This window comes from uncultured Ruegeria sp. (assembly GCF_947504215.1).
GTDB lineage: Bacteria > Pseudomonadota > Alphaproteobacteria > Rhodobacterales > Rhodobacteraceae > Ruegeria.
This window is the reverse complement of sequence record NZ_CANNGO010000020.1, coordinates 1-52852: the sequence shown is the minus strand read 5'-3', so window position 1 is coordinate 52852 and position 52852 is coordinate 1. Positions and strand designations below refer to the sequence as shown.

The 52852-nt window shown below is 53.6% G+C and carries 38 protein-coding genes and 1 pseudogene; 16 read left to right on the top strand and 23 right to left on the bottom strand.

Annotation, left to right across the window (positions count from 1 at the left end; all coding sequences use genetic code 11):
* Positions 1 to 59: 59 nt before the first annotated feature.
* The 8 genes from Q1B21_RS21465 to Q1B21_RS21430 form a co-directional block, all read right to left on the bottom strand.
* Positions 60 to 1130 (bottom strand): transposase, encoded by a 1071-nt coding sequence (locus Q1B21_RS21465; RefSeq protein WP_299893008.1) that lies wholly within the window; start codon positions 1128 to 1130, stop codon positions 60 to 62.
* A gap of 17 nt (positions 1131 to 1147) precedes the next feature.
* Entirely contained in the window at positions 1148 to 1573 is a 426-nt protein-coding gene (locus tag Q1B21_RS21460; RefSeq protein WP_299893006.1) for a GNAT family N-acetyltransferase, read from the bottom strand.
* Complete coding sequence (locus Q1B21_RS21455; protein ID WP_299893004.1) at positions 1561 to 2247, bottom strand: D-lyxose/D-mannose family sugar isomerase; 687 nt, start codon at positions 2245 to 2247, stop codon at positions 1561 to 1563. Before Q1B21_RS21455 ends, Q1B21_RS21460 begins: the two co-directional genes overlap by 13 nt.
* The gene (locus Q1B21_RS21450) at positions 2244 to 3521 is read right to left on the bottom strand and encodes a trehalase family glycosidase (RefSeq protein WP_299893002.1); all 1278 of its coding nucleotides are present in this window, start codon (positions 3519 to 3521) and stop codon (positions 2244 to 2246) included. The genes Q1B21_RS21455 and Q1B21_RS21450 overlap by 4 nt, the downstream gene beginning before the upstream one ends.
* 12 nt (positions 3522 to 3533) lie before the next feature.
* The gene (locus Q1B21_RS21445; protein ID WP_299893000.1) at positions 3534 to 4574 is read right to left on the bottom strand and encodes an ABC transporter ATP-binding protein; all 1041 of its coding nucleotides are present in this window, start codon (positions 4572 to 4574) and stop codon (positions 3534 to 3536) included.
* Between the two features lie 23 nt (positions 4575 to 4597).
* The gene (locus tag Q1B21_RS21440; RefSeq protein WP_170411550.1) at positions 4598 to 5434 is read right to left on the bottom strand and encodes a carbohydrate ABC transporter permease; all 837 of its coding nucleotides are present in this window, start codon (positions 5432 to 5434) and stop codon (positions 4598 to 4600) included.
* Positions 5431 to 6276: a carbohydrate ABC transporter permease gene (locus tag Q1B21_RS21435; RefSeq protein WP_299079430.1), complete on the bottom strand. Its 846-nt coding sequence runs from the start codon at positions 6274 to 6276 to the stop codon at positions 5431 to 5433. Before Q1B21_RS21435 ends, Q1B21_RS21440 begins: the two co-directional genes overlap by 4 nt.
* Before the next feature lie 76 nt (positions 6277 to 6352).
* Positions 6353 to 7621 carry an ABC transporter substrate-binding protein gene (locus Q1B21_RS21430; protein ID WP_299892997.1) on the bottom strand — a complete coding sequence of 423 codons (1269 nt, stop codon included), beginning with the start codon at positions 7619 to 7621 and terminating at the stop codon, positions 6353 to 6355.
* A 212-nt stretch (positions 7622 to 7833) separates the two neighbouring features.
* On the opposite strand from Q1B21_RS21430, the gene Q1B21_RS21425 reads away from it, so the two are divergent.
* A complete protein-coding gene (locus tag Q1B21_RS21425; protein WP_299892994.1) occupies positions 7834 to 8844 on the top strand; it encodes a LacI family DNA-binding transcriptional regulator in 1011 nt (336 codons plus the stop codon).
* Between the two features lie 9 nt (positions 8845 to 8853).
* On the opposite strand, the gene Q1B21_RS21420 is transcribed toward Q1B21_RS21425, so the two are convergent.
* Together Q1B21_RS21420 and Q1B21_RS21415 are read right to left on the bottom strand one after the other, a co-directional pair.
* Positions 8854 to 9612, bottom strand: coding sequence for an IS5 family transposase (locus Q1B21_RS21420; protein ID WP_299892992.1), 759 nt, complete (start codon positions 9610 to 9612; stop codon positions 8854 to 8856).
* A gap of 220 nt (positions 9613 to 9832) precedes the next feature.
* Positions 9833 to 11929 carry a tetratricopeptide repeat-containing sulfotransferase family protein gene (locus Q1B21_RS21415; protein WP_299892990.1) on the bottom strand — a complete coding sequence of 699 codons (2097 nt, stop codon included), beginning with the start codon at positions 11927 to 11929 and terminating at the stop codon, positions 9833 to 9835.
* 235 nt (positions 11930 to 12164) lie between these two features.
* Between Q1B21_RS21415 and Q1B21_RS21410 the strand changes: the two genes are divergently transcribed.
* From Q1B21_RS21410 to Q1B21_RS21400, 3 genes are all read left to right on the top strand, one after another.
* Complete coding sequence (locus tag Q1B21_RS21410; protein ID WP_299892988.1) at positions 12165 to 15035, top strand: autotransporter domain-containing protein; 2871 nt, start codon at positions 12165 to 12167, stop codon at positions 15033 to 15035.
* Positions 15036 to 15680: 645 nt separating this feature from the next.
* A complete protein-coding gene (locus Q1B21_RS21405) occupies positions 15681 to 16892 on the top strand; it encodes an MFS transporter (protein ID WP_299892986.1) in 1212 nt (403 codons plus the stop codon).
* Between the two features lie 23 nt (positions 16893 to 16915).
* Positions 16916 to 18169, top strand: a complete 1254-nt coding sequence (locus Q1B21_RS21400; RefSeq protein ID WP_299892984.1) for an SLC13 family permease — start codon at positions 16916 to 16918, stop codon at positions 18167 to 18169.
* An 875-nt stretch (positions 18170 to 19044) separates the two neighbouring features.
* Here the strand turns inward: Q1B21_RS21400 and Q1B21_RS22405 are convergent.
* A complete protein-coding gene (locus tag Q1B21_RS22405) occupies positions 19045 to 19311 on the bottom strand; it encodes a helix-turn-helix domain-containing protein (RefSeq protein ID WP_366525430.1) in 267 nt (88 codons plus the stop codon).
* Positions 19312 to 19488: 177 nt separating this feature from the next.
* On the opposite strand from Q1B21_RS22405, the gene Q1B21_RS21395 reads away from it, so the two are divergent.
* Entirely contained in the window at positions 19489 to 20007 is a 519-nt protein-coding gene (locus Q1B21_RS21395; protein ID WP_299892982.1) for a hypothetical protein, read from the top strand.
* Positions 20008 to 20729: 722 nt separating this feature from the next.
* The gene (aspT, locus tag Q1B21_RS21390) at positions 20730 to 22430 is read left to right on the top strand and encodes an aspartate-alanine antiporter (RefSeq protein WP_299892980.1); all 1701 of its coding nucleotides are present in this window, start codon (positions 20730 to 20732) and stop codon (positions 22428 to 22430) included.
* 107 nt (positions 22431 to 22537) lie between these two features.
* Here aspT and Q1B21_RS21385 read toward each other — a convergent pair whose 3' ends face one another.
* Both Q1B21_RS21385 and Q1B21_RS21380 read right to left on the bottom strand, forming a co-directional pair.
* A complete protein-coding gene (locus tag Q1B21_RS21385; protein ID WP_299892978.1) occupies positions 22538 to 24169 on the bottom strand; it encodes a bifunctional aspartate transaminase/aspartate 4-decarboxylase in 1632 nt (543 codons plus the stop codon).
* 1470 nt (positions 24170 to 25639) lie between these two features.
* Entirely contained in the window at positions 25640 to 26257 is a 618-nt protein-coding gene (locus tag Q1B21_RS21380; RefSeq protein WP_299892976.1) for a response regulator transcription factor, read from the bottom strand.
* A gap of 155 nt (positions 26258 to 26412) precedes the next feature.
* On the opposite strand from Q1B21_RS21380, the gene Q1B21_RS21375 reads away from it, so the two are divergent.
* The 6 genes from Q1B21_RS21375 (at position 26413) to Q1B21_RS21350 (ending at position 35407) form a co-directional block, all read left to right on the top strand.
* Entirely contained in the window at positions 26413 to 26907 is a 495-nt protein-coding gene (locus Q1B21_RS21375; RefSeq protein WP_299892974.1) for a molybdopterin-dependent oxidoreductase, read from the top strand.
* A gap of 43 nt (positions 26908 to 26950) precedes the next feature.
* Positions 26951 to 29488 (top strand): ATP-binding protein, encoded by a 2538-nt coding sequence (locus Q1B21_RS21370; RefSeq protein ID WP_299892972.1) that lies wholly within the window; start codon positions 26951 to 26953, stop codon positions 29486 to 29488.
* A 151-nt stretch (positions 29489 to 29639) separates the two neighbouring features.
* Positions 29640 to 30791: an NAD-dependent epimerase/dehydratase family protein gene (locus tag Q1B21_RS21365; RefSeq protein WP_299892970.1), complete on the top strand. Its 1152-nt coding sequence runs from the start codon at positions 29640 to 29642 to the stop codon at positions 30789 to 30791.
* An 85-nt stretch (positions 30792 to 30876) separates the two neighbouring features.
* Entirely contained in the window at positions 30877 to 32424 is a 1548-nt protein-coding gene (locus tag Q1B21_RS21360; protein WP_299892968.1) for a hypothetical protein, read from the top strand.
* The gene (locus Q1B21_RS21355) at positions 32421 to 34256 is read left to right on the top strand and encodes a glycosyltransferase family 2 protein (RefSeq protein ID WP_299892966.1); all 1836 of its coding nucleotides are present in this window, start codon (positions 32421 to 32423) and stop codon (positions 34254 to 34256) included. Before Q1B21_RS21360 ends, Q1B21_RS21355 begins: the two co-directional genes overlap by 4 nt.
* Positions 34256 to 35407, top strand: coding sequence for a hypothetical protein (locus Q1B21_RS21350; protein WP_299892964.1), 1152 nt, complete (start codon positions 34256 to 34258; stop codon positions 35405 to 35407). The genes Q1B21_RS21355 and Q1B21_RS21350 overlap by 1 nt, the downstream gene beginning before the upstream one ends.
* Positions 35408 to 35643: 236 nt before the next feature.
* On the opposite strand, the gene Q1B21_RS21345 is transcribed toward Q1B21_RS21350, so the two are convergent.
* Positions 35644 to 35955: a hypothetical protein gene (locus tag Q1B21_RS21345; RefSeq protein ID WP_299892962.1), complete on the bottom strand. Its 312-nt coding sequence runs from the start codon at positions 35953 to 35955 to the stop codon at positions 35644 to 35646.
* Between the two features lie 256 nt (positions 35956 to 36211).
* Between Q1B21_RS21345 and Q1B21_RS21340 the strand changes: the two genes are divergently transcribed.
* Positions 36212 to 37195, top strand: coding sequence for a DUF2608 domain-containing protein (locus Q1B21_RS21340; protein ID WP_299892960.1), 984 nt, complete (start codon positions 36212 to 36214; stop codon positions 37193 to 37195).
* A 301-nt stretch (positions 37196 to 37496) separates the two neighbouring features.
* Here the strand turns inward: Q1B21_RS21340 and Q1B21_RS21335 are convergent, their stop codons facing one another.
* From Q1B21_RS21335 to Q1B21_RS21310, 6 genes and pseudogenes are all read right to left on the bottom strand, one after another.
* Positions 37497 to 38753: a cytochrome c gene (locus Q1B21_RS21335; protein WP_299892958.1), complete on the bottom strand. Its 1257-nt coding sequence runs from the start codon at positions 38751 to 38753 to the stop codon at positions 37497 to 37499.
* A gap of 5 nt (positions 38754 to 38758) precedes the next feature.
* Positions 38759 to 39277: a (2Fe-2S)-binding protein gene (locus tag Q1B21_RS21330; protein WP_299892956.1), complete on the bottom strand. Its 519-nt coding sequence runs from the start codon at positions 39275 to 39277 to the stop codon at positions 38759 to 38761.
* A 1-nt stretch (position 39278) separates the two neighbouring features.
* Complete coding sequence (locus Q1B21_RS21325) at positions 39279 to 42080, bottom strand: molybdopterin cofactor-binding domain-containing protein (protein WP_299892954.1); 2802 nt, start codon at positions 42078 to 42080, stop codon at positions 39279 to 39281.
* 150 nt (positions 42081 to 42230) lie between these two features.
* Positions 42231 to 42987, bottom strand: a pseudogene (locus Q1B21_RS21320) (IS5 family transposase).
* A 73-nt stretch (positions 42988 to 43060) separates the two neighbouring features.
* Positions 43061 to 43978 carry a hypothetical protein gene (locus Q1B21_RS21315; RefSeq protein ID WP_299892952.1) on the bottom strand — a complete coding sequence of 306 codons (918 nt, stop codon included), beginning with the start codon at positions 43976 to 43978 and terminating at the stop codon, positions 43061 to 43063.
* A 137-nt stretch (positions 43979 to 44115) separates the two neighbouring features.
* The gene (locus tag Q1B21_RS21310; RefSeq protein ID WP_299892950.1) at positions 44116 to 47232 is read right to left on the bottom strand and encodes an adenylate/guanylate cyclase domain-containing protein; all 3117 of its coding nucleotides are present in this window, start codon (positions 47230 to 47232) and stop codon (positions 44116 to 44118) included.
* Positions 47233 to 48009: 777 nt separating this feature from the next.
* On the opposite strand from Q1B21_RS21310, the gene Q1B21_RS21305 reads away from it, so the two are divergent.
* Positions 48010 to 49029, top strand: coding sequence for an IS110 family transposase (locus Q1B21_RS21305; RefSeq protein WP_299892948.1), 1020 nt, complete (start codon positions 48010 to 48012; stop codon positions 49027 to 49029).
* Positions 49030 to 49123: 94 nt separating this feature from the next.
* Here the strand turns inward: Q1B21_RS21305 and Q1B21_RS21300 are convergent, their stop codons facing one another.
* The gene (locus tag Q1B21_RS21300) at positions 49124 to 49348 is read right to left on the bottom strand and encodes a hypothetical protein (protein WP_299892946.1); all 225 of its coding nucleotides are present in this window, start codon (positions 49346 to 49348) and stop codon (positions 49124 to 49126) included.
* 124 nt (positions 49349 to 49472) lie between these two features.
* Here Q1B21_RS21300 and Q1B21_RS21295 point away from each other — a divergent pair, with 124 nt between their 5' ends.
* Positions 49473 to 50063 carry a hypothetical protein gene (locus Q1B21_RS21295; RefSeq protein WP_299892945.1) on the top strand — a complete coding sequence of 197 codons (591 nt, stop codon included), beginning with the start codon at positions 49473 to 49475 and terminating at the stop codon, positions 50061 to 50063.
* A gap of 303 nt (positions 50064 to 50366) precedes the next feature.
* The gene (locus Q1B21_RS21290) at positions 50367 to 51533 is read left to right on the top strand and encodes a formylglycine-generating enzyme family protein (protein ID WP_299892943.1); all 1167 of its coding nucleotides are present in this window, start codon (positions 50367 to 50369) and stop codon (positions 51531 to 51533) included.
* 140 nt (positions 51534 to 51673) lie between these two features.
* Here the strand turns inward: Q1B21_RS21290 and Q1B21_RS21285 are convergent, their stop codons facing one another.
* Positions 51674 to 52033, bottom strand: a complete 360-nt coding sequence (locus tag Q1B21_RS21285; RefSeq protein WP_299892941.1) for a hypothetical protein — start codon at positions 52031 to 52033, stop codon at positions 51674 to 51676.
* A 457-nt stretch (positions 52034 to 52490) separates the two neighbouring features.
* The coding region (locus tag Q1B21_RS21280) for a hypothetical protein (protein WP_299892939.1) at positions 52491 to 52852 on the bottom strand (362 nt) is incomplete at its 5' end.

Below are 52852 nucleotides of genomic sequence, written 5' to 3'. Positions count from 1 at the left end.
GCCGCAATGCGGCTTCACCAAACCGGCCTTTCGCTGCGCTCGCAAGATCGTTCGCCATGCTAATTCACAGATTGCGGGACTTTGCGGCCGTTCGAGGTGGCAGCACCAAGGGCAGCTTTGTTTAAGGTTTTTCGAAGCGGGCCATGTTGCAAGGTTTCAACGAGTGCTGAGCGTGGCCCGCGTTGGAAAACCCTGACAAGGAGGAGGCCGCGGGTTGTTGGTTTCTGGCCGCGCCGGAAGATCTCGATGATGCGCATCGGCCCTCCGCATTCGGGGCACGGTTCGCGCAGGGTGAGCGGGATGATCTCGGCGGAGGATGCGTCTTCTTGCAGTGCGACTTGCACCCCAAGCAAAGCCCGGATCTTCGCGATACTTGCCTTGCGGCCAGCACTGGCCAGCAGACCATAATGGCGGATGCGGTGGAAACTGTCGGGCAGGACGTGCATGAGGACCCGGCGGATGAACTCGCCCGTGTCGAGCCGCATGACCTTCATTCGGTCACCCGACTTGATGCGATAATCTTTCCACCGGAAAGCCACGGTGTCAGCATTGGCACTGACGAGGCGATGGTTCGAGATCGCCACCCGGTGGGTGTATCGGCTGAGATAGGCCAGCACCGCTTCAGGCCCGCCGAAGGGTGGTTTGGCATAGACGACCCACTCAGTTTTGCGCAGCGGATCAAGATACGCGGCAAAAGCCTCTGCATCCGCCAGTCTTTTCAGGTCGCCGAAGAGTGCAAGCTGCCCGGTGCGGTGCAGCGCTATCAGCCCTTCGATGAAAGGGCGGCGAAACAGTCGTGACAGAACCCTCACATGCAGGAAGAACCCCGGTTTGCAGGCGATCCATTTGGTGTCGTCCGGCACTGGGTGCGCCGCCTCGACAATCTCGATACCATTACACGGTCGAGCAAACCCATAACGGGCAATGACGAGCCCCTCACAAGGGCCATAGTAGGCCTCAACGGCTTCGGCCATGCGGGCACTGGCCTTGCCTGCTCCTATCGCCAGCAGCCGCCCCTTTGGACGCTTTGGCAAGTGTGGGGGCACCACGAGCATGGGGTCGGCCACAGCAACGGCGGTAGAAAAGAGGTGTTCCAGAAAGCTTCGAGGGTTGTTGGCGGGGTCAATCATAGGTTTCCCGTTCCGGATCAGGCGATGGGCCGTTGCAAGAACCAACGGCTGTGTTCTGACGGCCCACGATCCGGTCCGTTTTCTAGCTTGCCAAACTGTACAAACCCCCAGCGGAAATAAATCTCGCGTGCCTTGGGATCGGAGGTGTCGAGCCAGACGCTGCGACAACCCCTCGCTACGGCCAAGGTAGAAGCGCGGTCGAACAACGCGCGTGCTAACCCCTGACGCCGGAAAGGCCGAGCCACCCACAAGACTTTGAGCAACAACCAACCATAAGATGTTGTGCCCAGAAGCCCGCCCTTCAGGGTGCCATCCGTTTGGCAGACCAAATTAATTGTGCTGTTAACACCTTGCGGTTGTTGGCAACGCAGCTCGTCCAACAAGTTGCGTTCCAACGCCAACGCCAGTTGGTCATCACAAATTTCATCAATCAGCCAAGCCATTTGGTATAGTCGCTGACCAAAAGATGCGTCGGCGCAACATCCTCCTCAACCTCGGCAAAACGGCCGATGGGTTCACGAAAGATGTTGTCGGTCTCGTCGTCATTGATGGTTGAGACCTCACCGATCAACACATCCCCTCCTTCGCCCCAGAACGCGTGCCAATCACCAGGACGCAGGGTAACGCTTTCTCCGGGCGCCAGGCGCAGCTTCTCGCCCGGTTGGTAATGATGTCGGATGCCGTCCAGCCAGACCTCACCGCCGCGATCCTCTGCAAAACCACCCGCGTCGTCTGAGCCAAAAAGCTCAACAATCAGAGTTGCGCCACCGCGGTTGATGATATCCTCAGCTTTCAGAACATGCGTGTGCATTGGCGACAGCTGGTCCCGCCTCGAAATCAACAGTTTCTCGGCGTAACACATGCCGCCGCCCTTGGCTAAATCACTCTGCAACCCGTTGCGCAGAGTGAATAGGAACAGGCCCATCCTTTCAAAATCACCGTCACCGTAATCAGTGATGTCCCATCCGCAACGTGCGTCAATCACATGACGCGCAGCACTTTCACGAGCCTTGAATTCCTCTGGACTCCAATAGGCGAAGGCCGGCAAAGCAAAGCCATGAGAGCAAATGAACTCAGCTGCTTGGTCCATGATCTCATTGATGCGCGAACGTTTCATGCTGACACTTTTTGGGTCTTGAGGATTTCGATCACCATGGCTGCGGTCCAGGTAAAATCTCCACCACCACAGGGCTCGCCGCTGTTTGGGTCATAGTATTCTGCAAAGCCACTTTTCTCGATGAGGCGCAAACTGTCAGCCAGGATACGCTGCGCCATGGCCCCCTGCCCTGACCGAATCAGGCCTTCAGCAATCAAATAATTCACGATTAACCATGTCGGTCCGCGCCAGTAGCGCAGGCTGTCAAAAGCGCCATCTGCCGGGTCATGACTGGGCACCAGATAGTCGCATCGCTCAGCCAACAAAGCGATCCTCCGTGCGAGCGCATCAGCTCGAGCATGAGGGACATGGGCAATTGCCGCGAGCAACCCACCAATCGAAGGTGTGTCTTGCAGATGACCTGCGGCGCGGTTGTAACACGTATATTGCCCCAGAGCAGGGTTCCACAGGCTTTCCAGCGCCGAGCGGCCATTGGCGGCCATCTTACGCGCCTCAGAAGCCATCGAAGATTCGCCTAAGAACTCGGCTAATTCCGCGACATCATCGCAAGACCGTATCAGGATGCCGTTAAAGCCCGGATCAACGAGGCAAAAGGGCGAGGCATCGTGGAGCTTCGCATTATCCCACCCAAGCCCTCGGAAGTACTCGACCAGCCAGATATAGCACTTGTATTGCTCGTCCGACGGGCGGTGATCTGGGTTGGCGTGTGTCGTATCGCGCCGAGTGAATGGCGCGACACCCTCGATCGGCACGGCGTCCAACCCTTCATCCCAATCCACCGAGTTGTCTCTGCCAGACTCCCACGGGTGAATGATTGCGACCAGTCCCGTGCTTTTGGGATCGCGATCGCGGTAGAACCATCTGTGCCATGCATGGACCTGGGGCAGGAGCCTGGCAAGACGCTCGCGTGCGACTGCTTTGTCTTCAGTCCGATCATACAACTTGCGCAGCGCAAAACCCGCAACCGCTGGCTGGGTGATTCCAGTCGTGGGCACTACTCGCCTTGTTTGCCAGACGTTAGGACCTGGGAAATATCCATCATCTGGTTCGTGGAAGATGATATGTGGCACCATACCATCGTCCCACTGATGGGCCATAAGAGTCTCGACCTCGACCCAGGCCCGATCCATGTCGAAATGTGAAAAGCCAAGCGCGGACAAAGCACTGTCCCAGTTCCATTGGAAAGGATAGAGGCCATGGGTAGGAACGGTGTAGGTGCCCCTATCATTTCCTTCCATGACGCCTCGGGCCTGGTCGATCAGAGCTTGGCTCATCCTGTTTCTCCCTTAAGCGACGGCCAGAGTGGTTTCGGGGTCAAACCAACGCCCCCGTCCCTCTTGCGGTGCCAAGGTAAGTACGTCACCAGGTTTCACGCTGAGCTCACTGTCCAGGACTGCGCGGAACTGGTGCCCGTCTACATCACAAGTCACAAGCAGATGTGCGCCCAAAGGTTCTACAACCTTGGCTCGCGCTCCAAACCCCTGATCCGCAATGCGTAGATCTTCCGGGCGGATGGCCCATTTCAGATCCTTACCATTTGCCGGACCGTCAAGGTTCTGCCCGGCCACTGTCCAGCGACCAGAGCCCGCAGCTTCAGCGGGGAGGAAATTCATTGGCGGATTGCCGATGAAACTGGCTACAAACTCGGCCGCTGGATCCCTGTACACCTCGATGGGCGTGGCTGCCTGAACAATCTTGCCCTGATGCATAACGCTGATCCGGTCGGCCATGGACATAGCTTCGACCTGATCGTGGGTTACATAGATTGCGGTGGTCTTGCTTTCGGCCAGAACGCCCTTCAGCTCGGCACGCATCTCCATCCGCAGCAGTGCGTCAAGGTTTGATAGGGGCTCGTCCATCAGAATTACGTCCGGCTCCATCGCCAAGGCACGTGCGACCGCGACCCGTTGGCGTTGACCACCTGACAATTCGCCTGAATAGCGCTTAAGGAGCTGCTCGATATGCATTAGCCCTGCGGTGCGTTCGACCCGGCGTTTGACCTCATCATCCGGTAGTTTTTGCATCCGCAAACCAAAGCCGATGTTTTCAAACACTGTCAGGTGCGGAAACACCGCATAGTTCTGGAACACCATCGAGATGCCGCGATCCTTGGGTGACAGGTGATCTACCCGGCGGCCTCCGATCCAGATTTCGCCGGTCGTTGCTGTCTCAAGCCCTGCGATGATGCGCAGAAGCGTGGATTTACCGCAGCCCGATGCCCCCAGAAGGACCATGAATTCCTGATCTGCGATGGTCAGGTTAATGTCGTGCAGAGCCTGATAAGACCCAAAATTCTTGGCAACGTTTTTGATCTGTATTTCAGCCATAACAGTTTCCTTTCAGCCACCGTTCAGCGGTTGGCAATGCCCCACATGGCAAAGAGGTATTTGCGCACAGCGAAGATAAAGATCAGCGCAGGCACCACGAGGATGAAGCCGCCTGCAAATTTCAGGTGCAAAGGGGCCTCGCCCAGGGTTTGCAACAGGAATGCGGGCAACGTGCGGTTCTCGATGGTCAGCACGGCCGCCGCGAACACCTCGTTCCACGAAATGACGAAGGCGAAGATCGCCGAGGCCGTGATCCCAGGCAGTACCAGAGGCAAGATCACTTTGGTGAAGGCGGTCAGCCGTGTGCAGCCCAGCGTCCACGCTGCTTCCTCAAGCTCCAGCGGGATACCAGAGAAGAGCGAAAAGGTGATGAGCACCGCGAATGGGATCGCCAGGGTCGTGTGGACCAGCGCCAGACCGAAGGCCGTGTCATCCAGACCTGTGCGGATAAAGAGAACCGCAAGGGGTAGTGCCAGCAAGGGCAGCGGAAAGGCCCGGGTCAGCAGGATCAGCAGCCGGAACAGCTCTTTCCCACGGAAGTCGAACCGCGATAGGGCGTAGCCCGCGGGCGCTCCGATGGCGATGGACATCACCATCGTCATCAAAGCCACCACAACCGAGTTCCACAGCGCCCTCAGCATCCCCTGGAACCCCATAAAGAATTCCAGGGATCCCATATTGAACTCCGGTATGAAGCTCTTGGGGAAACTGTTCACCGTATCCGGTGAGGACATTGTGTTCACGAACAGCAGGTATAGCGGTATGATCACCCAGGCACACAGCAAGATCACTCCTGCTCGGTAGAGCCCCCTTCCCGCCTTGCGTGTGTCAGGGGCTACAACGTCTGCTACAGCCGTCATATCGTAGCTCCTTTCGGGACGCGCAGAGCGCGCATGATGATCAGAGTGAAGACGATCGAGATAATCAGAACGATGATCGCCAGCGCTGCTGCTGCCCCACCATTTTGCAGGTCAAACTGATAGGCGTAAATTTCGCCCATTAGTACCGGGAAGATCGTGCCTCCAAGAGCAGCAACCACGGCGAAGACCTCGAAGGCCAGGATGACGCGCAGGACCAGGGCCGTTTGCAGCGACGGGCGCAAAAGCGGCAGGGTGATCCGGGTGAACTGTTTCCAGCGCGAGGCGCCAAACACATCCGCAGCCTCGTAGTATTCCTTGGGGATCAGGCCGATGCCCGCCACAAGGATCACAAGCATTATCGCTGTAGCGCGCCAAATCTCGGCCAACATGATCGCCAGGAACACAATCCAGGGAGTTTGATAGCTCAGCAAACTTACAGGTTGGTCGGTGACACCAAGCCCGACCATCATCGAGTTCAGAAAACCCGACTGCTCGAAGATCGCCAGCCAGATGATACCGGCTGCTAGATCAGAGATACCCAGCGGAATGGTCCAAATATACAGAACCAGATCGCGGCCCTTTTGCATCTTCGTGACCATCGTGGCCATCAGAAGTGACAGCGCCAACTGAATCGGCACCACGGCCGCGGCCAGAAGAAAGGTGTTCTTCATAGAAATCGGGAACTTCCAGTAGCTCACAACTTCGCGAAAGTTATCCAGTGAAAAGCCGTTTCCTGTTCCAAAAGCCTGCTGCGCAACCAGCGCAAACGGGTAGAGGAAAAACAGGCAGAGAAATAGCGTCACCGGGAGGATCAGAAAGTAAGGCAATAGCCGCGCTTCCATCGGACCGCTCCTTTGAGTTGGGATTTTGCTGGGGAACCGGGCCACCGCTTCGGTGGCCCGGCAGTCAGGGAAGGTCTTACTCGACCGGGCAAGCACCTTCCGAAGGCGCATCAGGAGCCCAGCAGGGCGCGCCCGTTTCATTCATGATCTTTTCAAGCTGTTTCTTCTGATCTTCCAGAACCTGCTCAATAGGCTGACCAGCCAAAACAATGCGTTCGAACGAATCTACGTAAACACGATTGAAATCCCCACCCATGCTACCCAGACCTGCAGGCAGCAGGCCAGGATTAGCATCTGGTGAGCCGCTCATCCTGGCAACCGCTTCGCCGGCGGCTTTGACCGAAGGCGGCAGATCGTCTGGCAGTTCGACTTCAACCACAGGGAAGAAGTTTGTCGCTTTCAGGGTCGCGATCTGCGTTTCGGGTTGCATCAGATAAGTCAGCAATGCTTTGGCACCTTCAGCATCTGGCGCGGTCCGCGGTATGGCAACACCTGCCAGAACAGGCATGAAGCCACGTCCGGTCGGACCAGCAGGCGCCGGGAAAGCGACAAAATCGTCGGGGCGTTCATTAAACGCCTGCGCAAGGCGCGAGGTGTGGTCAAAGACAATCCAGGCATCGCCGTTCAACAGCTGCTCCTGCATGAATGAGAAGTTGGTCGATGCGGGGTTTGTATGGCTCCACAGCTCTTTGAACTTCTCCCATGCCGTCACAGCCTCCGGCGACGCAAAGGTCCGCACAACACCGTCAGTGTAGGACGGGTAGAGGTAGCCCTGGAAGAAGCGGTGTTTCAGGCCCTTGGGACCTGCAGGAAAGCCGAATTTCTTCTGTCCAGTTGCTTCTTCCACATTCGCCGCCCACGCGATCAACTGGTCATAGGTCAGTGCATTGATGTCCGCGCCTTCAGGCAGGTACTGCAGCGCTTCAGTGTTGGCGGCCATGATGTAGCTTGCTTGCATCCACGGCATGTAGTGCAGGCTGTCAGTTCCCAACTTGGCCAGATCATTGAAAGTGTCTGAGGCCGACATGACGCCAAGATCACTGAGATCCATTAGGTCATCAGGGTTCATCGCCGAGAAGTTGCCGTGCAAAGAACCCAGCAAGTCAATACTGCCCGAGCCCGCTTGTAGTTCAGCTTGCAAACGGGTCAGCCAAGGGCCATCTTCGTTCGGCTGGTAATCCACTCCGCCATCGAAGCCACCAAGAACCTCGGTCCGCATAGCCTGCGCTTCTTCGGCAGGCCGGGCCTGGGTCGACCAGAACAGAGTTTCAGCTTGCACGGTGAAAGCGCCGACAAGCATGGCCACACCGGACACGGCTCCCGCTAGCTTCGAATGAATAGACATGTTTTCCTCCCTATGTCTGAGGCTGACAAAGAAACAGGCAACCTCTCTCCCTCGCCGACACCTTTGGGTCAGTCCGCGGGCGAATGCAGTTAATATGATATATCGTTGTATCTTGAGTCAAGTATGTTGCCGTCAAGTATTCGCCATAATTTACTTGTCATTTGCAAAATCACTTGCGATCTTATGCAAACGTTATACCTCAACAGTGACCCATGACGAAAAAACCCACCTTATCCAGCGTTGCCAAAGAAGCGGGCGTGTCGGTTCCAACCGTCAGCCAAGTTATGCGTGACACCGGCCGGATTTCAGAGAAGACACGTCAGAAAGTCCTGAGCGCAGCCAAGCGTCTGCGCTACGTCCCAAATCAAGCAGCAGCCACTATGCGTTCGGGTGACAATCGCGAAATCGGTTTCATCATTAACAAACTGGCCAACCCGTTTAACGCAGAGGTTGTAAGCGGCGCCGTCGACTTGCTCGAAACCGAAGGGTTCATGGTGTCGGTCCTCGATGCACAAGGAGATCTTCAGCGTCAGGACCGCCTCCTGGAAGCCTGCATCAGATTTGGTCGACGCGGCTTGATCTGGGTGCCGGCGCTCGACACGAACGAGGACGCTATGGAGCTTTTGGAGGCCCACGGTGTTCCCGCTGTTACTTTCATGCGCAAGGTATCACAGTCCCTTGATCACGTTGGTGTTCTAAACACCGAGGCTCTTACTCAAGCCACACAGCATTTGATTGATTTTGGACACAAGCACATCGCCTATTTTGGCGGCATCGAGCAAACGTCGGTGCGTGAAGAACGAATTGCCGGTTACCTTAGCGCTTGTGAAAAACTGGATGGCGTACGCCCAATAATCTGGCCTTGTGAGGAGACCAAGCGCGCCGGATTTGACGCTGTCGCAGCGCTCCGTCACAAACACCCCGAGGTGACAGGCATTGTTTGTAACGGAGATGTTGTAGCGCTTGGTGCCTGCTTCGGCTTGATCCAGTCCGGTTTGAAACCAGGGCGTGACTTTTCAGTAGTAGGCTTCGATGACATTGAAGATGCGGCCGTCTCGATGCCTGGCCTCACAACCATGGCGATCGACCCGAAGAAATTAGGCAAGCGGTTGGCCGAAATCCTTCTAGACCGAATGCGAACACCCGAGCTACCAGTCCGTCATTTCGAATACTCAGCGACCCTGATAACTCGAGGAACATCAGGAGAAGCCCCCGATAGTTAGGGTCAGGATTCATAACCAGTAAATTACCGTTGCCGCGAGGGCGATGGCTGAGAGAAAGACCTTTGGGCATCGATCATAGCGCGTTGCGACGCACCTCCAGTCCTTGAGCCTCCCGAACATGATCTCGATCCGATTGCGTCGCTTGTAGCGGCGCTTGTCATGTTTGACCTTTGCCTTGCGTTGCTTTCGACCGGGGATACAGGCGCGTATCCCTTTGTCTTTCAACGCTTCTCTGAACCAGTCGGCGTCGTAGCCGCGATCCCCGAGTAACCAATCGACATCCGGCAAGCTGCTCAACAATGCCCGTGCGCCGATATAGTCGCTCACCTGCCCAGCGGTCACGAACAGATCAAGCGGGCGGCCTTGGCTATCGCAGATGGCGTGCAGCTTTGTGTTCATGCCGCCCTTGGTCCGACCAATCAGGCGTCCACGCCCCCCCTTTTTCACGCCCATGCTGGTCGCTGTGCGGTGTGCCTTCAGATACGTTGCGTCGATCATCACGGTCTTTTCTTCACCGTGTTCCGCAGCCAACCCGGCCATCATCCGCGCGAAAATGCCTTTCTCACTCCAACGTTTCCATCGGCTGTAGAGCGTCTTGTAAGGACCATAAGCAGCAGGAGCGTCACGCCAGCGCAAGCCATTGCGATTGATGAAGACAATCCCGCTCAATACCCGTCTGTCATCGACCCTAGGCTTGCCATGTGACTTCGGAAAGAAAGGTTGCAGCCACGCCATTTGCGCGTCCGTCAGCCAGAAAAGGTCGCTCATGCTACCGCTGCGTTTTCACTGCCGTGAATCACGCGAAGCGACGGAAATCAATGCATCCTGACCCTATGCAAGGTTTGTTCCCACCCGCCCGTTCGCGGTCAAGGAAACATTGCTTCATTTGGAGCACTTGTTGGCATATGTGTCCCGATGATATCGGCGACAAAACAATACTCTTTAGTCGAACAGACTCACTTCGGGACTGAATTTCAATCAATGTGTATTAAAAACGGATCCTTGCCTCTCCAATCGTCTGAGTAAGAGGCACCAAATGAGCTTCATAGTTGCGCCATTTTTCCTTGGACGACTTGTATAACGGCTGGCGTACTTGCTGAACGCTGGCAGTGCGGACGCGCCGCTCCCCTTTATGGAAGTCAAGGCAGCGTTCGTCCCATTTTAGGCCGCAAAAAGCGATCATGCGACGCGCTTCAAATTCGATGTCTTCTACAAGGTTCTCATAGTGAACCGTAAGAAAACTGTCGGCAGGTAGCAATTCGTTCCAATGCTGCATAACACGAACATAGGCCTTGAAATACCGGCCCAACTCGACCTGATCATAGCTATGATACTGGCTACGCTGAAAAACGCGGGTAAAGCAGGACAAGCAGGTGTCAAACGGGTTACGCGCAATATGCACGATCCGCGCGTTAGGTAGCACTGCATGAATCAGGCCAACCATCAGGAAGTTGGCTGGCATTTTATCTACGATATGCGGTTGGCAAGGAGCATGCGCATCAAGCTGCTGAACATATCGTTGCGCACGCTGCGTAAGCTCATGTTCCGACAGGCTTGCAATCAGGCTGCCGGTTTTCTTGTTGCCGCCGCGAAGCTGGTCGGCAAACAACTTGTGTAAATAGCTCAGTTCTCCGGCGCCAAATACATCTGTGTGGCTGGCAAGGATCGACTCGGTCAGTGTTGTTCCGGACCGAGGCATACCAACCACGAAGATCGGCTGATCGCTGTGCAATGCGCTTTTGCGCAGTTTTTCGATTAGCGCGGGCGTGAATACTCCGATCAGGTTGTCGGCCGTTTCCTCAATCTGATCTGCGTCATAATCGATTATGCTGCGTTTTATTGCAGCCCCTTTTGCAAAGTTTTCAAAGGCAGTTTCGTAGCGTTTGAGGTCTTCGTAACACTTTCCCAACGCATAGTGGTACGAGACTGACTGTTCAGGGAGCATCTTGTCGGCGTCCGGCAATGCGGCTTCAAGAGCTTTGAAATCCGGGTTGTCTTGGGTGACCCTGTCCAGCTTGACCAGCGCAATCTGGGCATTCAGGCGCGGATTATCTTCTTCTGCTGCTTTGTTGAACCAATGCCGGGCTGAGTCAAAATTTCCTTGCTCCATTTTCAGATAGCCGAGGGCGATCATGGCTGCGGTGAAATCAGGTTTCAGCTCAAGGGCCTTCTGGTAATTGACAAAACCTGCGTCCATGTCACCCAAGTACGATTTGCAGACTGCTATGTAATGATAGGCAGGTGCGTGGGAGTGATCTATGCGTTGCGCTTTTTCTGCCTCTAGAAGGGCAAGTTCGTGTAGATTTTTCTCGGCCAGAACCTGTGCAAGCCCGACATAGGATTCAGGCTTTGTCTCATCCAGAGAAATGGCCATGCGGAAGCAGCGCTCGGCCTCATCCCATTCGCAATGCAAGACATGAAGCCGCCCGCGGTTACGATGTAGCTCTGCGGAAGCGTGCCCTTTTTTAACATACTTTTCTGTCAGCTCTCTGGCTTCGTCGACAGCTTCAGTCTCGATCAGGACTGAAATGAGGTTGTTCACGCTCTCCAGATGATCCGGTCGTAGGTCCAGTACCTGTCGATAGAATGAGATTGCGGCCGTCCTGTCACCTTTGTCGCGCGCGATTGAACCCAGATTGTTGTACGCGGCAACTAGATCCGGTTGGAGGGCCAATGCCTTTTTTTGAGAAGCTTCGGCATCGATTAAGTCGCCCAGATCATAGTAGGCTAACCCTAGGTTTGAATGGGCAATTGCAGACCCGGGATCAAGTTGGGCTGCGCGTTTACCCGCACGGATCGCTTCTTCAGCTTTGCCGTTTGTCCGCAATACTTCGATAAAATTCGACAGAAACCCGGCATTGTCCGGTTGCAATCGGATCGCTTCGCGCATGGCATTTTCGGCTGGCCCAGTTTGACCGGTTTGAAACGCAATTACGCCAAGCAGTTGATGCGCAGGCGCGTATTTGGGCGCCGCCTTGAGCACTTGGTTCAGAACACTGACAGCTTTATTCAACTCCCCTGTTTCGTAGGCATGTACGCCCTGGTTGTAGGCCTCTCCGATGGACAAGGTCTTGTTTTTTGACATCCAAGTAGCTCCAGAATTTCCTACGACGGCAACCTGGCCCAAAGCGCAGTCAAATTGCCACATTGTGTTGCAGTTTTTCTACGGATTTCCAACAACAACAAGCCAGTTTATGCAATGCATAACTGGCATATTGCATATTCGTTAACGGTTTTTTAACGGTTTGGAAGGGTAGCCGATCGCGAAAACGCGGCGAGCTTCGATAAAAAAACACAAAATAAATCTAACGGGATAGTACATGTCAAAAAATGAGTCCGGGGTGAACGCCCTCAAGCTCCGTGGTGGGCGTCTTTTCAAATGGAAAGGCCAAATTGTCAGCGCTGCTCCTGCTGCATTGCTGGCGCAGGTGTCGATGATTGCACTGACTGCGGGGGGCGCGCATGCGGATGCGATCTCAAATGTGGTGACTACGCCTCAGGTTTTCACGACCGATGCTGATCACGAAGTGACTGCACGCGGTGCGATTGAGATAGCTTCCACAACTGCTGCTGCTCTTACGATCACTACGGATTATTCAAGTACGTTTACCAATAACGGCTCGATTTCAGTCGTTGCGTCAGACACTGACACTGCGAGGGGTCTGCTATTGGATGGGAACCTGCTTGAAGGCGGCGAACTGATAAACAACGGCACCATCTCGTTGGATATCACGGGGTCTGATCCAGAGGACATCTATGCGTTACAGGTCAACGGCGATGTTGCCGGGTCGATTGTCAACAACGGCACCATTGAGGTTGATGTGCAGGCAACAGATGGGGACATCGAGGCCTGGGGTATCCATGTCGACGGCGACCTCACCGAGACCGGTGAAATCGCCAACACCGGCACAATCAAGATCGATGGGCTTATCGACACGACCGACGGGAGTACTGCATCAATCTACGGCATCGCCGTTGACGGTGACGTTGGGGGGGTGATCAGAAACAGCGGTACTATTGACATACGGGCCAGATCATTCGCCGACGATTACGCCTACGCTTGGGGCATCTACGTAGACGACGACCTGCTAGAAACAGGTGAGATTGTTAACTCGGGCACCATCAAAGCGGTTGCCATCACCAAAATCGATAGTACCGCGTCTGCCTCGGGGATTTACGTCGACGAAGATGCGGCCGGTGTGATCCGCAATACAGGCACGATGGAGATTTTCGCGTCTGCTCCAGAAACCTACGAGGCGACTGCATACGGTATCCACGTGGAAGGCGATTTGTCCGGCCAGATCGAAAATAGTGGTACGATCAAAGTTACTGCGCTTGCAGTCGAATCTGATGCGTCCGCATATGGTATTCATGTAGACGATGATGTGCTGGATGGTGCTACCATCATCAACAGCGGAACGATCACCGCCTTTGCAAGTGCCGATACCGATGACGAAGCCTATGCAGGCGGTATGTATCTTGAAGACATTGTCGCCGGCACGGTCGTCAACTCGGGTACGATTACTGGCACGGCGCAATCGCTCAACACAGCCTCTGAAGCGACAGCTTCGGGCATCTATGTTGGTGATGACGTCTCGGGTGCAATCACCAATTCGGGAACCATGACGCTGCGCGCCGAGGCTGCCGAGGATTCTGCGACGGCGGCTGGCGTTTATCTGACAGACAATCTGAGTGGCACAATCACGAACTCGGGCGTGATCACAGCCACAGCAATCTCGCGTGATACCGAAGCCGAGGCCTACGGCATCTATGTTGACGAGCTTGCCACCGGGGACATCACGAACTCTGGCAGCATCACTGTTGCAGCCGAAGGTGGGATGACAACCGGGGACCAATCGACTGGGATCGGGGTCTATGCCAGCGACATGCAGGGATCGTTCATGAATACAGGTGAGATTACGGCAAGTGCCACCGGTGTCTCGGGAACACGTGCTGCCGGTATTCAGTTCGACAATTTCGACGGTACGATCGATGGCCTGGGAACCATTCGGGTATCTGGCAATGACGAAGTCTATGCCGTCTATCTCGGTTCCGGTTCGGGTACGCTGAATGCTGATTCCGAGGATGATGTGCAGGGCCTCATTAGGGTCAACGCGCACAACGTGAACCTAGACGCCCAAGGTGGCAGCGCCATCTTCCGCTTTGAAGATGCTGCACCTGGCGCGGGTGTTTTCACGACTACGGTGTCGAGTGAAGGGTCGGGTTGGTTTGTCGAAGACGAAGGCGGAGCGGCCCCTGTCTACGCAAGCGTCGACACCAATGACATCGCACTCTCAGGTGATGTCGTTGCCGCCTTCGGTAGCACGGTGGGCAGCAGCGGCAATGCGCTGAGCTATGCCAATTCGCCAGAAGTTGCGCAGGGTGCAACTCTTGCTGGATTCCGGCCATTTGCTCTGATCAGCGCCGAGTATCGAGAGTTCGAATCCGATTCCAGTTCCGATACGGATGTGTCGATATTCAACGGAAGTGCTGGCTTTAGCGGACGTATGGACAATGGCCTTGCATTAGCTGTCGGCATGGGCGTGTTTTCGGCTGATGGAGATACCGATTCCACTGATTTTGACACGACCGGCTTCTATCTTGACGCCGCTTTGGGTCGACAAATTGGCGCTTACACTTTTGAGGCAGGGCTTGGCTACGGTTGGCTTTCGACGGATCGCACCCGACAAATCAGTGGCAGTGACGATGCAAGTGCCGACTACGACAGCAGGTTGTTTACAGCGCATGTCGCGGTTGAGCGTGACTTTGACATCAACGGCGATTTCGGGGTGCTTGGCTTTGCGAATGCCCGCTATACCAACCAGCAGGACGATGGCTATACTGAAACTGGGTCAAGCGCCGACGCCACCATTGGGGACATCACTACCGAGGTTATCGAAACCCAGTTGGGTGTGGAAGCCCAGAGGCAGTTCAACAATGGCGGAGTATTGAGCGCTCAGCTGAGCGGAATTCTAAGGCGCGATCTTGGAACTTCCGAAACGGATGTTACCGTGTTTTCCTCAACTCAGTCGCTCGTCTTTGCATCAACTGACTTCACTGGTGCACGCGTCGCGATTGGTTATGAGAAAAACCTTGCTCAGGATATGCTTTTGGAACTGAATGCAGAGCAAGAAATCGGCAACGACGCGCAAGGCCCTTTCCTGCGCGCAGGCCTTCGCTGGTCGTTTTAGATCAAAACCACTCTGCGGCATCTCATGTGGTGCCGCAGAGTTTGAACCCAGCCGAGCGACATCGAGCTATTTAGCTACAAAGTCAGTTATGTCGCTAGCCTTGTTGGGTAGTTTAGATCGTCGAACTTAAATCCTACAGCCGCCTGATGCTCTACGTGACTATTTTTTGAGCTAGAGTTAGCCGGCCTCGGATGCAGCGCAGCATCCTGTGATATTGTCCCTCGTCAACGTCGGGTAGGCGCCCGCAATGTCCGGTTCGAGATTGGATCAGATCTGGACAAGCTATTTCAGCTCTTTGAGAGCTAGAGCGGCCGCACCGTCGTCTGTGTGAACCCAATCTCGGTGTCGCGTGTAGCCGCTGGAGCAATCAGCGCGGCTTTCGTGCGGCGTATGAATGCATGGTCCAAATTGAACGGGTTTGGGGTCAATCTGACTCCAAATTGTTCCCCACAACGAAATCGCTAACCAATAGTTTTCAATTAGAGAAACACGCGTGGGTTGTTTGATGACGCAAAGTAAGCGACATTCGTGACAAACGCTGCCCCGGCGTCAGCGCGCTGAGATCGGAAAAAGCAACTTGGGAGGCGGCATTTTGCGCGAGGAATCTTGGTAGGCGGCAACAGCACTGGACAGAGCAGTAAAGCTTTGAACCGCCCGCTTTTAGGGGTCAATTTTTTTGCCGGTGATGTGACTGCGGGGTTTGGACCCTATCTTGCGATCTATCTTCTGGCCCAATTACACTGGTCCCCGCAAAGTATCGGATTTGCATTGGCGCTGGGATCGATTGTGACGGTTCTGGCGCAAACCCCGGCGGGTGCATTGATTGACTGGACGCGTGCAAAACGCCTGTTGATGGTGGCATGCGTCTCGGCTGTGGGCTTGGCCGCGCTGACGCTTGTATTTTCGGATGCGAAATACGCCATTTACTGCGCACAGGCCACGATGGGTGTGGCCCTTGCCTTTCTTGGTCCACTGATAGCGGCGATCACCCTGGGTGTTGTCGGTCGACGTGCGTTCACGCGTCAGACCAGTGCCAATCAGGCCTGGAACCATGCGGGCAATGTGGTTGCCGCTGCAATCGCCGCAGGACTGGCGCTGGCTGGGTATGTGGATGGTGTGTTTGTGCTGATCTCGGTCATGTGTATCGGGATGATCTTTTGCACGCTTATGATCAAACCCTCGGATATCGACCATGAAGCTGCCCGCGGTGGCGTGGCCGAGGACGACTTAGGCGAGGAAAGACCTAGCGGGTTCGCCACCATTCTAGGTAATCGGACATTGATTGTCTTTGGTGCTTCGATCGTGCTGTTTCACTGCGCCAACGCCAGCATGCTGCCATTGGTCAGCCAAAAGGTCGCCAGTGGCGGGGACACAAAATCGGGCATTGCGTTCACCTCGGCCTGCATCATCTCGGCCCAGTTCATCATGATCGGCATGGCGATACTGTGCGGTAAAACAGCGGATAGCTGGGGACGTAAACCTCTGTTCTTGATGGCATTTGCGATTCTGCCAGTTCGCGCGATCTTATATACTATGACGGACAACTCAGTAGCTCTGGTGGCGATTCAGTCACTGGATGGAGTAGCAAATGGCATCTTTGCGGTCTTGTTCATACTGATTGTCTCGGACGTTACCAAAGGAACCGGGCGGTTCAACATTGCTCAGGGCGCTTTGGCGACACTTGTGGGTATTGGCGCGTCTGCGAGTAACTTGATTGCGGAAGAAATCGTACAGTTCGCCAGCTACGACCTAGCCTTCTACTTTCTGGCCGGAGTGTCCATCCTTGGCGCGATCATCTTTGCAACCCTGATGCCCGAAACGGCGGCGCACAAACAGCCCGCCGCTGAAACGTCCTAGTCCCAAAAAGCGGAGAGAGCCCTTTGTCCTTCAGCCTCGCTGTTTCCATCGCCGTCTTTACACTCATCGCCATTCGCGAATGGTTGCCCTCCTTTCTGAAGATCTGGCATGTGATGACCGCAGGTGCTGTCGTTCTGCTGATCAGTGGAACGATTACGCCCAAGTCAGCGTACCAGGCGATTGACTGGAATGTCATGCTGTATCTGTTCTCGGTCTTTTCCATTGGCCGGGCGCTGTATGAAAATGGTATCTCGCACCGGATTGCGGGATGGATGGTTGGCTGGAGGACGCCCGGAGTGTCTCTTGTCGCCTTCATGCTCTTGTTCGCGCTGGTTGCCGCGGTTCTGACGAATGACGCCGCCGCCATTATCGGCACGCCCATTGCCTTGATGCTGGCAAGTCAAACTGGAGCGGATCAAAAGACGTTTCTAGTGGCGCTCTGTGTGGCCGTGACCATTGGCAGTATGGCCACGCCCATCGGCAACCCACAGAACCTGCTGATCGCCGCAAGCGGAGAAGTGCCGGCTCCGATGGTCACATTCGTGCATTGGCTGATCGTACCAACGTTGATCTGTTTGGGGGGCAGCGCATTGTGGCTGTCAAAACGTATGGTGGTATCCACACCCGAGGGTGAGCAATCAGACCTGGCGCAAGAGACCGAGGGTACCCAGTGGCCCGTCTTGTCGGCCATCGCGGTTCTGATCGTATTGGTGACGGTCGAAAGCATACTGGCCGCCACTGGTTCCGATTTCGGGTATCAGTTGGGCGTCGCAGCGGCAATTGCCTGTCTTCCGGTCTATCTGTTTGACGGCGCGCGCGCCAAAACCTTTGTTCGGCTGGACTGGCCAACACTGGTGTTTTTTGTTGCCATGTTCATCGTGACCGGCGCGCTGCTGGATTCTGGCTCGCTGCAGGCGATGCTCGGCGAAGAACGCGAGCATATGAACGAGCCGCTGGTCACTGCCGGGATCAGCTTCTTCGGCAGTCAGGTGTTTTCGAACGTGCCCCTTGTGGATATGTACCTCAAGCTGTTGCCCTCGTTTGATGTGCCGAACCTGATGATGCTGGCCGGTGTGTCGACCCTGGCCGGAAACATGTTCATCATTAGCGCCGCCAGCAATGTGATCGTGCTGCAAATGGCCGACCGGATGGGCGCCGCTGAAGTAACGTTCACTCAGTTCATGAAGGCGGTTCTGCCAATTGGCATCGTCTCGACGCTTATTACGATTGGGTGGATATTGCTGCTTGAAGAACACCTGTCGGGCAAAGTGTTTTAGGCAAATAGCCGAGCGACTTTCGCGGCATGAGGTAGACTTCGCTGCTCTGGGGACAGACGCTATCAATTGATCTGAGAATTCCTACCCGAATGTCTCCTATCACATAACCAAAAGTTGAGTTTTGCACATGCGGCGAACGACAGCTTTCCGCCCATTCTGTTGAAAAACAACGTGTTGCGGGCGCAGAAAGTGACCCTCTGAACTGGGTGCGCGTGCCTTTTTGGGTCAGGCTTTTGGCGTTTGCTGCGGTGCGGGAAAGATCTTCGCCAGTTTGCCCGCTCATGTTGGCTGGCAGAGATAATCTGCCGCCAGTACATTTCGACAGGCGTCATGGCCAAGGTAAAACCACGCACAGTGAATTTTGAGCGTGCAGGAAACATCAGCCCGGCCGTGGTTGGCTCGGGGGGACGATAGAAATAGTCGTCGTCATCTTTAGACATATCTATTGCCGTAGCTGCGAGCTCTGCCCGCACCGTTCGGCTCCTCTTCATTTGTGGAGACAAAGGGCGACCCGTCCGCTGAAACGATCAGCGCGGTTGACGGGTCACAAAACTTGGGTCATGAATGAGGTGCAAAAGGGTTCTATTCATTTGCACCAAGCCCTTTGAGAGTGCCAGCTCTCGGGGGCTTTGCTTTTTCTAGGGGCTCATTTGTCGTCCTCCTTTCTTTGAAGTGGCTGGAACAGCACGGAGACAAGTGCATCGATGACATCAACTAAGGATTGCTCGATGCGCGAATTCAGTAGTTTGCGTAAACTGGCGTGCCCACACCCAATAGACCGTTGTCTGGCCTCTGCCTGAAACACAGGATCTCGGTCCTTTCTGGCTCACAAATGGGTCCCATCGCAACGCCACAACCTTTCCAGAACCTCGGATTCACGGCCTTCCCGGGCTTTGCCCCTCAGCCAACTCTGATTGGGCATAGCGCTCAGGAAACAGCTCCTCAACCGGCTGATTTAACACAGAAGCCAGGTACCTTTCGATTTTCTCTGAACGGCTTTTCCCAAGCGACACAGAGCTGACGGCGCTGGCTCCGACACCGATCCGTTGCGCTAGGTCCGTGAGCTTCAACCCTCTGATTTCTAGTTCACACTTGATCCGCGCGTGCCTTGCTCGGTCGATAGGGATATCGTTGTGTCTCATGACTTGACCTCGCGAATGGAGTCGATTTTTCAACTATCCCAAATAGATTTGATCGTGCGCGCGGCAGTCAAATCTTTTAAACGCTGCCCCAAATTGCAAAAGCACCTTCTTGGAAGTAGAAACATAGAATTGGCGAGTTGAAGAGAAAGCCGCATGTAGCTTGCCCGCGATACGTGGATGGTTAAGAACGACTACAAAACTTTCCGAAAAATAGACCCGACGGCAGTTACACGCTGTCATATTCGTTTGGAAAAAAATGGTGATTTCTGTGCGACGGTCTGGTTGAAAGCCAAACCAGGGCTGCCTTTTCAATTCTCGTCGAAGCATCTCGTTGCAGACTTTCGTGCCATAGAAATGCTCAAAGATTTACGTGCACGGTACTATTGTTCTCGCAAGTCTCTTTGGAGGCTACTGGATCAGCTGGGTTTTGATCGATGGGAACGCGTCATCAAAGACTATAAATCGCGCATGTCCTTGGCGCAGGTAGCGAAGCGTCATGGGCTGAAGCCAACGACACTTTCCAACGGCCTTAAGCAACGCGAAGTTCCAATTCGCTCAGGAAGGCCTCCTATTCAATTCGATAGCAGCGAAGTTCAAAAAGCGCTTCAAGACTGTCCTTCAGTTAATGAATTGCGCAGAAGGCTAGGGGCTTCTTGGGACAAGGCGAAAAAACAGATGAAGTCTTTTGAAAGATAGGCGTCTGTTCGATGCTTATTGCTAGAGAATTGCGATGTGCGACAAGACTGATCGCTAGATCTGTAAGCTCACAGAACGATTGCGGACCTGCGATGAGCCCATTGCTGCCGTTGCCGAGTGACTTTGCCGCTGCGGGTGCACTCAGCAGGTCAACGGCCTGAAGCTGACATTGGATTTGAGCCGCACTTGGCAGGTTGCGGAAAAACCTGCCAGCTTGGATGATCGTCTTTTTACTAGCAAAAAATTGCTGGTTGTTTTCCAGTAGACCCAAGAAAAGTTGCACGCCAACAACGCTGCCATACTCTCGGAACTGAAATTGTATGAGAAAGAGACTGAAGACTTAACTGCGTTTATGAGGACGCTGTCCTGTACACAGTCACCCGAAGTTCAGACTTATGACTTCATTCCTGCAGATCAGGTCAGAAAAACAACCTCTGTTCGCTACAACTTACGTGAGAATATCTGCAGCATGTCCGAAGGGAACACAAAAATCCATCGAGATGTCCAAGACTCACTCCCCAAAAACAAAGAGTGAATGGCGTGACTTACCTTCCAAAGTAGTTTTTTAGGCTGCAAATGCATCTGCCCTTTAAGAGAGTTTGTTCCAAGTAGTTTCGAAATGCCCGCACAACACCGGTTGTCTAAATTTTTTTGTTTTCAATACAGTTAGGCGCTGTATCTTGAGCGGCAACGACCAGCGTTGGGACGCGGGAGATTTCACAATGGAATTGATTACAGAACAGCTGCGCGCTTTCCCGATCATGGCACTGTTTCTTTGTCTGGGTCTGGGATACGGCGTCGGAAAGTTTCGGGTCGGCAAGTTCGAACTGGGGGGCATCGCTGGCACATTGTTGGTGGCGGTCTTCATTGGCCAGATCGGGGGTATCAACCTTAGCACCGATGTTCAGAATGTTTTCTTTTCCCTCTTCATATTCATGGTCGGCTACAATGGCGGGCCTCAATTCTTTGCTGCCTTGAACCGAACTGCACTGACCAAGTTACTGGCCGCATTTATGATGACCCTCTGGGGGTTGTTTTTTGTTATAGTCGTTGCTCGGTTGGCCGGCTTGGATAAAGGGCTGGCGGCTGGGTTGGCGGCTGGAGGCCTGACACAATCTGCAATCATTGGTACCGCTGGAAATGCCATCGATCTGCTTGGGCTGGCCGCAGATGAGGCGGAAAAGTTGAAAACCAACATCGCCGTAGGATACTCGGTTACTTATATCTTCGGCTCAATCGGCCCAATATTGGCAGTTAGTGTCATTCCAATTATTATGCGTGTCGACCTGCGGCAAGAAGCGATTAAGCTGGCTCAGAAACTCAGCGGCGGCGGTCGCAAACTAGAGGAAGGTGAGTTCCTTCCTATGAACCGGTTTGACGCCCGAGCCTATCAGGTAAATGGCGATGCAACCATTGCCGGAAAATCCGTCAAGCATATTGAAAGTGGCTATGATGGCGATCTGATCGTCGAACGGTTGCTCCACGATGGCGCTCCTGTGGATCCGACCCCGGAAACGATAGTCAATGCCGGCGACGTTGTGGTCGTCTCCGGGCTCGTCGCGACTTTGACTCAGTTCGAGGGTAGCGCCAGTGGGGAAATCGGAGAGTATCCTCCTGAACTGACAGTTGTAGAGGAACGTCGTAACGTAGTGGTCACCAACCGCAGACTGACTGGTAAAACGTTGGCGGAATTGCGCGAGGCTCTGACCGCGGATCAGAGGCGCGGTGTTCACATCTCAAAGATCACCCGCATGGGCCATGATGTCCCCGTCCTGCACAACACTGAGATCCACGCAGGTGACGAGGTCAGCATTGTCGGTCACAAGGACGACCTGAACCGAGTTGCGAAAGTTGCGGGCTACGTGCCGCCCTCGGCCTCGGTCACCAATTTCATTGCATTGGGGATCGGCGTGGCCATCGGCTATCTGATAGGAGAGATCAGTTTTGTCATCGCGGGAACGAAGGTGGCTTTGGGGTCCGGCCTCGGTTGCCTCGTTACAGGGTTGATCATCGGCTACCTGCGCATCCGGCGACCCAAGATCGGCGGTATTAACCGTGGGGCTGCGAATTTTCTTCAGAGCTTTGGTTTAGCTGTGTTTGTTGGTGTCGTTGGCCTCAATGCGGGCAAGCCCGCACTAGAGGCGATTCAGGAATACGGGATCACGCTGCTGCTGTTGGGTGTAGTGGTTACATTGATGCCCATGATCGTGCAGTTCCCAATCAACTATTTCGCCTTGCGAATAAAAAACCCGATTGAGGCCTGTGCGGTGGTGACCGGATCACGCTCGGGCAATCCCGGTTTTGCGACACTATTGGAAAAGGCTGGAAACTCGACTCCCACACCGGCCTTCACCATGACCTATGCCGTGGCCAACATCTTCCTGACGCTCTGGGGGCCGCTGGTTGTGGCTTTTGTTCCGTGAGTCCAACCGGAAATGGGCGCGACAACCGGGGTCCTAACTTGGAAGGGTGGGATCAGCGTGTCTGCCAATCATCACGCTGATCCTTACCTCTTTGCTGTTGCTAGATTTCAACCGTGCAAAGGCAGTCCTTTCGAGGCACGGTAGGCTTGCACGTAACCAGTGGCCACTGCGCGCACCGCTCTTCCGATCTGGCGGTAAGCGCTGTCATCCAAATTGGCGAACGATACCCGCGCTGACCAGTTGGGCGCGTCAAAGCCCGATCCATTCAGCAAAACGATCCCGTGGTCCTGAGCCAGTTTGAAGGATATATCTAGCGGGTGGACATTCTCTTTGATCCACTCGACCACCTCTTCGCCAACGTATTTACGGAGCCAGAATTCGAAGTCGATGATACCGTAGTATTTGTCGAATAGCGGGTTATCGGGAACTTCGATGCCCATCCCTTCGACCAATTCGTCAAAGCGATGCTTCAGAATACCCCAGCAGAATTTCTGATAGGCCTTCTCTTCGTCCATAAGCTCGACCAGTGAAAACAAAGTCATCATCACCTGCTGCGGTAGTGATAGACCTGCGGTGTGGTTCAGCGCAACATCGCGACTGTCGGCAACGATCCGGTCAATGAACTTGAACGAGGATGGATCGGGCGTCAACGTTTCGTACCGTGCGTTGACGACGGCCTTGGTTTCGTCCGGAGCCTCCGCAATCATCTTGTCGAAGATGTTGTTCTCGGCCACCAAAATCGCGCCCAAACGCCATCCAGTACAACCGAAATACTTGGAGTAGGAATAGACCCCGATGGTATTCTCAGGCAGGTGCCCCAAGATGGACTGAAAGTTTGGAACGAAGGTCCCGTAAACATCGTCAGTCAAAATGATCAGGTCCGGGCGGCGGTTCTTTACGAACTCGACAAGCCGCGTCGAGACTTCGGGGCTGATTGCAACTGATGACGGGTTGCCCGGGTTGACCAGAAATAGTGCTTTGACTTTCGGGTCGGACAAAATTTCGAAATCCTCGTCGTTCAGTTGAAAGTGGTCCTCTTCTCTCGAAGATACATCCACGGTGTTCAGCCCATAGTCTTCAAGTACCGGCATTTCCAGATAGGGCGTGAAAATCGGTGTGCCCAACGCAATGGTGTCGCCGGCATTCAGCAACCGCTGGTTTTTGAGTGCCTTAAAAATATAACACATCGCAGCGGTTCCACCCTCAACTGCGTAGATATCGAACTCCGCATCCGGTCGGTGCCCCGCGCACATCGCCCACATAACGTATTCGTGGACAATCGCCTCGTTGTGCTCCATGCACCGGTCGGGCATCGGGTAGTGGTCGCCAACAATACCGTCGGTCAACTCGAGCACGAAATCGTCCGGTATGAAACCAAATTTCTCAATCGCAAAATCCACTACGGCCACCAAAGTTTCCGCACCTGCAGGGCCGTTTCTTTCGACCGATTTGGCACAATATGCTTTTAGCCGGTCATAACAGCCGGGCCCTTGGGGCATCCCAGCCAGGCCGACCTGCGGCTCATTACGATGGCGCTGTGCTTCTGTCATAGCGAACTGCCCTAAAAGGAAAAAAGCCTCCCGTGCTTTAGTGGCGATCCAGTTAGGGTTCCCTCGACCGGCATTTAGGTATGGCAGAGCCATCTGCCGCGCCTCTTTTTGCGCCAACTTGATAAGTTCGTCTTTGATTTGGAAAGGACTTAGGTTTTCAAATTTATGCAGGTTGAGCGATTCTGGCATAACATCAAATCCTTGCGTTAAAACAGATGACGTAGTTTAGCGGATCGCATGCAAGGCAATGTGTCAATTAAAACAACGCAAATCTAAGAGAACGACGTAAAACCGAGGGTTATGAGTCTTCGTTACAATCCTTAGCTGCAACCATTTTGCAAGGCAGACAGAGTGATGGAAATTGCGCGGAGGCTTTGGGTTCGGAACTGACATCCACGAAAATTTGCAAAGTTCGCTTTCTACGCAAAACGGCCGTTCGTGGCCACTGGTACTGCGCATGCAGCGAAAGCCCGGAAGGTGGCCAGACTGTTACTTTTTCAGTTCGACAGAATGATACAATCGCAAATGGCGGCAGGCCCTCTACCTCATCACTTTCCTTTCCTGGGCCAGCGGGACTTGGACAAGCCAAACGCCACTGGCCGTTAGGGTGAGGGCGCGGCCCTCCCCCTCGGGCAACCCTTTTAGACAGGGCCGTGTCCTCGGCTGTGCCTGCTGTCGGGCGACACATAGTTTTGCCATTCAACGACGGCTAAGCCATTGATTTTGAGTCATTCGGTTTTTCATGGGCGCACGGGTTTTGCCATTTGCGACTCAAAGGCTTTCCATCGCGTTGGAGCAGCCGCAGGAGTCTATTTTGGTTTTTGATCGCCATCATCCGTACAGATCGTTTCTAAATCACTCAAAATTCCGGCCAGTTCTTCTCTGACAAGTCTTAGCCGTGCGATCGATATCGCTTCGCTCCGTCCCGCCAATTCCAGTACAACCGCGAAAACTGTGTCTGAGTGCTTCATCAGTGCGATCAGGTTCTCGCCTGTTGGTCCGTATGAGCCAGATATCCAGTTCTTAGCCGTTCGTTCACTTGCTCCAGTCCACCGCATCGTTGATTTTGTAGCTCGCCCTGCCCCACCCGGTTCTTGAGAAAGAGCGTCGCTGATCACCGCCCTGTGTCCTCGGCTGAAGCCTGCGGGCCGCGCCAACCCCATCGAATTGAATTGCACTTGTACCCCCAACCCTCGCCGGGAGCAGGTTTTAGAGACGATCGCCCTGAAGGGCTTCGCTCAAAACCAGTTTTTATGGGGAAACATACTCAACGCAACCATTTGGCAGAAGGCAAAGCTATGCGGCGCAAAGGAAAAGTTCTGTCGCAAAAGGCAAAACTATTTGTCGCCACATAGGAGATGTACGGCGACACATAGCTTTTCCATTTGACGGCAGCTAAGTCATTGATTGCGGCGAATCTGGTTTTTTTCTTTCGCACAAACTTTACCATTTGCGACTCAAAGGTCTGCCATTCAATCCGAGTGTCCCTCTTAACTGATGCTGCTGACCGCTTCAGTGATCGTCGAGACAAAGCTCGAAAGCTATTTAGACTTCGCGCACGACACAGGACTATTCTAGCAGGATAAGGATTTTGCCACGCGACCAAACGAGGGTTTGAAACAGAAACGATAAAACCTGTTGTGACGTTTGTTCCACCGTTTAGAACAACTGCTTCTCTTTCGCCAGTAGCGCGGCTTGCGTTCGATTGGAAACGCCCAGTTTTGCCAGCACGTTTTTTACATGCAGCTTTACCGTAACCTCTTGAATTCCCAGATTTCGGGCAATTTCCTTGTTGGAGAGGCCGATGCAGAGCTGTTCCAGCGTCTGCATCTCCCGGCCGGACAGGGTGGCAAAAACGCCAGATGACTCCACTGGCTCATCTGCCTGTCCGAAATCAAAGGGAAAATACCGTTCGCCTGACAGTACAAACTTGATGGCGTTGACCAGCGACACGGCTTTCAACGACTTGGGAATAAACCCGTTTGCACCGTTCTCCATTGCCTTGTTGGCAACCTCCCGGTTGGCGACACCTGACATCAGTGCAACCTTAGTCGCAGGAAAGGCCTGACGAGCGCGACTGAGGCCATTCAAGCCGTCCATTCCCGGCATGTGATAGTCGAGGATCAGCAGATCGATGGAATCCTGACCGCGCATCAATTCCAACGCTTCTTCCAAATTGGCAGCGGTTTGAACTTTGAAGTCGTCTACGGTTTCCAGATAGGCCGCGATTGTGTCGCGGACCAGATCATGGTCGTCAGCTAAGAGGATATTAGGCATGTCCACAGTGTCCTTACGCTGAACGCATTCACAACCAAAAAATCAGGCCAAAACATGACGGAACTATACTTTGGTATAGTTGCCTATGCCAATGCTCTGATGACCGTGGGGGATCAATAGTTATAACCCAGTTTATCTGACCCGGAGTCTATTCAATGGCACAAAAACACTACCCGCGGATTTACGTCGTGCTGTTCATGCTATTGCTGAGTTTAATCACTCCGGCCAAGGCTCGGGCAGAGATGATGTTGGAAGTAACAACGTCAGGCTCTAACTCCGCAACCGTCGAATTCAGCCTTCAAGATCTTGACGCAATGGACCAGGTGACATTCAGCACCTCAACGATCTGGACAGATGATAAAGTTACGTTCTCGGGGGTGCCGTTAAAAGCCCTGCTAACCGAATTGAACACAGACGGCACCAGTATCGAAATGGTGGCCTTGAACGATTACAAGGTCACGATGCCACTGGCGGAACTTGAAAACGACGCTCCGATCATCGCCACTCGCATGGATGGCGAGACGATGTCTGTTAGGGACAAGGGGCCGTATTGGGTTGTTTTCCCATACGATCAGGATCCCAAATACCGGGCTGAAACGATCTACACGTTCAGCATATGGCAGCTTAAGCATTTGAAAGTCGTAGATTAACACGCGGAGTATGCTTACGGTGACCTCAAGCAGGAGGTTGCAATTGAAGCCAGAGTTGAACCGATACCGTCTCTTGGTATTGGCAGGCATCTGCCTGTTGATCATCTTGTTCGCAACAATGGTCTCGAACCTGTTAACACAGGTACGCGACTTGTCGAGCGCTGATGAAGACAACATACAGTGGAGCATTTCGCAGATTGACATCGAGTTTGCGAACCTCGACGCCGTTCTAACCGAGCAAATTGCTGCACAGACAGGCTTCTCTGACCAATTACAGTTGCGTGCAGATATTGCCTTAAGTCGTTTGAACGTTGTCAATTCTGGACGGGCTCGCGAAATCTATGGTGACAGTAGCGAAGCGGCTGAATTGATTGAGAAAATCGAGGTCTTTGGGGACGATGCCGTTGCAATTTTGGATTCGTCCGAGCCGCTGGACGAAACTGATCTACTTGAGCTGAAACGCTTGGTTCGCGACGTTCGCCCTGTTGTTCGAGAGCTTGCATTGCTGGGCGTCCGGATAGTTGCCGAGCGTTCCGAGGACCGGCGCGCTGAATTGGCGGGCCAATTGTCTCGAACCGGGGGAATTGCAATCGGTTTACTGATCCTTATGGCGCTCTTGTTACTCTTCATGGATCGACTTTTGCAGCGCTCCGTTCGCAGGGACGCGGCACTATCTGCATCGTCAAAGCAACTTGCATCGACCGTCGCTGCATCACTGGATGCGATTGTAACTTCAGATAGCTCCGGACGTATTATCGAATTCAACGCTTCGGCCGAGCGCGTTTTTGGTTGGACCCGAAACGAAATTGTTGGGTTGACGATGGAGGACACCTTCATCCCACAGCGTATGCGCGATGCGCACCACAATGGCATGAAGCGTTACCTAGAAACGGGCGCGCCACGTGTCGTTGATGCCGGCCGTGTCGAGCTTGCGGCTTTGCGCAAAAGTGGCGAAGAGTTCCCAGTCGAGTTAAACGTTACAACCACTCATGATGGTGATGACACCAAGTTCATTGCCTACATCCGTGACATCAGCGAGCGTAAGATCAACGAGCAGAAGCTGATTGATGCCCGCGACCGAGCCGAGAGGACGGACAAGGCCAAGTCACAATTCATGACAGTGATGAGCCACGAAATGCGCACCCCCTTGAACGGTATCCTGGGTGTGCTTGATCTGCTTAAGACTACCCCCCTAAACGACCAACAGGCTCGCTATACCCGCATTGCAACATCTTCCAGCGAGGTTTTGCTGGAACATGTGAACGAAGCACTCGATATCACTCGTATTGAAACGGGCAATCTTCAACTGAACTCCGAAGTCTTTGATCTAACAGAGCTAATGCAAGCGTTGGTCGAATTGTTTGAACCACTCGCCAATGAGAAAAATTTGGCTGTGAAACTCAACATAAACCCAGCAATGCAAGGGCCATATCACGGTGATTCCGGGAGAATTCACCAGGTACTTACCAATTTGATCGGAAACGCAATTAAGTTCACTGAAGATGGAGAAGTCACTTTACACGTCAGCGGCATTCATGGCACCGAAACCTCTTCTCTTCGCTTTGAAGTGATCGATACCGGCATCGGAATTCCCGCCGAACAGCACGAACAGGTGTTTGAGGATTTTATTGCCCTCGCGAATAGCGAAGGTCGCCAGGCTCGTGGGGATGGTTTGGGTTTGTCCATCTCTCGTCGCATCGCGCGGGCGATGGGCGGGGATGTGTCCGTAAAAAGTGTCGAAGGCGCGGGATCGGTGTTCATCTTAACTTTGCCTTTAAGACGCACGGAACCTGAGACGCGAGACGACAGTGACAATCTGGCCCAAAACGCCAAGCAAGCGCCCACATGCAATATCCTTATTGTCGAAGATAACAGCATCAACCGCAGTGTCCTGTGCGATATGCTAACCTCGATGGGACACACTGTACGCGAGGCTGTTAACGGCGAAGATTGCCTACAAAAGGCCAAGAACGAGGCGTTCGATATCATCTTGATGGACATCAGCATGCCAGTCATGGACGGGATTGAAGCGACCGAACGCTTACGCCGCAGTAACGGGATAAACGCCAGGACACATATTGTCGGATTAACAGCCCATGGGCGCGAAGAATACCGTGAAAGATCTGTAGCTGCGGGCATGGATCGCTTTCACACCAAGCCCATCAGGCTAGAGGCTCTGCAAAATATTGTTGCGGAAGTGACCTCCAAGCACTTGTCCAAACCGGATACTGCACACTTTCCCGAAGCCCTTTCCGAGATGATCGACTTGTTAGGCAGCGCTAAGGTCGCAAATATCGCGGAGAAATTTCTGTCCGAGATAGCTGAATTTACGGCGGACCTTCGCGTAGCGAGCGACCCTCTCGATACGCTGGCTTTTGCGGAAGCAGCCCATAGGGTCAAGGGCGCGGCGTCTCTATTGGGGCAGATTGAGCTACACGATGCTTTTGAAAAGCTGGAACTTGACGCGCGCGATGGAAATCTCACGGCAACGCAGATCTGGGCCGAAACACTGGAAGCCGAGGCAGCAAAGTCCAAATCGGTACTTGATGGGGCCATCAACCGCCACGCCAACACCCCATAAGCCTATCCGCCCTACCCGTTGGGATAGCTGCCCCAGCCTTAATCCCCCCAATCTATACTCTCGCACCCCGGCACGTTTCGCTCCGGGCCTCTACACCTGAATTCATCTTGAACAGGGTCGCCTGGAGGGGCCCGCGTAGAGGAACATCAAAATGATATATTCAAAAAACATCATAGTGGTCGGTGGCGACGGATTCTGTGGCTGGCCAACGGCGCTCCACCTATCAAAGCTGGGTCATAACATTACTATCGTCGACAATATGTCGCGCCGTGAAATTGATGCGGCGTTGGGCGCTGACAGCTTGACGCCGATTGCCTCCATGGATGATCGACTGGCCGCATGGAAAGAGCATTCAGGCAATACCATTGCATTTGAAAACATCGACATTGCAGAGGATTTTGACGCAATCACCACTTTGCTGGACACGATCAAACCAGACACCGTCGACAACAACATTTCGGGCACTCACAACCTACTGGCGGCATCGGTCGCGCTGGGTTTGGATCCACACTTTGTCCACCTCGGCACTATGGGCGTCTATGGATACGATGATGACGGGTTGGAAATTCCTGAAGGCTACTTGCCGGTCTATGTCCCTAGTGACGATAAGCAGATCACGAAGCGTGACATCTTATACCCGACCAACCCCGGCAGCGTGTACCATCTGACCAAATCCATGGATCAACTGCTGTTCCAGTTCTACGCCAAGAACGATCGGCTGCGGATCACCGACCTACACCAAGGCATCGTTTGGGGAACTCAGACGGACGAAACCAAACTGGACGAACGCCTGATCAACCGCTTCGACTATGACGGGGATTACGGAACGGTATTGAACCGCTTTTTGATGCAGGCCGTCGTTGGTCACCCGCTGACGGTGCACGGAACAGGTGGCCAGACACGGGCGTTCATCCACATTCAGGACACCGTGAAGTGCCTTGCCTTGGCCGTTGAAAATCCGCCTGAAAAGGACGGCAAAGTTGCAATCCTAAACCAGATGACTGAAACGCATACCGTGCGCGAGCTAGCCAAACTGGTTGCAGATATTTCCGACGCGCGGATCGCCAACGTGGACAACCCACGCAACGAAGCCGCTGAAAATGATCTGCGAGTTTCGAACAAAACCTTTCTCTCATTGGGGCTGAAGCCGATCACATTGGCCGAAGGGTTGATCGACGAAACCCAAAAGATAGCTGAAAAATACGCCGGCCGGTGCATTCACAAGATGATCCCATGTGTTTCAACCTGGACCCACAAACAACGGCCCGGCGTTGTCTTTCCAAAGCCACACAAGGTGGCCTGACCCTCTGCACCGCTCGTGTTGGTCCCGCTTGGAGGTGGGGCCAGCGCGATCGGTTACTTAAAACCATAAAATTACAGTGAAAAACATGCGCATGATTGGCATTGGGCTCATGGGATTTCTTTTGGCAGGCATAGCCCTCCTGCTATCGACAATGAACATTCTGGAACAAGGAAAACGCTACCTCCATGAAGTAACGTCCGGCCCGCAACTGGTGTTTGAGCACCGCACACCCGCCCAAGCGCAGGATGTGTACGAAGTCATGGTTATGCGCGCCGATCCGGACCATCCGGTCATTTTATCCGGTTTTCCCGCCTACCAGAGCGTCACATTCATGATGCCAGTGGATGCACGCCCAACGTCTGGATACCTCCAAATTGATGCAACGTCTCAGGTTCTGGATGGGGTTGAAGGGGTGCTGCGCATCTCAATCAATAATACCCGTCGAGGCGAGATGCTGCTGCGTTCAGGCGAGGTGGGACGTTCCCTGCGAATTCCTCTTTCACAGGCGGACTTTGCAGGGAACCAACTGCTCGTTTCCTTCTCGCTGCAGGGCACTGGCCCTCAAATCCAGTGTGGTTCGCAGGACGGTTTCGAAGCCGTTGTTGAGATTGAAACGACCAGTGCCGTTTTTTTGACGCTGGATCGGCCACTGCACAGTGTGCGCGATCAGGTCCACGTCTGGGGTCATGTCGTGCGTGTTGCTTGGCCCGACTGGCTGAATAAGGACGAACAGCTTCGCCGCTTGGTGTTGGCAACCCAGTTCCAGCGACGGGGCCTTGCAACCGTGTTTGCTCCGTCCCCACAAGAACCAGCCTTAAATACTCTCGAGCTACGCGCGGCACTTCCAGCCTTTCCCGAAACCGATGTACGTGGGCGAACGGTGGGCGCGTTGGCGCAAAAAAGAACGAATGGCGGTTTGCGCCGTTTTTACAGACAAGCTGTATGGCGTGAGCGTTTCGATTTGGGAGGGCGCAGCGGACAGTACATACCCAGCCAGTTGGACCTGCGCATGCAGCTTGGGCACGTCATGCATGGTCAGAATTGGTCGCTCACCGTAACGCTGAACAACCGACTTGTTTTTCAAGAGCATACCAAAGGGTCTAACGCCGAGTACCAAACGTTAATTGACCTCCCGGTTGATATTCAGGCCGCCACAAATACGCTCGAAGTAGTGGCGACAACGACCGCTCCGAAAGACGGCGTGTGTGATCAGGGCCCTGAACTGGTGGCGGAGTTACTACCTCATTCCCGTTTGATCGTTAGTGACTTGCCCTTTGCCAACGCAATGTCCGAACTACACACCGCCTTGCATAGTGTTGGGCCGGTCAACATTGCCATGACTTCAGAACTAACCGCGCTGGACGCTGCCGCGGCAAGCCGCATGTTGGACCTAGTGGTACCGGCTGGCGTTGAACTCAAACCGGCTGGAAGGAAGGTTCACATCAATGTTCTGGGCCCAGGTCACCCTGCCCCGCTTTTACCTCATGCTGGCGCCACCTGGTTAGTCACGCAAGTCAGTGCCACCCAAGGCTTGTCCGTTAGAAAATTATTACCGAACGAACCAATGTCGCATGTCGGCGTTGCACTGCTGGTGACGCCCGCCGCCCCGGTATTACCGGAGGCAAAAGGATGAGTGACCTTGATGACAAGCGCGAACAGATCAACTTTGTCTCGGTCGACAGCGCGCCCAAACGTTTTGCCGGGTCGGTTTCAGAATGGCAGGCACCCAAGATGCTGGCGGTGTTTGCGCTGCTTGCCGCAACACAACTTTGGATCGTGAACACTGATTTTGTCGCACAGGTATTTCCAAACCGTGACTATGTGTTTTCGGCCCATTCGGGGCGGCACGCCATTGCGATCCGGATCTTCCTGATCTCGTTCTTTGTTGCTTTTGCTGCATTCAGCTCCGGCGATTTCCGTGGGCGTTCGATGTTTGGCCTGGATTTGGCACTGACCTTTCTGGCAGGCTGCGCAGTATTCGATCTGGCAAATGTCATGGCAGAAGACATCCTCGGATCATCCTTCTCCCTGCATTTCAGTGCCATTGCGTCTGGGTTGTTCGGCTTTGCGGTGTATTCGTTCAAACTGCTGGAGCGTGGTTTCATGCCGGCCCGCATACGTGTCCAACATACTCCGGTCAGTCAAATGCGTGCCTTGTTGCGCCTTGGTGCCACAATTGCCATCGCAGCGGGAATCGCGATGTGGGTTGGCGGTATGGACCTGCATGTGGTCTCAGTGATGCGCAATTTGACGTTGCTCGGCGGCATTGGTCCGGGTGTATTTCTGTTCCTGCCCGTGCTTTTTGGGCAGCTCTATGTGCTTGCTATCTACGATGTGGCGACTGCCAAAAAAACCAAGTTTAATCCACCCGTCTCGGTTATCGTGCCCGCGCATAATGAGTCCTACATCATCAAAGACACGATCAACGCAATGGATCGCGCCGCACACCACTATGGTGGTGAGGTTAACGTTCTAATCATGAACAACAATTCCACCGACGACACAGAAGAGATCGCGCGCGAAACACTCTTGTCTTGCAAGGCTGCCAAAGGACGCGTGATCAATGTTCCAAAGCCCGGCAAGTCGAACGCTCTCAACGCAGGTCTTGATGCGTGCGAGACCGAGTTTCTTGTGCGTGTCGATGCCGACACGCTTGTGGGTGAAGATAACTTTACCCGAGCTATGCCCTACTTCACCGATCCCACCGTTGGTGTCGTTGGGGGCGTACCCGTACCGCCAGGTGGGGCCCTTTTTGACCGGGCGCGCCTGTTAGAAGTTCTCGTGAAACACGGCTTCTACTCAGTTGCCATGGGGGCAGTGAACGGAGTTGTGGGTATCCCGGGCATGTTCGTTGTCTACCGCACGCAACACCCACGCCAACTGGGCGGTTTTGTTGAAGGGATGAATGGTGAAGACACCGACATCTCGCTCCGCATTGGTGAGTTGGGCTTCCACTCGGTTGTTGATCCCAAAATCCGCTACATCTCTGAAGTGCCGTCATCCTACAGCCATATGCGTGAGCAACGCATGCGCTGGTTCCGCTCAATCTATCACATCTCGTCACGCTGTCGAGACCTGATCTATGGACCAAACGTGACGTTAAGGGGGAAGGTTATCCTGCCCTACATGCTGGTAAACTCCGCACGCCGCGCGATGCTTGTCCCCTTGATAATCTTTGGGGTCCTTGAGTGGGGCGTCGCGTTTAACGAAAATACCCCTATCGTATGGCAATCCATCGTGGCCGTGACCACAGGTGCGCCTGCGATCGTGGCAGTGGTTGCTTCGCTGCTAAACGGTGTGCCGCGCGGCATCCTTGCGCTACCAGAATACCTGATCTTTCGGGTCTTGCGGGCCTATTTCACACTCGAATCCATGCTCAGCATTTTGATCGATATCCGCGCCGAAAACCTTGAGCTCGCGATCCGACGCGACATCGTTCCCGACAAGCCCATACGCGTAGCATGATGACGACATTTCATTCTCTGCCAGAGAAGATTGGCCGACACCAACCACGAGACTCAGTAGAGGAGCGTAAAATGAGACAAATAGCTTTGGCTGCTACCTTAGCTTTGACTTCGGCAAGTGTGGGCGCTGCACAGGAACAACGCTTACAATTCAAGGCTCTTATCAAGCAGGAGCAGACCGATCCATTTGCGGTGCATGCCGCAATGACGTCATTGGCAGAAAGTGGGTACGCTCCAGCAATAGATCGGGTCGGATACTATTTCCGAAATGGGATCGGCTCGCAAAAAGATCTAAAAACAGCGCGTCAATGGTATGCGAGCGCCGTCGATGCTGGTCACCCTTGGTCCACTGCATCTCTGGCACGAGTTGAAATGGAGATGGGACGGGGTGGCGTTGCATTGGAGCTCCTCCGGGCTGGCGCCCGCGACAACCAACCCGGCGCAGAACGGCTTTTGGCAACGGCACACATTGATCGAAAGTTGGGCGCCGGTTCAGACGTCAAACAAGGACGAGCGATCTTGGAGCGTATGGCGGAGAGCGGTGATCAAAATGCGGCGCGCGATTTAGTGGTGCGCATAAACTGGAAACGTTTGAGAGGACCGGCGCCGGATACAGCCGTAGAGCAAGTTGTGCGTGCGGGCCTTGGGGGTGACGCGAGGTACGCCGCAGTTGCACTGGTCTATCTGTCTTCGCAGCCTGATAGAAGCCAAGAGGCTGTTCAAACACGTGCAATGCTCGCGGAAGTTCCAGGCATTTCTGATCGGGTGTTGTCGCCAGAGCTGATTAAGCTTGCCGCTGAAATGAATCCCACTCAGTTCTGGTCGGAAGTCGAAGATATTCTTGAAGACACTCAACCAGAAAACTACGCCAAGACAGCAAGCACGGCCTTTTGGATCAGCAAGAATGCGTGGGTTCGCGTGTTACAGAAAGAACTTCGCGCATTCGGGTATTATCAAGGTCGGATCGATGGGATGATGACCTCACGTACAATCAAGGCACAGAACCGTTTTTGCAGGGATCGCGAGCTTTGGTCAATTTGCGCATCAGGTCCACTCCGCGGAGCAACTGTACGGACCGTGGCAGGTGCAATTGCACAGAAAAAGCATAGCGGCAAAAATCGACAATATTGCGCATCCGGGTTCTTGAAGTGAGGCGGAGCAAATGGAAGGTTTTGGACATTCAGGTACGGACTTTTGCGATCCGACTGAAGAGTTCCCAGCGTGCACCTCGTTTTGGCCTCGGAGAAACACAACTACTTGGTGTTTCACTTCGTCGCTACTAGCCATCAACGTCGCTGAAGCGGTTTTATGTGAAGCGATCTCTGGTTGAGTGATGGCCGTTCAGTGGAATTAGTTCGGAACCCTTTCCCGCCAGACAACAACCACCGTCACTTCACCTTCTTGGAACTATCGACCATTACCTTTGCCAGCGTCGATGCCGTTTCGATCAACTTGGGGTCAAAATCGGCAGATTGCTGTTCCGAGAATACTGAACCACTGTCGATGTTCCAGTGCTGGAATGCTTCTTTGAGTTCCGACCAATCGCTGTTTGCGCCAAACGATTTGAGGTAGAACTCACCGAAGGGTATTGCATGGCTCCGGTCGGCATTCCGTAACGACTCCACCATGTACGACTTGCCCAAGGTGAATGAGAATTTTGCAGTGGCGATTCTCAGACCCATCGAAATTAGGCCGAGCAAACCAACTTCCTAGCACCATGTTGACCACATCCCCATTGATACCTGCCCGCTGGAAATAGCACATTTCTGCCAATTGAGAAGTCGACTAGTTGTAGAGATCGGTCGGAGCTTGGAAGAAGTACGAACAAGCCCGCGAAGCAGATAGGTTTCATATCTCACTACGTCTGTTGCTTTCTATTCGAGGTGTGTGAACAATCACTGCGCGTTTTCTCTGCATAGGATTGTGCAGACCACTAACAAAAGAAAGGCTCTGATCGTGATCCGTCCGACCACTGGATTTCTCATCTTCCTCCTGTGCCTCCAGTCGGCTTCAGACGTGCATGCCGAGTCCGTCCTAAAGAATGCCTATAGTTTCTCTGACATCTACAGCGAAGTGACTGAAAGAGGGGCCGTCAAAGACCTTTCAGATACACTGATTGTCATGGATGATGATGACACTTTGACCATGATGGCCTGCCCGAACCCAACCTCGCCGGCAGAATGCCAGTACTTGGGTGGACCCTCATGGATTAACTGGCAGATTGAACTTGTGAATCAATTCAATAGTGAGGGTCACAGCGAGCTTCTGCCGGGGCAAGTCGCCGCCAGCGATGACGCCGTTTTTGCTATTGGAGACCTTTTGTTCGACCTGAACCAGATGGTTCTTGCCGACAGTTCGAGTCCGACGGCTTTGATTAATTTTGCAAGTCTTGGCGCAAGTCTTATGGTGCTGACGTCAAGAGATGCTGGTGGCGTTTCAGCCACACAAGCACAGTTGCGTGGGCTGGATATGCCCTCAGGCGAAATTGCCGACAATATGCTGGACCTGATAGACGGACATGCGCCCACGTGGCGGGCCAGCGGCGAGAACAGCATGGCAGGAACCGAAACAAAGGCATTTTGCAATGCGAGCATGCCCGTCGCCTACGGAAACGGGATTTTGTACACCACAGGCCAAAACAAAGGCGAGATGTTAAAGTGTTTCCTGCGCCATTCAGAGGTAGAGAACATATCAAAAATTATCTTTGTCGATGACACAGAAAAAAATGTCATCGACGTCCATAACGCATTTTCGGTCGCAAACACCCCATACGACATGGCCGCCTTTCACTTTACGCACCTGGCCGATCACAAAGAACGTTTTTCAGCACCCAGTGAAAACGGCCCGATGAACAAATACCAAACGATGGCCACGTCGCGATGGAAAGCGCTTCGACACATTCTAGGTAAAACACTGTTAAAGCCCGCAAAACTGGAATGAGCTCGATTGCGGATGGAGCATCGCCAAAAATGCTGTTGGATAAAACCCACCAATTCCCAAGGTTGTTATGAGTTCGGTCAGGAATGACAGGCGGCGAACAACTCGATCAATCACCGCCGTGTTCTTGATGGGACTATCTGGATACCTCCTACGAGAGCGAATTCGCGCGACCTTCCAGACTTATGACGGGCCGAACCGCAGCACTTTGCAGGTCGGTACAAGTTCAGGAATGGGCCGTCTCATTCCTAGTTCGATATAGGATTTTGCCGCTTGCCGGATGTCGTAGAGGACTATTTTTGCATCAGTTTTGTTTCAGAGTTCCCCGAACATCCGCCGCTTGCAATAGTGGCAAATCGAGGTTGGAAAAACTTTGGCGAAGGTAATTAACCAGATCGCTGATCTCGGTGTCACTCAGGCGATCCGCAAATGAGGGCATTGGCCCATAATCCGTGCTTGCGTCCAGACCCCGGGCAACGACCAGTACAAGGTTTACGGCATCGGTCTGCGCGACTGTGCTGTTTCCGGCCAAAGCCGGCATGACCGAAGGCACGCCCCGACCGTCGCGCCCATGGCACAAGGAACAATTGCTGAGGTACAGGGACCGGCCCGCGCTGGCGTCATACGCCTTGAATGCGGGCGGTGTTTCCTGCTCGACGGTTTCCTGGACGTCAGATGGGGCAGCATCCAGATTCAGCAGATAGCTTGCCATGGCGGATTGATCTTCCGGGTTTGCTTTGCTCAGAGAGTTTTTGATCGCCAGATGCATCTCACCAAACGCTGTTCCCTGAGGCCCCGTTCCGGTTGCGAAATAAGTGACGAGGTTTTTATGGGTCCAGCCGCGCTCGGTCAGTCCATTTGCGGTGATATCAGGGGCTTCAAAACCCGTCAGTTTCGCACCGGTCAGCCTTTCAAGCGGTTCCATGGCACCCAGTGCATTTCGGGGCGTATGGCATTCACCGCAATGGCCAAGCCCGGTGACCAGATAGGCGCCACGGTTCCAGCTGTCGCTGCGCTTGGGGTCGGGTGAGAATGCAGATCTGTCTGCAAAAAGCAGGTTCCAGCCAAACAGCGACAGACGAATGTTATACGGGAAAGGCAAGGTGTTTGCGGGCACCTCGGCGTGAACCGGATCAAGGCTCATGAGATAAGCAAAGATGGCATCGCTGTCCTCGCGGGTGACCACATTGTACGAGGTGTAGGGCATCGCCGGATATACAGGCCGCCAGACAGTGTCGGCCCCAAACGCCAGAACCTGATAGAACTCTGCCGACGTCATGCCCGCGATCCCCTGCGACGACGGCGTAATATTGGCCGAATAGAGCCCACCCCCAAAGGGTGTTTCAAGAAACCGTCCGCCGGCAAATGACGCGCCGTCTTCGGCTGTATGACAGGACGTGCAATCGCCCAAAGCCGTAAGATATTCGCCCCTGTCGATCGCGGCCTGATCGGTGGCAATCGGGCGTTGCTCGACAGATGGAACACCCCAGACAAAGGCAAAGGCCAGATATCCCAACCCGCCAGCCAAGGCCAATATGATCAGAGATTTCAAAAGGCGCATGGCGTCTAACCCTCTTTGGTCAGAGTGGTGTCGGACAGGATCAGATCGCGCATCGCCTCAAAGTAGCGCACGTACCCGCTGCACCGGCAGATATGATCGCCCAACCCTGTCTGTACCGCCTGTTCGACCTGGTTTTTGTCGACGGGGTTCTGCCGAAGCTGTTCCACAAGCGCGGTTCCGGCGTTGACAAAACCAGAGGTGCAATAGCCGCATTGAAAGGCGAAATTATCCACGTAAGCCCGCTGTACCGCCGACAATTGGCCGTGAGTGGCATGCCCTTCGACCGTGGTTACCTTGCTGTCGGCAAACGACGTAGCCCCTGCGATGCATGTGCGCCGTGTGGTGATCGACCCGTCCGGCTCTTCGACCATGACAACACAGGCGCGACAAACGCCGATACCGCAACTGAACTTTGTCCCGGTCAGACCCAGAATATCGTTCAGATAGACCACCATCGGCAGGTCATCGGGCACATCGTGCGGCCCCACCGCCTTGCCGTTCACTGTCATTTTCAGTTTGGCCATATCAGAGCGCCTTTCTGATTTTGTCAGGTGTGGCAGGGAGAGAATTTACTCTTGCGCCGACGGCGTCGTGAATGCCGTTCAGAATGGCCGGCACAACGGGTATCATCACGACCTCTCCCATCCCTTTGGGCGGGTCGGTCTCGCTGAGCGGGTCCAACACGTCGACGATTGTCTTCCAAACAGGCACATTCAAGGATTTCGGCACGTGGTATCGGTTCAGGTTCCAGGTGCCGTCACCGGGTCCTTCTTGGTACAAAGGAAGGTCTTCGTGCAACGCATAACCAATGCCCATGGCGATCCCACCCTGGGCTATTCCGGACACCAGGTCCGGCACGATCGGGCGGCCGCATTCCAGCACCTGATACACGGCCTGAACGTCAACCTCGCCACTGACCTTGTCGACGCCAAGGCCAACTACAGCGCCGCACGTGGCATAATAGTTCACCCCGACCCTTTCGAACTGTGCAGAGGGGAAATTGACCTCGGTCCGGTCAATCAAAGACCATTCATCGCTGCCTTGCTGAATGGCCAAAGCGTCGATGGCAAGTGTCAGAGACTCTCCGCCAATCGGAAATGTGGCGGTGGTCCAGGACCACCGGTTATAGCCATGGACCATGGCGCCGGTGACCAGCCCATCCCGATGGGCACGCGCGGCCAGTTGTTCCAGCGTCAGAGGCTCCATCCCGACGCCCGTCAGCTTGCCATCAACCCAGCGCATCTTGTCGAAGGTGACGAATTCTGCCCCGGCTTCGCCACCCAGGGGACCCTCACCCCAGATCGACAGGGCTGCGGGGTAAAGACCATACCGCATGATGACATAGGCCGCCTGCGCCGGACCGTGACTGTTGACGCTGGCGCCAACCGAGGCACCGGTGGGCGAGGCGATCAGCGGCACCCAGCGCGGATTTTGCGCTCCTTTGTCCTGATCCGCCTGCGTGATGGCCCAGGCGTTGCCCGAGGTTTCCAGACGCAGCGCATCCCACGCTCCCTGAACGAACATCTCGACCACATCCGCGTTGCGGCCCAAATGGTCGCCCACCCGTCGCGCCGAGGCGGTCGAAAGACCGGTGCCCATTTCGACACCGTCGCTGTGCAGCGTGATTTTACCGTCCGATGAAAGGCTTACCGCCGCGCGCGTTGCATCACCGCCGCCGCCGTAATCCTTCATCACGCAGGCCACACCAATACCATATGTCTTGCCGGGATTGGCGGCTTCGTAGTCGGCCTTGTCCTGCGCACGGTCCTGCCACAGGGCACTTTGTTCCATCCGGTCCAGTACTTCGGCCGAGCGTGATGCACCGCTAGCCGCGTTACCTGTCAGGTTGAGAAACCCGGTTTGCAAAACGTTCTGACGGCGCAGATCGAACGGGTCTTTGCCCAGATCAATGGCGATTTCATCCACCAGACATTCCATCGCGGTCATCGTCTGCAACGTCCCGAACCCCCGCATTGACCCGGCGGGCACTGCGATTGACTTGCTCGCCGTGGCGGTCACGTCGCTTTTTGGCACGTAGTAGATAGAGGACGCATTGGTTGCCCCGACGTGGGCGACAACGGTCGAGAAATTGGCCCGGCCGCCGCCATTGCACGTCAGATCGCACGCATAGGCGTTGAACTGACCGGTCTCAGAATCGACGGCCAATTGGTTCTCGATCTGAAAGGCGTGACGCTTCAGCCCAAGCTGGAATTGCTGGTATCGATTCAAAGCCAGTCGCACGGTGCGCCCGGGAGCGTACAACCCGGCAAGCGCGATGTACAAGGGCATGATCGTATGATCCTTGCCGCCAAACCCGCCACCCAATGAGGCGAAATGGCCATCGATCTCACCCACCTGTTTTGGGGGTTTGGCCGACTTCACCAAGTTACCAACAGCGGTCAGAATGGCCTGCGGCGACTGCACGCCCAGCATCAGGTACAGTTTTCTCGTGTCGGCGTCATATGTCGCCAGCCCGGCCTCGGGCTCCATGAAAACATGATCTATGGACTGGGTTTGAAAGCTTTGCGCATAGACCTTGCCGGATTTCCCGGCCTTCATTTCGGTGCGGATTTGATCGCCGAAAAAGCTTGCTTGCTCGGGCGCGGTGCCCGTTGCATCCGGTTTGGTCCAAACCGGCGCTTCCGTTTCGCGAAATCTGCGCGGCCCAACCCAGCCATCCAGCAGAGGTGAATAGACATCCGGCCCCAATGGGCTGTCACCCGCAACGCGGGTAAACCGATAGGCGCCATAGGGCGTTTCATCGGCGGGCGGCTGAGCGTCGCCCAGTTTGAAAAACGCGGAATTGCCGATCAACACCTGCTGCGCGCGGTGCAGCGTGGCAAGATCATCGTAGAACAACATCGCCACCGGCTGACCCAGATACAGAGGAACAGTTCCCGGTTTGCAGAACAAATCAGTGTCAAAGAAGCCGGTCGCCGCAAAAGCCGCCGCATCAAGATCATCCGCAGTGATGACCCGGTCAGGCTGAAGTTCATCGCCCAAAGCGGGCAAGCTCAGACCCAGATAGGTTTTTTCAGCCTGCGGTGATAGAACCAGCGTGGCATAGCTCATGTCGTTGGGCCAGCCATCCAGATCGGTGCCGCGGACATCGCTGGCATAGATCTTGGCACCGGTCACCTTGGCATACCCATCCACGCGGTAGTTGATGTCCGTGTTTTTGGGGTTGGCCCAACCCGGCGCCACCGGCGAAATGTTGTCCGCTGTGAACGCCGACACAAGGCCGGGTTTCAGAAATTCGATCGCACCCAGCGCGCCACCAGCGATCAACAGCCTTCTGCGGGTCCAGAGTTGAACTGACTGAGACATTGTCGATCTACCCTTGGTTGCCTAAGCATCACCATAAGCGTAACTGCAGCGTTTTGAAGTAAACAATTGCCTGATCGCCATGGATAGACAATCGTAATCCTTCCCCACTGAAGTGTTGCACCATTGTGTTTAGGCTCCAGACTCATTGATTTACAGCCAGAATAGGACCGTTGCAGCGAGAGCGATGGCCGAGAGGAATACCTTTGGGCATCTGTCATATCGGATGGCGACGCGCCGCCAATCCTTCAGGCGTCCGAACATGATCTCAATGCGGTTGCGTCGTTTGTAGCGGCGCTTGTCGTATCGGACAGGCTTGTCGCGTGACTTTCGACCTGGGATACAGGACTTAATTCCCCTGTAATTAAGGGCTTCGCGGAACCAATCTGCGTCATAACCTCGATCTCCCAGCAGCCAGTCAGCCGGTGGCAGACTGTTCACCAGAGCCCTGGCGCCCGTGTAATCGCTCACCTGCCCAGCGGAAATGAAGAAGCGGATGGGGCGTCCCAGACTGTCAGTAACGGCGTGCAGTTTCGTATTCATGCCACCCTTGGTGCGCCCTATCAGCCTGCCACGCCCCCCTTTTTCAACCACAGGCTGGAAGCCGTGCGGTGCGCTTTGAGGTATGTTGCGTCAATCATGATGGTTTTATGAGCGGTTCCCTCTGCAGCCAGCCCGTTCATGATCCGAGCGAACACACCGATATCGCTCCATCGTTTCCAGCGATTGTACAGCGTCTTTGGCGGCCCATATTCACGCGGCGCATCGGACCCACGTAACCCATTGCGTTGATGAAAATAATCCCACTCAGCACGCGTCGATCATCAACCCTCGGCTTACCATGGCTCTTTGGAAAGTAAGGCTGAAGTCGCGCCATCTGCACATCCGTCAGCCAGAATAGATTGCTCATGTTATACCCTTGAAACTCACGGGCATGAATCACGCAGGCGGGATAACGGCAACCAAATTAATAGGTCCAGAACCTAGTGTGTCGCATCCAATTTCGGGGGCTTACCACCACAAGCTCCACCCGCGCAAAACACAAGATCACCAGGCTTCGAAATCATTACAGGTTGGTCTGAATCTGGCGCAACCTTAAAAAATATGTCGATGCACGAGTTGGGAGACTTCTTGTAAAGAATATCTGTTCTCGGTTGCCGAACACCCGATACATAATAAGAGACCAGCTCAATCCCAACACCTTTGGCCTTGAGATTGACCGGGTAAATATTATCAGAATTTGGAGGAAACTCCACTTCAGTTAGCCTCTCAAGTGCCTCATCACCGACGTTGAAGACCCACCGTCGGTCAACGATAATTGGGTAGCTGTTTTCCGGTGCGTTCGCCACAACGCACAACAACACCTTAATTGAGCTGACATCGAACTGGCCCCTTCCGAAATTACTTCCATCCGGCAATGGTCCGACATTGAAATGAAGATCCATCTCGCTGCGGATCAGACGCGGTCGATTCGAAGCCAGAACACCTCCGTTCGCGACGCACTCGGCACCACCCTGCACAAACGCAATGACTTGCTCTGCCGCCACGGCATGCATGCCACCATCTTGGTATGCATCCACCAATGCACCCAAATCACTTCCAATAAGTTCATTGTCTTTGGCGTCCACCAAGATCTGAGCAAAATCATCACTACGGTAATCTAATTTGTCCTCCACCACGTCCTGCACGAGGGCGGCAATATCCAACTGTCGACGCTTCCCGTCCACTTCAATGGTAAACGTGCTGAGGCTTTGCTCTTTGTCCAATCCTTCAATTGTGGCAAATACGTTGCGCGAGACCATCGATTCGCCCGCGCTTTCCTGTGCTGAGACCGCCGTAGCAAAAGGGGTAAACACGACTGCGGAAACGCCCAAAAATTTCGAAATTTGATTAAGGGACATCTTTCTCACTCCTAAATGAACTATAGAAAGTTAGCTGTCAGATAACTCTATATGTGTACCACAAACGATATGATTCTCATACGGATTAGGGCACGCGAATCATTTCAGGAAACTGCAATTACCTAAAATGCGTAAAGCTAAGGCACGTCTTTCTCTTGCCGAATAGGATCCAGCGAACCCGCTACAATGGAACGGTGTTTCCAGTTTTCTATTTTATTTTCAACTTGGTCTGTCAAAGTACACTGGTACCGGATCGATTGCGCGAGCGGGTCTGTGCGGATGGTTGCCAGTGTGCCAAACCCGGATTCAAAATCACCTGCTATACAAAAAGCATCGGCTAGCAGCGTTCTCGCGTAAAGTGTCATTTGTGTCGAACCGGTCGCAAGATAGTTGTCTATTCCACTTTTTATTTGGTCAATTCCAGCGACTGGATATCCGGAACGTGCTTTCGCCCAGCCATTCAAAATCTCGCACCACGCGCGCCAGTATTGAAATTCGCGTTCTTCACTAATTCTCATTCCAATTTCGCTGAGATGGCGAGTTGCGTCGACATTACCCGCAAATTGATGCGCTGCAGCCATCACTCCAAAGGCATAGCATTTGGAAAACTCGTGCGATTCTTCTTCGACTACCGCCATCGTTTCAGCTAGGGTCAAACATTCTCCTGTTTGAACTGCCAGAGCCCAAACTCGCATCGCAGTATCTACAGACCGTATATCAGCCGCATAGTATTCTAGAATACTGTCTGAGACGATGTCATTTCTTAACTCTAGTGCGGCATCAAAAAAACCTAACGCCTTGTCAAAATCACCCAACATAAAACAGGACATTCCCGTGCTATGAGCCCAGATTGCCTTGAGGGTCAAATCGTCCGCTAGTTCTGCAATGCGCTCCATATCTTTACACAGTCTTAAAGCGTTGGTTGTATCACCAAGCATCAACAGAGAGCCATATTGAACCACTAGTGCGAGAAACCGATCGCGCAAACTGGCGTCCGTTTCGTCGAGCAATTGATTCAGCCGGTCGCGATTTCTGCGAACCTCTTTGGAGCCAAATGCATGAGTGTTCAATGCAACGTTAAGACGTCGGCGCAGAGCAAGTTCCCTCGAGTCTCGATCAATAACGTCGTCAATCTTAGCATTTTCCGAAATCGCTTCATTCAAATTGTAAATAACTTCTTCCGTCGCAGATTGTTGCGCAGCACGTTCGGCCGCTGCTTTCCATGTATCACGTGCCAAATCTGGCGTTCCAGACAGTGAGTAATGTCGAGCTAATTGCTCAGGTGTTTTGCTTGCAATTTCAGGGAACTGGAGTGCAATCACGTCAGCAATAGTTCTATGCAAATCGTGTGCTTGGCTAGGCAGCAGAAGCTCGTATGCAGCGTCCTGAATTAAAGCATGCCGGAAGAGATAATAAGTGCCATCACCTTCTCCATGTCTCACAAGGACCTTTGCATTGATTAGTTGATCCAGACGCGTCCTTACTACTTGTTCTGACAGGCTCGAAACTGCCGCCAGCATTTCTGGAATGATCGACCGACCTATTGCGGCACAAACAGAAACAAACTCTCGGGGAACAACCAAGTTATCGATCCGTGCGGTCAAAAGATCCTTGAGAGATGATGGCAAAGAGAGAGCAGCGTTCTGAGAATGGTCTAAGTTCTTTGTTGTCAGTCTGTGCTCAACCATACGCACCATTTCTTCCAAAAAGAGAGGTACTCCACCCGTCTTGGCAATGATTCGAGCTTCGAGTTCTGAAGAAATATCGAAAGAGCCCGCCAAATTTCCCAGTATTTTCCTAGATTGGCTATCCCCAAGGCGAACTAACGTGATTGAAGTGGCATTTGGATGGCCAGTCCAAGGAGATTCATAGTCCGAACGGTAAGTGCATAGGATCAGGACTGGGGCGCTTTTGAGATGCTCAACTAGAAATCCAATAAGCTCCTCAGACGATGGGTCAACCCAATGCAGATCTTCAAACAACAACACAAGTGGCTTCTTATCTGCAAGCCTTTGCATGGCCGCCACAAGGACTTCCAAAAACTGCTCTTTCATTTGTTCTGGCGGTGTAGAGGGTTGCTCTGGCAATGTTGGTAGCGGGATCGAGAGGAAATGTGCAACGACTGGAAGCGCAGCTGCTTGGTCATCCGTCCACTTGGACAGCAGGCGTTGCAGTTTAGAAAGGCGTTGAGCTTCTGTGTCTTTTCTTGCAATTTTTGCGGCTTGGGCGATTGCCTGAGTCACGGGAAAAAAGACGCTTCCAGAGTGATTTGGCAGGCACTGAAAGTTCAGTCGTAGTCTATCTTTTGTTGCAACCGTTTCATTGAATGCCTCAACAAGCCGTGACTTTCCTATTCCCGCTTCTCCACAAATCGAAACCACTTTAGTGCCGTTCACACGTACATCGTTCCAACTTTTTTTGAGTTGAAGAAGTTCAGATCCACGCCCAACCATTGGCGCGATACTACCACGCTGCCTAGCCCTAAAACGCAATTCGGCCTCGTTTACTCGATGCACCCACCAAATATCGACCGGTTCGGAGAAGCCTTTGAAGTCATAGGACCCAAGTGGTTTACAATCGAAGTTTCGACCAAGCAGGTCTTTGGTGTCGCTGCTTACTGCAACTGTACCTGGTTCAGCTACGGCCTGGATACGCGCGGCTAGGTTTGGGACATCGCTCAACGCCAGCCGATGGCCACCACGTGCCTCAACCACGACATTGCCAGTTGCAACGCCAATTCGCGCCTGCATAGGTTCTCGGCCTTGAGACGTCAGTTCAGCCATGTTTCGGCAAATTTCAATTCCAGCAAGTACAGCTCGCTCCACGTCGTCCTCTTCGGCCTTGGGATAACCAAAGTAAGCGACGACGCCATCGCCTTGAAACTGAGCTAAATGGCCATAATGGGCAGCTATCGCTTTTGAACAAAGAGATTGGTAATCGTGGAGAAGATTTCTATATTCCTCAATATCAAGCTCCTCAGAAAGTTGAGTAGAACCGACAAGATCAGAAAACATCAAAGTAAGATGGCGAACTTCGGGGTCCTTGGTTGCCATTGTTTCCGGGTGCGCCGTTTGCGTCATCTGCGAGATTGCGTCTAGTATTCGCCTACGCGGCCCAATGGGAAGTCCGATTTCTATGAGATCGTTCTTTGTTAAAATGGGAAGGTCTGATACGCGAACATCTTGCTCTATGAAAGCCTCTGCGTATTGACTAAGGCCTTGCAATTCTAACCATTTTTCGAGTTCGCCGGGCATACCTAACCTCCCAGACCCCGCTACCAGTTGCTGAGGGCGGGAAAATATATAAATAGTAAGGGGTCTTTGAGAGCGTGCTCTAATCCGCTGACCCCAGTCGTATTACCCTCACTGGATTGACAATTTTCCTGTCGCTTGATGGGCAGAACATTCTTTCAGCTTACAGCAATGGGGTAATTCCCCAAAATTATTTACGGCATGCAGGCGTGGATGTGAATTAGCCGCCACACAAGCAACAGCCCGGCAGGCTTTTGGACACCCGAAAGTTGATCGACTTTCTAGATTCCTTGCCGTGAAAAACTTAGCTAAAAATCGCCTGATCTTAGGTGTCGTAGCTCTTTTACAACACGATGGTAGGCCTATACAACACGATGGTAGGCCTATCGTTCGAAAGCTCGACTAGGTTAACCAAGCCCTCAATGTTGACTTGACGCGAGACTTTTTGAGAAAGCAGGCACTGGTAATAACTCACTGAAAGACTGGTTTGTTGCACACTGCGTGAATTCGTGGTTTCAGATTTGCCGCCGGTTGCCGAAATGGCCGCATTTCCTTCTGCCATGCAGCGGGAGAAAGTCGGCGGTGCGGCGCACCGGAGCGCTGCGAGCGCAAGCAGCATAAAATCAAGAGGTCGGGTTTCGGCTCGATGCGGCCATTCTCTGCGACGCCCCCGATTGGTCGAAAGAGCCCATTCCGGATGGAGTGGGTGGCTCCTGCTCCACCGGCGTCGCGATGCGCCATACTGCAGTTGTCTTGGACTGCTAGGAAAGGAGCCACCCAATGACAGTTAAAACCGTTGGACTGGATCTGGCCAAGGACGTGTTCCAGGTTCATGGGATTTCAGCCGCTGGCCGAAAGATATTCAACAAGAAGATCAAGCGCCCGAAGCTGTTTGCATTTTTCGAGACCCTTCCGCGCTGTGTTGTCGGCATGGAAGCCTGCGGCTCTGCCCACTATTGGGGCCGTGAACTCAGCAGGCTGGGTCATGACGTCCGCTTGATGCCAGCCGCCTATGTCAAACCCTATGTAAAGCGCGGCAAGACCGACGCCGCTGATGCCGAGGCGATCTGCGAGGCCGTCCGTCGGCCAACAATGCGGTTCGTCGAAGTGAAATCCGAAGACCAGCAGGCAATCCTGGCGCTGCACCGCACCCGGGATCTCGCAGTCCGGCAGCGCACGCAGCTGGCGAATATGATCCGAAGCCTTTTGCGCGAATTCGGCCATGTGCTGCGGAGCGGGATCGAGGCTGTGATCGCCTTCGCCAAACGCCACCTTGAAGGGGAACGGCCCGACATGCCGGACCTTGCAAGCGGCATTCTCGGCACGGTCTGCTACCAGTTTCTTGGCGTTCACGAGCGCGTTGAAGGCTATTCAAAGATGATCGAGCAGCATGCGCTGCTGGATGCCGGTGCCCGGCGCCTGATGCGCATGCCTGGCGTCGGCCCGATTACCGCCTCCGCCATTGTGGCGACCGTCGGCGATGCTAAGCAATTTCGGACTGGCCGCGATCTAGCGGCGTGGCTGGGCCTGACGCCACTCAACAAGTCCAGCGGTGGAAAGGAAAAGCTCGGCAAGATCACCAAGAAGGGCGACCGTTACATCCGAAAGCTCCTGATCACCGGCATGACATCCCGTGCGCTGATGGGCAGGAAGCATCCGGAGCGCATAGATATCTGGAGCGCCAGAATCCTCGCCGAGAAACCGTTTCGGTTGGCGATGGTCGCGATGGCCAACAAGAGCGCTCGGATCATCTGGGCGATACTGACGAAACAACAGGAATATCGGCAGCCGGCCGCCTGATCGGATCGACCTGCCAGAAACGCAAGACGTTTGATGTGATGATGCGGATGTAAGTCAACCAAAAGCCAGGACACTCCGACGAAAGTCGCGGCCGTCAGAGGTCGTATTCCCGATAGGAACCTCGCTTGCGGAACTCATCAAGGCCAGCAGTCGACAACACTGGCTGCGTCAACAGGCCGAACACACGACGGTACTGACGGACCGCCGCATTCAACGCAGAAAACACTTGCAATGCAGGCGCCACCCACACACGACCTTCGTCAGGCAAGCCCACTTTGCTAGCGCGGCGGGTTGTGAACCGCCAAGTGCGGCCATTCACGGCATGGTACGTGAAAGAGCAGGGAGCGGGACGAGGACGAAGCGGACATCTAGCGAACTGAAGATTCAATGGCGCAAATGTGGTAGACTGGGAATATCGGGGATTGGATGATGGAGGGGAGACCTTGATTAAAGTACATGTATGGCTTCCAAGAGGAACCAACGTTGGGCACTCTTCGGCGTCAATCCTCGATGAAAACACAAAGCTAGTCGAGTATATTTCGTGGTGGCCATCCGGTTATTCGAACCCTCTTAAATCAAACAGGGGCAAACCAAAATGCTTCGAAGGCGACGTCCACGAAGAAGGAAGGCAACCAGATGATGAAAGAGAAGTTGATGGACTTCTGGAGCGTGAGGCCAAGAACTGGTGGACAGAGTTTCGTGAGGGCGATCAAGCGAACTATGATCTTGTCTACCAGAACTGTTCATGGGCCGTGGTAATGGCTTTGAAAAACGCGGGCGCTGACAAGTACTTTCCATGGAAAAATATCCTCTTGAAGTACAATCTAAAGGGCATTCCGCGCAAAACACTCACCGCTTTCGATGATTTTGTCGCCGATGTAGTCAGAAGAAAAGTAGGAGGGAACACTTGGAGCCAGGCGACTACATTGAGCCTCGTAAATATGGGCGATCGAGTCACGCCCGCATGGTCACCCACGGATGTCCTTTCGTATTGCGATACGCTCATTTCGGGTATCGACCAGGCTCGAAGTTAGTCATTCACGATTGGCTACTTTGGGCTCGCTGCCGCCATTCTCTGCGGAGTGCCTCAACTGGAGCGACGAGCCCCTAGCGTTCGTTGCCGCGTAAACTGGCTGCTGCGGGTGCTTTAGGCCGCTTGCAGCACTTTACCGACATAGGCTGCCTATATGCCCGTCATTTGTTTGAGTGAACTGATCGGATGTCGGCTCCGAGCCCTATAGCAACGAATCCTTCAGGATAACGTGAATATCAGCTTTGGAGTGCACGCCAACTTTCGTATGTACAGCGTAATCTGACCTGATTTTTAGGAACAATTGATGTATAATCCACTTGCTATTTTGGGCCTGATATTTTTCTTAATAGTTGGAGACGTTGCATCTGCTGAAGAGGGTTATGTCACCGCGAACGGCGAAAGGGTGAACGCGCTAGATGTATTTCAAGACTGTGATGTTTGCCCAGAGATGATAGTTCTACCGTTGGGTGAGTTTCAAATGGGCTCAACTGTGCGAGAAGCGAATGCTGCGCGGTTAAGTAGTTATTTAACCACGAACCGCGACCCAACTGACTACGAATTGAAGCTCAGAAAGTCCTTTTCCAACCTTGGCATCGATCCAGATCGACCTGAAGAGGGTCTAAGGCGATACTACGCAGTTGGAAACGTCGTCCAACAGGATGACCCCCAGTATTCTGTTAACCCGTTTCTACATGAAGTGCCGCCTCATCAGGTTACTATTGATCTGCCTATCGCAATGGGACGTAACGAAGTGACGCGCGAAGAATGGATTGCTTGCGTTGAAGACGGTGGCTGCGAAATGGGACAAAAGGACCTCCCACGCTCTAGGTATTCTTCGTGTAACATTGCCTCCGATTGTGTTTCAAACCCAGATACACGCGTTAGGTTTCGCCTTCCAAATGGACCACATGCAACCCATCCACGCAGCCCGATGACTGGCATGACCTACTACGAGATGCATGACTACACGTCTTGGCTCAACAAAAAGGTGGGGGCAAATGTCTACAGGGTTCCGACTGAAGCGGAATGGGAATACGCTGCACGCGCTGGCACGACAACAAGGTATGCGCAAGGCGATAGTCTGACATTAGAGCAGGCCAATTTTTCAGTTTACCGCATCGAAGTTGTGGATGGTGAACGTGTTTGGAAACATGATCTTGGAAGTGCGAGAGAACTTTTGCCGGTAGACAACCTCGACGCTGCAAATGATTGGGGACTCCGACATATGTCCGGTAATGCCGGTGAATTTTCAAGTTCCTGCGGAGAAGGACCGCATCGCGGCTTAAAAACGTCCAGCCAATACTTGGCGGTAGACGCAGACCGCCCAGACTGCAAGCGTTCAGTGAAAGGAGGTGGGTACGCCGGAATTGCAGAGTTAGCAAGACCCGCCCGACGCGTTGCCATTTCAAGTAACCACTGGTCACCTTGGACTGGGTTTCGTGTCGTTCGCGATTTGACCTTGGAGCAATAAAACTGCCTTTGGAGGCGCCCGTTACGGTGTTCGCCTTGTTCCCGCTCAGCAGACCTTGAAGCCGTCAGAATCGACCCGATGACCTACTGAAACCGTCAGATGACCAGTTCGAGCCCTTACCTACCATCACTTCGGAGATGTCACTTACCCGATATCCAACAGCCATCCTCACCGAATGGAAAGAATGTGAATATCGCAGGGGCGAGAAACGGGTCAGGTTTGAACTCAACTTTTAACAAATTAACTGTGCCAATAGGAACTCGATCATCCAGTGATTCCGCCGTGCCTTTGCCTTCTTCAATATACCAGAATCCTTGAGACTTAGCGGCCTCAATCACGGCCTCTCTAGATAAGCACACATGTTTGGCTGCATCCTCAAAAAACGTCGTGTATGAGTAATAGACATCTCGTTGATGCTTAATTTTGATGACGTTATACGACTGATAGCAAAGCAGCAGAATTGAGATGGGAAACAACAGAAATATGAGAATCTTTTTCATTTGAACAATCTATTCAGCAACCTGCTAGCATACAAGCGGAGCAACTGCCTAATCGAAAAAGCCAAGTCCGCTTTATCCGCATAGCAGACGTCGTCGCTCGTTTGAGTGAAAACCTACAAACCGAGAGGTTTGGTGCTTCGACGGCAACCAACAGGCTTTCCAATAGTACCTGAATAGGCCGTTACTCCACACGTTCGACAACCCCACGCCGCCAAGCGACCGTGGTCACTCGAAATGTCTCTCTTCCATCGGCAAGCCTTGCCACCGATAGATCTTGTTCTTCGGGCAACAATAAACATCAAAATCGCAAAGATAATAGCACCGACCAATATCGCCCCGATCAGCCAGGCATCAAACCCGCTTTCTGACAATGTGATCGTCTTCAAGTGGCCGCTCCTTATTGTGAACTACCAATCATCTGCCCAGTAGGCTTCGGTACAAGCTTCGACTTTTCCAACTACTCTCGATCGCCAAACTTATTCTTCATAAACTGCAAAAGTAGGATTGCGACTGTTACAGCCCAAGCCAACCATACCCAACTAAAGATATACCCAAACAGCTCTTTATCATCTGCAAAAAAGTCGAGTCCGAAACGCCAAGCCATCATAAAGCCAACCTGCGTGGCAATGATCAACACGCATATGAGCAACAAGTAAAAGATAGGCCACCTATTGAGTACAGCTGAAAGCTTCTTCATGGCCGTCGCTCCTTGCTGTTGAACTACAAGTGTCAGCTTTGAGCTTGTGGTTTCAACTGATCGCCGCAACACAGGTTTCAAATTTCTCTGCTGGTGTTTGGTATTGCAAGGTTTTTCGAGGC

Excerpts from the sequence above, each read along its gene's own strand:
- Q1B21_RS21465 (WP_299893008.1), bottom strand. The coding sequence starts at position 1,130 with ATGATTGACCCCGCCAACAACCCTCGAAGCTTTCTGGAACACCTCTTT.
- Q1B21_RS21460 (WP_299893006.1), bottom strand. The coding sequence starts at position 1,573 with ATGGCTTGGCTGATTGATGAAATTTGTGATGACCAACTGGCGTTGGCG.
- Q1B21_RS21455 (WP_299893004.1), bottom strand. The coding sequence starts at position 2,247 with ATGAAACGTTCGCGCATCAATGAGATCATGGACCAAGCAGCTGAGTTC.
- Q1B21_RS21450 (WP_299893002.1), bottom strand. The coding sequence starts at position 3,521 with ATGAGCCAAGCTCTGATCGACCAGGCCCGAGGCGTCATGGAAGGAAAT.
- Q1B21_RS21445 (WP_299893000.1), bottom strand. The coding sequence starts at position 4,574 with ATGGCTGAAATACAGATCAAAAACGTTGCCAAGAATTTTGGGTCTTAT.
- Q1B21_RS21440 (WP_170411550.1), bottom strand. The coding sequence starts at position 5,434 with ATGACGGCTGTAGCAGACGTTGTAGCCCCTGACACACGCAAGGCGGGA.
- Q1B21_RS21435 (WP_299079430.1), bottom strand. The coding sequence starts at position 6,276 with ATGGAAGCGCGGCTATTGCCTTACTTTCTGATCCTCCCGGTGACGCTA.
- Q1B21_RS21430 (WP_299892997.1), bottom strand. The coding sequence starts at position 7,621 with ATGTCTATTCATTCGAAGCTAGCGGGAGCCGTGTCCGGTGTGGCCATG.
- Q1B21_RS21425 (WP_299892994.1), top strand. The coding sequence starts at position 7,834 with ATGACGAAAAAACCCACCTTATCCAGCGTTGCCAAAGAAGCGGGCGTG.
- Q1B21_RS21420 (WP_299892992.1), bottom strand. The coding sequence starts at position 9,612 with ATGAGCGACCTTTTCTGGCTGACGGACGCGCAAATGGCGTGGCTGCAA.
- Q1B21_RS21415 (WP_299892990.1), bottom strand. The coding sequence starts at position 11,929 with ATGTCAAAAAACAAGACCTTGTCCATCGGAGAGGCCTACAACCAGGGC.
- Q1B21_RS21410 (WP_299892988.1), top strand. The coding sequence starts at position 12,165 with ATGTCAAAAAATGAGTCCGGGGTGAACGCCCTCAAGCTCCGTGGTGGG.
- Q1B21_RS22405 (WP_366525430.1), bottom strand. The coding sequence starts at position 19,311 with ATGAGACACAACGATATCCCTATCGACCGAGCAAGGCACGCGCGGATC.
- Q1B21_RS21395 (WP_299892982.1), top strand. The coding sequence starts at position 19,489 with ATGGTTAAGAACGACTACAAAACTTTCCGAAAAATAGACCCGACGGCA.
- aspT (WP_299892980.1), top strand. The coding sequence starts at position 20,730 with ATGGAATTGATTACAGAACAGCTGCGCGCTTTCCCGATCATGGCACTG.
- Q1B21_RS21385 (WP_299892978.1), bottom strand. The coding sequence starts at position 24,169 with ATGCCAGAATCGCTCAACCTGCATAAATTTGAAAACCTAAGTCCTTTC.
- Q1B21_RS21380 (WP_299892976.1), bottom strand. The coding sequence starts at position 26,257 with ATGCCTAATATCCTCTTAGCTGACGACCATGATCTGGTCCGCGACACA.
- Q1B21_RS21375 (WP_299892974.1), top strand. The coding sequence starts at position 26,413 with ATGGCACAAAAACACTACCCGCGGATTTACGTCGTGCTGTTCATGCTA.
- Q1B21_RS21365 (WP_299892970.1), top strand. The coding sequence starts at position 29,640 with ATGATATATTCAAAAAACATCATAGTGGTCGGTGGCGACGGATTCTGT.
- Q1B21_RS21360 (WP_299892968.1), top strand. The coding sequence starts at position 30,877 with ATGCGCATGATTGGCATTGGGCTCATGGGATTTCTTTTGGCAGGCATA.
- Q1B21_RS21355 (WP_299892966.1), top strand. The coding sequence starts at position 32,421 with ATGAGTGACCTTGATGACAAGCGCGAACAGATCAACTTTGTCTCGGTC.
- Q1B21_RS21350 (WP_299892964.1), top strand. The coding sequence starts at position 34,256 with ATGACGACATTTCATTCTCTGCCAGAGAAGATTGGCCGACACCAACCA.
- Q1B21_RS21335 (WP_299892958.1), bottom strand. The coding sequence starts at position 38,753 with ATGCGCCTTTTGAAATCTCTGATCATATTGGCCTTGGCTGGCGGGTTG.
- Q1B21_RS21330 (WP_299892956.1), bottom strand. The coding sequence starts at position 39,277 with ATGGCCAAACTGAAAATGACAGTGAACGGCAAGGCGGTGGGGCCGCAC.
- Q1B21_RS21325 (WP_299892954.1), bottom strand. The coding sequence starts at position 42,080 with ATGTCTCAGTCAGTTCAACTCTGGACCCGCAGAAGGCTGTTGATCGCT.
- Q1B21_RS21315 (WP_299892952.1), bottom strand. The coding sequence starts at position 43,978 with ATGTCCCTTAATCAAATTTCGAAATTTTTGGGCGTTTCCGCAGTCGTG.
- Q1B21_RS21310 (WP_299892950.1), bottom strand. The coding sequence starts at position 47,232 with ATGCCCGGCGAACTCGAAAAATGGTTAGAATTGCAAGGCCTTAGTCAA.
- Q1B21_RS21305 (WP_299892948.1), top strand. The coding sequence starts at position 48,010 with ATGACAGTTAAAACCGTTGGACTGGATCTGGCCAAGGACGTGTTCCAG.
- Q1B21_RS21290 (WP_299892943.1), top strand. The coding sequence starts at position 50,367 with ATGTATAATCCACTTGCTATTTTGGGCCTGATATTTTTCTTAATAGTT.
- Q1B21_RS21285 (WP_299892941.1), bottom strand. The coding sequence starts at position 52,033 with ATGAAAAAGATTCTCATATTTCTGTTGTTTCCCATCTCAATTCTGCTG.